Source organism: Alphaproteobacteria bacterium, from assembly GCA_041396705.1.
Lineage (GTDB): Bacteria > Pseudomonadota > Alphaproteobacteria > CALKHQ01 > CALKHQ01 > CALKHQ01.
The window spans coordinates 1-56767 of the sequence record JAWKYB010000007.1; the positions used below are offsets into that span (position 1 = coordinate 1).

The window sequence follows — 56767 nt, forward strand, 5'->3', positions numbered from 1 at the left end:
ACCAGCTGCTGCACCCGACGCTGGACCCGAAGGCGCCGCGCAGGCTGCTGACCCGCGGGCTGGCCGCCTCGCCCGGCTCGGCATCTGGCGCGGTCGTGTTCAACGCCGCCACCGCGGCCGACCGCGCCGCCGCCGGCGGCAAGGTGATCCTGGTCCGAACCGAGACCAGCCCGGAGGACATCCACGGCATGCACGCCGCGCTGGCGATCCTCACCGCCCGCGGCGGCACCACCAGCCACGCCGCCCTGGTCGCCCGCGGCATGGGCCGGCCCTGCGTCGCCGGCGCCGGCGAGCTCAGGATCGACGAGAAGGCCGGCGAGATGCGGGTCGGCGCCACCGTCATCCGCGAGGGCGAGCCGATTACGGTCGACGGCTCCACCGGCGAGGTGTTCGCCGGCGAGATCCCGACCGTGCTGCCGGAGCTGAGCGGCGACTTCGCCATGCTGATGGGCTGGGCCGATTCGCTGCGCACCATGGGCGTGCGCGCCAACGCCGAGACGCCGGCGGACGCGCGCGTCGCCCGCGACTTCGGCGCCGAGGGCATCGGGCTGTGCCGCACCGAGCACATGTTCTTCGACGCCGATCGCATCGTCGCGGTGCGCGAGATGATCCTGGCCGAGGACGAGGCCGGCCGCCGCGCCGCGCTGGCCCGGATTGCGCCGATGCAGCGCGACGATTTCCACGCCCTGTTCAAGGTGATGGACGGCCTGCCGGTGACCATCCGTCTGCTCGACCCGCCGCTGCACGAGTTCCTGCCCAACAACCGGGCCGAGATCGAGCAGATCGCCGCCGCGGCCGGCGTGCCGGCGGAGCAGGTGCGCCGCCGCGCCGCCGCCCTGGTCGAGCTCAATCCGATGCTGGGCCATCGCGGCTGCCGCCTCGGCATCACCTATCCCGAGATCTACGAGATGCAGGCGCGCGCCATCTTCGAGGCCGCGGCCGCGGCGGAGCGGGAGGGCGTCGTCGTGGTGCCCGAAATCATGATCCCGCTGGTCGCCACCCGGGCCGAGCTCGACCGGATGAAGGCGGTGGTCGACCGGGCGGCGCAGGCGGTGGCGGCGGAGACCGGCCGCGCCACCGCCTATCACGTCGGCACCATGATCGAGCTGCCGCGGGCCGCGCTGCGCGCCGCCGACATCGCCGCGACCGCCGAGTTCTTCAGCTTCGGCACCAACGACCTGACCCAGACCACGCTGGGCATCAGCCGCGACGACGCCGCCCATTTCATCGGCGCCTACGAGAAGCTCGGCATCTTTGCCAAGAACCCGTTCAACACGCTCGACGTCGACGGCGTCGGCGAGCTGGTCCGCATCGCCGCGGAGCGGGGGCGCGCCGCCCGGCCCGGCCTCAAGCTCGGCATCTGCGGCGAGCATGGCGGCGACCCGGCCTCGATCGCCTTCTGCCAGACCGCCGGCCTCGACTACGTCTCCTGCTCCCCTTACCGCGTGCCCATCGCCCGCCTCGCCGCCGCCCACGCCGCGCTGGCTGCAAGGGACTGACGGTCCGTGCTTCGCACCACACCCGTAGCCCGGGTGAAGCGCAGCGCAACCCGGGACCGGCCCATCCGCCGCACCGCCATCCCGGATTGCGCTGACGCTCCATCCGGGCTACCGGGCTGCTCCCCTTACCGCGTGCCCATCGCCCGCCTCGCCGCCGCCCACGCCGCGCTGGCTGCAAGGACTGACGGTCCGTCCTTCGCACCGCACCCGTAGCCCGGGTGAAGCGCAGCGCAACCCGGGACCGGCCCATCCGCCGCACCGCCTTCCCCGGATGACGCGACCGCTCCATCCGGGCTACCGGGCTGCTCCCCTACCGCGTGCCCATCGCCCGCCTCGCCGCCGCCCACGCCGCACTGGCTGCAAGGGACTGACGGTCCGTGCTTCGCACCGCACCCGCAGCCCGGGTGAAGCGCAGCGCAACCCGGGACCGGCCCATCCGCCGCCGCCATCCCGGATTGCGCTGACGCTCCATCCGGGCTACCGGGCCGAAGCCGGCGCCCCTGCCGGATTGCGCCGGCGCGCCATCCGGGCTAATGCGGCGCTTGACCGTCGCGTCCGCGCCGACAGTTCCCCCTTGCCCGCATTGGCCTTTCAGGAAAACCCCATGAATTCCCTGTCGAACTTTCCGATCACCAAGCGCTGGCCGGCGCGCCATCCGGACCGCATCCAGCTCTACACCCTGGCCACGCCGAACGGGATCAAAGTGTCCGTGGCGCTGGAGGAGCTCGGCCTGCCCTACGAGGCGCACAAGGTCAGCTTCGCCACCGACGACCAGCTGACGCCGGAGTTCCTGTCGCTGAACCCGAACAACAAGATTCCGGCGATGATCGACCCCGACGGGCCGGGCGGCCGGCCGCTGCCGCTGTTCGAGAGCGGCGCGATCCTGCTCTACCTCGCCGACAAGACCGGCCGGCTGATCCCGTCGGACCCGGCCCGGCGCTGGCAATGCATCCAGTGGCTGATGTTCCAGATGGGCGGCGTCGGCCCGTTCTTCGGCCAGTTCGGCCACTTCTTCAAGTTCGCCGCCGACAAGGTCAAGGACCCCTATGCGGTCAACCGCTACACCGCCGAGACCCGGCGCCTGCTCGGCGTGCTCGACGGCCGCCTGGCCGGCCGCACCTGGATGATGGACGACGAATACACCATCGCCGACATCGCCACCTTCCCCTGGGTGCGCACCGCCGGCGGCTTCTACGGCGGCGGCGAGGTGCTCGGCCTGGCCGGATTCACCAACGTCACCGCCTGGCTGGAGCGCTGCCTGGCCCGACCGGCCTCGCAGCGCGGCATCGCGGTGCCGGCCTGAGCGGAGCCGGCGCCGTGATCGCCGACCGCGCCCCCTGGATGACCGGCGGCTGCCAGTGCGGCGCGGTGCGCTATGCCTTGCTGGCGCCGCCGTACGACCCGCATCTGTGCCATTGCCGCATGTGCCAGAAGGCGACCGGCAGCGCCTTCGCGGTGCTGGCCGGCGTGGCCTGGGCCGATTTCGCCGTCACCCGCGGCAGCATCGCCGAGTTCGCCAGCTCCGACATCGGCCGGCGCGGCTTCTGCCGCGACTGCGGCACCCCGCTGACCTATCACCGGGTCGGCGGCGACGGCGTCGGCGTCACCGTCGGCAGCATGGACCGCCCGGAACGGGTGGCGCCGACCGAGCAGCACGGCGTGGAGGCCATGCTGGCCTGGGCGGCGACCCTGCCGGGGCTGCCGGCCCGCGTCAGCGCCGACGCCCCCGGCCTCGCCAGCCGCCAGCACCCCGACCGCGACACCGAAAGCTGGCCCCCCGCCGCCAAGCGCTGAGCCGCCGCCGGGCGCAACGATGACGCCGCGCACTCGCGACCCCCTCCCCCGGCCACGGGGGAGGGCCGGGGAGGGGGCGGCGCCTCACCGGTCCGGCAGGCCCCAGGCGCAATCCGCCACCGCCAGCCAGTGAGCCAGCCGGACCGGACGGCCGCGGCCGGCCTCGATCGACCAGATCGCGGCCAGCACCGCCTGGGCAGCGCACCAGCCGAGGATGCGGCGGCGGTCCAGCGCCAGCATTTCCGCCATCACCGCGACGCGGCGGGCCATCGTCTCCGGGTCGGCGGCCGGGGTGTCGGGGCCGAGCGGATTGCGCAGCGCCGCGCCCGCCTCCCAGGCCGGCTCGCCGAGCGCGCCCTTCGGATCGATCGCCAGCCAGCCGCGGCCGGCGTCGAACAGCACGTTCTCGTGGTGCAGGTCGCCGTGCAGCAGCACGCGCCGATCCTGGCTCGCCGCCAGGTCGCGATAGAGTCCGGCGGCGCGGTCGAGCGTCGCCGGCGGCAGCGCGGCACGGCGCGGATGGCGGCGGATGCGGGCGAAGCCGGCGCCCAGCCGCGCGACGGTCGGGCATGGCGCGCCGGCGATCGGCGCCTGGTGCAGCGCCTGCGCAACGGTGCACAGGATGCGGGTCGCCGCGTCGTCGCGGCCTTCGCCGACCAGCGCGGCCAGCGGCCGGCCCGGCTGGGCGCACTCCAGCAGCGACGCCGCGCCGTCGCGGGCAAGCAGCCGCACCGCGCCGCGGCCGCCGAAGCGCGCCAGCAGCGGCGCGCCGTTCATCTCGTCGGTGGCGGGGTCGACCAGCTTCAGCACCAGCGGCCGGCCGTCGCGCCGCACCCGCATCGCCAGCGACCAGGGCGAGCGGCCGAGCACCGCCTCCGGCGTCAGCCGCCAGCGGGCGAGCCAGGGCCGGAGCGCCGCCGGCCGGTCGGCGGCCGGCGCCATCCGGTGGCCGCTACCGGCTGTAGACGCCGACCAGGTGGCGCAGCGGCTCAGCGCCGGGGTTGGAGAACAGCCCCTGCTGGGTGATGGCGCGCGAACTGGCGCCGGGGCCGTAATAGGCCTCGTTCATGTCGCCGCGCCGGGCGATCACCGAGCCCTCGAACGCGCCGCCGGCGAACAGGCCGGAGCCCTGGCTGAAGGCGATGATGTCGCGGTCGAAATTGGTGGTGGTCGAGGCCTCGAAACCGGCGCCGACCGGCCCGAACGCGCCGCTGAGGTCGACGCCGACCTTGGCCTGGTCGTTCAGCACCGCCTCGACCGCGCCGTCGTTCATGATGATGAACAGCACTTCCTTCGATTCGACGCCGATCTGGAAGCCGATGCTGCCGGCGCCGACGGTGTAGAAGGCCGGATAGCTCCAGCTGCCGTCGGGCTGGCGCAGCAGCAGCACGCCGTCGCCGCCCTCGGCCCCGATGATGAAGCCGCCCTTGATCAGGTCGGGCACGATCAGGATGCCGCGCGCCTGCTGCAGATAGGCCGGGATCGCGCGGAACTGACCGTCGTTGACCAGCTTGTTGAAGGTGATGCCGGCGCGGTCGATCAGCTCCTGCTCCTCGCTGTAGCCCTGCGCCTGCGCCGGGCCGGCGAACGGAATTGCGGCCGCGGCGACCAGCGCGGCCGCGCCCAAGGCGACGGCGCGCCGCCCGCCGTCGATCGGCCGTTGCATGTCGGTTGCGGCCCTGGCTTGCGCGTGCTTCACGGTCCTGCCCTCGCTGCTGTGTCCCGCCGGCACCGTCCGTGCGATGCCGCTCAAGCCCCCGGCCGCGGCGCAGGCCGCGGCGATGCTCCGGCACCGGGCGGGACGGTTGCCGAGTCGCGGCCAGTATACCGGATCAATTGCGGCGGGCAGAGGGCAACCGGCCCGGGCCGGCGCGGCGGCGCGGCCGGCCGGGGTTTGACCGCGCGGGCGCAGTTGTGTCACTGAACCGCAGCACAACGACGCCCGCGCCATGAACAAGCCCGAACCGCAGCACGCCCAGTCCGCCGGACCGCAGCCGGGAGAGCGCGTGACCTGGCCGGCGACCGCACTGCCGGCGGGCGACGTGCCGGCGCCGGTCAGCCTGCGCACGCTGGTGCTGATCCGCTGGCTCGGCGTGCTCGGCCAGGTCTCGGCGGTCTGTTTCGTCCATTTCGGCCTCGGCTACCCGCTGCCGCTGGTCGCCGCGCTGACGGTGATCGCGGCCTCGGCCGCGCTCAACCTCGCCGTCCAGATCATCCGCCCGGCCCAGGCGCGGATCAGCGACCGCGACGCCGCCTTCATGCTCGGCTACGACATCGTCCAGCTGACCGCGCTGCTCTACCTGACCGGCGGGCTGGGCAACCCGTTCGCCTTCCTGATCGTCGCGCCGGTGGCGATCTCGGCCTCGATCCTGTCGCGCTGGATCACCGCGGTGCTGATCCTGCTGTCGCTGGGCTGCGCCTCGTTCATCGCCTTCTACTACGAGCCGCTGCCGATGCCGGAATCGGCCGGTTTCGCGCTGCCGCCGATCTACCTGATCGGCGCCTGGACGGCGCTGTGCATGAGCTCGATCTTCATCGCGCTCTATGTCGGCCGGGTCGCCGAGGAAAGCCGGCGGATCAGCGACGCGCTGGCCGACACCCAGGTGGCGCTGGCCCGCGAGCAGCGCCGCTCGGCGGTCGGCGCGCTGGCGGCGGCGGCGGCGCACGAGCTCGGCTCGCCGCTCGCCACCATCACCGTGGTGGCCAAGGAACTGCAGAGCGACCTGCCCGACGACGGGCCGCTGCGCGACGACATCATGCTGCTGCTCAGCCAGACCAACCGCTGCCGTGAGATCCTGACCCGGCTGTCGAACCAGACCGACGACGGCGGGCTGGGGCCCGACACCACCTTCAGCGTGCTGCCGGCGTCCGCGCTGCTTGAGAGCATCTGCGATTCCCACCGTGACGCCGCGGTGGCGGTGCTGGTGGTCTCCGAAGGCGGCGACGGCGACGAGCCGATGATGCCGAACTCGCCCGAGATCCGCCGCGGCCTCGGCACGCTGATCGAGAACGCGGTGCAGTTCGCGGCGCACCAGGTGACGCTGACCCTGGGCTGGACCGCGCACGCGCTGACGCTGGAGATCCACGACGACGGGCCCGGCTTCGCCGCTTCGATTTTGACCCGCCTGGGCGAACCCTATATGTCCAGTCGCAAGTCGGTCTCGCGCGGCGGCGGCCGGGTGCGGACCGGGCACATGGGCCTGGGCGTGTTCATCGCCGAGACGCTGCTGGGCCGCAGCGGCGCGCAGGTCAGCTACACCAACGCTCCGCGCGACGTTGGCGGCGGCGCGGTCGTCACCATAAGATGGCCCCTGGCCGCGCTGGCCGCGCCGGCGGGCGGGTCGAGCGACATCCCGGCGGCGTCCGCCGCCTGACCCGGCGACCGGTCGCGCAGGACGCGCGTACCCGGCCCCGCCGGCAAGAAGGAGGACAGACATGAGCAACGACGGCGGACTTGCGCGTTCGGTCGGGTCGGATACCAGCGCCGACATGTCCCTGCTGATCGTCGACGACGACCAGCCGCTGTGCCAGCGCCTGGGGCGGGCGATGGAAAAGCGCGGCTTCACCTTCACCGGCGCCCACAGCGTGGCCGAGGCGCTGGAGGCGATCCACGCCCATGCGCCGGCCTATGCCGTGATCGACATGCGGCTGGACGACGGCAACGGGCTGGCCATCGTGCCGGTGCTGCGCGAGGCGCGGCCGGACTGCCGCATCGTCATGCTGACCAGCTACGGCAACATCGTCACCGCGGTCAGCGCGGTGAAGGCCGGGGCGATCGACTATCTGCAGAAGCCGGCCGACGCCGACCAGGTCTGTTCGGCACTGCTGGAGCACGAGGGCAGCCTGCCGCCGCCGCCGGAGAACCCGATGTCGGCCGACCGGGTGCGCTGGGAACACATCCAGCGCGTGTTCGAGCAGTGCGACCGCAACGTGTCGGAGACCGCGCGCCGGCTGAACATGCACCGGCGCACCCTGCAGCGCATCCTCAACAAGCACGCGCCGCGCGAGCGCTAGGCTGGCGACGATCGGCCTGCGCATCCGACCGGCGTCCGCCGCCGACGCGGAGGCCGCCGTCCGCGTGCTGCGGGATTCGATCGAACGGCTGTGCACCGGCGACCATCGCGACGACGCCGAGGTGCTGGCCGGCTGGCTTTCAAACAAGACGCCGGAGCGGTTTCGCGACTGGCTGGCCGATCCGGCCGGCATCGTCGTCGTCGCCGAGCGCGACGACGGCCGGATCGCCGGCGTCGGCGCCTGTTCCGGCACCGGCGAGATCACGCTGAACTATGTGGCGCCCGACGCCCGCTTCCAGGGGGTCAGCACCGCGCTGCTCGGCTGGCTGGAGGCGCATCTGCGCGCGCGCGGCGTCGCCACCGCGACCCTGACCAGCACCAACACGGCGGAAGCCTTCTACCGCGCCCGCGGCTATCGCGACGCCGGGCCGCGGGTTGCGTGGCGCAAGGACACGCGGGTGCAGCCGATGACGAAGCCGCTCTGAGCTCAACCCGCCCGGCGCACGCGTTCCGTGCGGCGCACCGCCAGTTCGCGCGGCGACAGCCGGGCCGCGGCCAGCTGGCCGTCGATGTGCCGGCCCTGGAACAGGTGCACGCCGTATTCCTGGCCCAGTGCCATCGCCGCCGAGCTGTCGCAGTTGTAGAACACGAAGCGGCTGGGGTCGTTGCGCTTGACGTGGTCGCCGAAGGCGCCGAGCCCGCTGCTGCGGATCTGGCGGATGGCGGCCTGGTCGGCCGAGAACTTGACGAAGTCGACGCCGAGACGGCCGCGGTCGACGAAGGGCAGCGACAGGTGGTCGACCCCGTCCAGGCAGACGCGATAGCCGCGGCCGACCAGCATGTCGCGGGCGAAGGCGAAGGCGCGCAGGTCGGCCATCACGTCGCCGAAGTCGAGCTCGATCAGGATCGAGCCGCGGCCGGTGCCGGGAAAGGCCTCGTCGAAGCTCAGGAAGTCCTGGCTCAGCAGGGTGGCCACGTTCAGGTTCAGCGCCACGTGATGGCGCACCTGCGAATCGTCGTGGTGCAGCACCACGTTCAGCACCCTTGCGTCGAAATTCTCCACCAGCCGGCGATACAGCCAGCGGCAGGCGCGGATGTCGTGGCGCGGCATCATCACCGCGGCGATGTCGTCGATGGTGAAGAACAGCTCGTGATAGACCACCTTCAGCGCGCCGTCGTGGGTGGCGGCGCAGATCGGCTGGCGCCTGAGCGCGCTCGACAGGTCGGCGCGGCGCACATGGGTCTCGAGCTGGCCGAGCAGGTCCGGCGTCAGCGGCAGCTTGCGCCCGCGGCGGCTGCGGCCCGGCTCGGCCGGCTGGCCGAAGGAATCGCGGTCGGCCTCGCCGCGGCCGAGCTCGCGCTGGGCGGTGGCGCGGATCTGCTCGCAATGGTCGACGAACAGCGGCAGGTCGTAGTCGAGGTCGAAATAGGTGACGAAGGCGTTGTCGCCGGAGCCCTGGATCTGGGCGATCGGATCGTCGGGGAACAGGTAGCGGATCTTCAGCACCGCATGCTCGACGTCGCGCGGCTGCGCGTCCCTGGCGACGAAGACGATGTCGCGGTTGCCGAGCAGGAAGGTGCGGCCGTCGAACACCCGGGCATGGGCGTTGAAGTTGGCGATCGCGACGTTGAGATATTCCGGCCGGCGGCTTTGCGGCGACAGACGCGACAGGTGGATATGCGCGGCGATCCGGCCCGGCGACGGGTCCGGCAGGCGCAGGGCATAGTCGACCAGCTGGTCTTCGGCGCCGGGCCGCGGCTGGACGATCGGCGCGGGCGTCGGTTCGGGCTGCAGGGCCATGTTCGCTCGGGAAATCCTCGAAAATCCGAGCGGATCATGCCGCAAACAGGATGAATCAAGCGTAAAGCGCGGCGCGCCTGCGCCGCGTCAGGGCCGGCCCTGCGCGCGGCGATAGGCGTCCAGCAGGTCGGTCACCGCGACGCCGTCGATCGGTCATCCCGTCCAGATGGCAGTCGCGGATTGCCGCGCCGGCCAGGTTGGCCCCCGCGATGGTCAGCCCGCTCAGGTTGGCGTGGCCGATGCTGACGCCGCTGAGATTGACGTCGTGGAAGGCGGCGCCGGACAGGTTGATGTCGGTGAAGCGGGCGTGGGAAAGCCTCACGTTGTTGAAGCTGGCGGACGCCAGATTGCAGTCGTCGAAGCTGGCCCCGGTCATCACCGCATGGAAGCGGGCGCCGTCGAGGTTGACGGCGTCGAACTGCGCGCCGGCCATGTCGGCGCGGGCGAACACCGCCTCGCGGTAGCGCGGGTCCGGGAACGGGTTGCGGTCGCTGTCGCCGGCCATCGGGCGCCTCCGGCCGGCGCGGTTGCGGGATCGCCGCCCGTGCGTCCGGCCGGCCCGGCACGCACGGGCGCAGGCGGTGCCCCCGGCCCTATTGCCGGCGGTTGGCGACCAGGTCGTCGACCACGGCCGGATCGGCCAGCGTCGAGGTGTCGCCGAGCTGGTCGTGCTCGTTGGCGGCGATCTTGCGCAGGATCCGGCGCATGATCTTGCCGGAGCGGGTCTTCGGCAGGCCCGGCGCCCACTGGATATGGTCCGGGGTGGCGATCGGCCCGATCTCGTGGCGCACCCACTTGACCAGCTCCGCCCGCAGGCCGTCGCTGGGCTGCTCGCCGGCGACCAGGGTGACATAGGCATAGATGCCCTGGCCCTTGATGTCGTGCGGGAAGCCGACCACCGCCGCCTCCGCCACCTTGGCGTGGGCCACCAGGGCGGATTCGACCTCGGCGGTGCCGAGCCGGTGGCCGGAGACGTTGAGCACGTCGTCGACCCGGCCGGTGATCCAGTAGTAGCCGTCCGCGTCGCGGCGGCAGCCGTCGCCGGTGAAGTACTTGCCCTTGTAGGTGCTGAAATAGGTCTGGGCGAAGCGCTCGTGGTCGCCATAGACCGTGCGCATCTGGCCGGGCCAGCTGTCGGCCAGGCACAGGTTGCCGCTGCAGGCGCCGTCCAGCACGTTGCCGTCGTTGTCGACGATCTCCGGCCTGACCCCGAAGAACGGCCGGGTCGCGGAGCCGGGCTTCAGCGCCGTGGCGCCGGGCAGCGGCGTGATCAGGATGCCGCCGGTCTCGGTCTGCCACCAGGTGTCGACGATCGGGCAGCGGCCGTCGCCGACCACCCGGTGGTACCACAGCCACGCCTCCGGGTTGATCGGTTCGCCGACCGAGCCGAGCAGCCGCAGGCTGGCCCGCGAGGTCTTCTTCACCGGGCCGTCGCCCTCGCGCATCAGCGCCCGGATCGCGGTCGGCGCGGTGTAGTAGATGTTGACCTTGTGCTTGTCGACCACCTGCCAGTGGCGCGAGGCGTCGGGATAGTTGGGCACGCCCTCGAACATCAGCGTGGTCGCGCCGTTGGCCAGCGGCCCGTACAGGATGTAGCTGTGGCCGGTGACCCAGCCGACGTCGGCGGTGCACCAGTAGATGTCGCCGTCGTGGTAGTCGAACACGTACTGGTGGGTCATCGCGGCATAGACCATGTAGCCGCCGGTGGTGTGCAGCACCCCCTTCGGCTTGCCGGTCGAGCCCGAGGTGTAGAGGATGAACAGCGGGTCCTCCGCGCCCATCGGCTCCGGCGCGCAGGTCGCCGGCTCGTCGGCGACCAGCTCGTGGTACCAGTGGTCGCGGCCGTCGATCCAGCCCATGCCGCTGCCGTTGGCGACGATCTCGGCGCCGGTCCGCTTCACCACGATCACGTTCTCGACGCTGTTGCAGTCGCGGTGGGCCAGCGCCTCGATGGCGTTGCGGTGCAGCGGCACCTTGCGGCCGCCGCGCACGCCCTCGTCGGCGGTGATCAGCAGGTTGGAGTTGCAGTCGATGATGCGGCCGGCCAGCGCCTCGGGCGAGAAGCCGCCGAACACCACCGAATGGATCGCGCCGATGCGGGCGCAGGCCAGCATGGCCACCGCCGCCTCGACGATCATCGGCAGGTAGATGGTGACGCGGTCGCCCTTCTTGACGCCCAGCCGGCGCATCGCGTTGGCCAGCTTGCACACCTGCGCGTGCAACGCGCGATAGGTGACCTTGGCGTCCTCCGCCGGGTCGTCGCCCTCCCAGATGATGGCGACCTGGTCGCCGCGGGCGGCCAGGTGCCGGTCCAGGCAGTTGGCGCTGGCGTTGAGCACGCCGTCCTCGTACCAGCGGATCGAAAGGTCGGCGGTGTCGTAGGAGACCGACTTGATCTTGCGGTAGGGCTTGATCCAGTCGATGCGCTTGCCGTGCTCGGCCCAGAACCCTTCCGGATCCTCCACCGAGCGCCGATACATCTGCTGGTAGGCCGACTCGTCGGCATGGGCCCGGCCGGCCCAGCCGTCGGGTACCGGGAAGATCTGGTCGCTCATGGTCTGTTTCCGCCCCTCAGTCCGCCGCCTGGCCCGGCGGCTTCTTGTCCATGCGCCGCATTCTTGCCGGCCGGGACGCACCGTTGCAAGCCGGCGGCGGCCGGCCTGCGGCCATCGGCGCTATTCGGCGCCGGCACCGCCGGCGGGTGGGCGCGGCCCGAAGATCGCGCTGCCGACGCGCACATGGGTGGCGCCCTGCTGGATCGCGATCTCGTAGTCGCCGCTCATGCCCATGCTCAGCCACGGCAGGCCGTGCCGGCGGCCGAGCTCGGCCAGGAAGGCGAAGAACGGCGCCGGCTCCGCGTCCGCCGGCGGAATGCACATCAGCCCGCGCAGCGGCAGGCCGAGCTCGTCGCGGCACAGGCGGATCAGGTCGCCGGCCTCCTCCGGCGCCGCGCCGGCCTTCTGCGGCTCGCGGCCGACGTTGACCTGGACCAGGATCTCCGGCGCCCGGCCGTCCGTCGCGCACGCCGCCGCGATCGCCCGCGCCAGCCTGGGCCGGTCCACCGACTCGATCACGTCGAACAGGCCGACCGCCTGGCGCACCTTGTTGGTCTGCAGCGGGCCGATCAGGTGCAGGCGCAGGTCGGCAAAGCGCGCGCGCAGGCCGGGATATTTCGCGGCGGCCTCCTGCACCCGGTTCTCGCCGAACACCCGCTGGCCGGCGGCGCAGGCCTCCGCCACCGCCTCGGCCGCTGCCGTCTTCGCCACCGCGACCAGCGTGACCGCGCCGGCCGGGCGCCCGCTGTCCGCCGCCGCCGCCTCGATTCGATTGCGGACGGCGGCCAGCCGCTGTGCTATGGATACGGGGTCGACAGGCATCGCAGAGGCTCCCACGGGCGTCGGAATGGTTACCATAGCGGCACCCTGATCTGTGGCAAAAGCGTCACGGCATTTAGCCCGCCGGGCAATTATCCCGAAATATCAAAGCATCGTGGGGCCATTCCTCACACTGTTGCACAAAAGCCGCATTGGCCGAAAAATGTTGCCGTTCAGCCACTCCGATGATTGTGACGGTTAAGGCTTTTGGTGTTCTATGCTCGCGGATGACGCCGCGGACCACCCTAGGCCGGAGCGCGTTGCCAAGGACTGCTTGGGGGACCTCGGCGAGGTCCGAGTAATCGGAGGTTGGACAGTTATGAAGAAGACCCTGCTTTCCAGCTCGGCGATTGCTGGCGCGGCGCTGCTGGCTGCGCCAGTGGCGACGCCGGCGTTCGCGGGCACTCCCGAAGTTGGCGACAACTTCACCGTCACGATCGGCGGCTCGATGCGTTTCTCGGTCCTGGCGTTCGACCAGGACGTCCGCACCGGCCGCGGCCGCGGCTATCGCTTCTCGACCGATGAGGCCGAGGTGAAGTTCGCCGCCGGCGGCGTCGCGGACAACGGCCTCGAGTACGGCTTCGAGATGGAACTGCAGACGCAGACCAACGACGCGGCCAACTCGGACGAGACCTGGGCCTATCTGCGCGGCAACTGGGGCGAAGTGAACCTGGGCGACCAGGACGACGCGGCCGACCGCATGGCGATCGGCGGCGAGGACGCGATGCCGGGTCGCGGCGGCTATGACGGCGCGGTCGGCGACGTCTTCAACCTGCCGACCTCGGGCTTCGGCGGCCCCGGCGCGACCTTCACCGGCGACGCGACCAAGGCGACCTACTTCAGCCCGCGCTTCTACGGCTTCCAGATCGGCGCGTCGTGGACTCCGGACACCAACCACGCTGGCGGCGCCGCGATCGCCGACAACGACACCTCGTTCGAGAACGTGGCGTCGGGCGGCCTGAACTTCTCCGAGGAGTTCAACGGCTTCGGCGTGATCCTGGCCGGTACTGTGGCCTATTCCGACTCGCCGGAGATCGTCGGCGCGCTGGGCAGCACCGTCGGCGCCGATGTCGGCGACGCCTGGCAGTGGCAGGTCGGTGCCCTGTTCTCCTATGCCGGCTTCCAGCTCGGCGGCGCCTGGGGCGGCGGCGACAACCTGACCGCTACCCTGGTCAACGCGACCGCCGGCATCGTTGCCGACACCGGCCAGTGGTACGACGTCGGCCTCAGCTACTCGACCGGCCCGTGGAAGGTCGGCGGCGGCGCCTTCTGGTCGTCGGCCGAGAACAACGGCGGCGGCGTGCAGGGCCCGGACACCGACGTGGCGATCTACTCGATCGGCGGCAACTACAAGGTTGCGCCCGGCATGGAGATCGCGACCGACGTGAACTTCGTCGAGGTCGACAACCGCAACCGTTCGCTGACCGCGGCCGGTGCGCAGAACAACGACGGCACCGTTTTCGTGTTCTCGACCATCTTCAGCTTCTGACGATCCCCGGATCGTCGGTACGGAAGGGCGGCTTCGGCCGCCCTTTCTCTTTGACCGTTCTTTCCGTCCGCGCCGCACGACCCGGCGCATCGCCGCCCCGGTCGGCCAGCGTGGCAACAAAGCAACAGAATTGCCGCAAGCCGATGCCCCGGCTGCATTTCCCGCTGGAGCAACCCATTGCAATTGCATAACAGTTGGGGAAGCGGCGCCATTGCGTCGCGCCGGGCGCCAGGCGGGCGCGGCATGGCCGAGCGGGTCTCGGCTCTTGGAAGCGAATGATCATGAAGCGAATCCTGCTCTCGGGTTCGGCCATTGCGGGCGTCGTGCTTGCGGCCGCACCGTTTGCCAATGTCGCCTCGGCGGGGACGCCGGAGGTCGGCGACAATTTCACCGTGAAGATCAGCGGCGACTATCGTTTCTCGGTCCTGGCGTTCGACCAGGACGTCCGCACCGGCCGCGGTCGCGGCTATCGCTTCTCGTCGGATGAGGCCGAGGTGAAGTTCGCCGCCGGCGGCGTCGCGGACAACGGCCTCGAGTACGGCTTCGAGATGGAACTGCAGACGCAGACCGACGATGGCGCCAACTCGGACGAGACCTGGGCCTATCTGCGCGGCAACTGGGGCGAAGTGAACCTGGGCGACCAGGACGACGCGGCCGACCGCATGGCGATCGGCGGCGAGGACGCGATGCCGGGTCGCGGCGGCTATGACGGCGCGGTCGGCGACGTCTTCAACCTGCCGACCTCGGGCTTCGGCGGCCCCGGCGCGACCTTCACCGGCGACGCGACCAAGGCGACCTACTTCAGCCGCGCTTCTACGGCTTCCAGATCGGCGCGTCGTGGACCCGGACACCAACCACGCTGGCGGCGCCGCGATCGCCGACAACGACACCTCGTTCGAGAACGTGGCGTCGGGCGGCCTGAACTTCTCCGAGGAGTTCAACGGCTTCGGCGTGATCCTCGCCGGTACCGCGGCCTATTCCGACTCGCCGGAGATCGTCGGCGCGCTGGGCAGCACCGTCGGCGCCGATGTCGGCGACGCCTGGCAGTGGCAGGTCGGCGCCCTGTTCTCCTATGCCGGCTTCCAGCTCGGCGGCGCCTGGGGCGGCGGCGACAACCTGACCGCACCCTGGTCAACGCGACCGCCGGCATCGTTGCCGACACCGGCCAGTGGTACGACGTCGGCCTCAGCTACTCGACCGGCCCGTGGAAGGTCGGCGGCGGCGCCTTCTGGTCGTCGGCCGAGAACAACGGCGGCGGCGTGCAGGGCCCGGACACCGACGTGGCGATCTACTCGATCGGCGGCAACTACAAGGTTGCGCCCGGCATGGAGATCGCGACCGACGTGAACTTCGTCGAGGTCGACAACCGCAACCGTTCGCTGACCGCGGCCGGTGCGCAGAACAACGACGGCACCGTCTTCGTGTTCTCGACCATCTTCAGCTTCTGACGATCCCCGGATCGTCGGCACGGAAGGGCGGCTTCGGCCGCCTTTCTCTTTGACCGTTCTTTCCGTCCGCGCCGCCGCGTGCGGCGGCACGGCCTCTCGACAGCGCACGCCCGAATCCGCTAAGCCGCGACGATGGACTTCGCCGCGCTCATCGACCCGATCGCCGTACCCGCGTTCCTGGCCGAGCGCCGGGGCAAGGCGCCGATCCACCTGGCCGACCGCACGCCGGACCTGTCCGGCATCATGTCGTGGCCGATCCTGACCGATCTGCTGAACATGACCGGGATCTGGAGCGCCGCCAGCCTGCAGCTCGCCCTCGACACCCGGCCGGTGCCGCCGGAGGCCTATTGCCGCACCGCGGTCGGCCGCGACGGCGGCCAGGTGCTGCAGCCGGACGCGGCGCGGGTGAAGCAGTTCCTGCGCCGGGGCGCCTCGCTGGTGGTCAACGACATCGACAGCCTGACCCCGGGCCTGCGTGCCCTGGCCGGCGCGATGGAGCGCGCCCTCGGCGGCAAGGTGCAGGCCAATCTCTACTGCTCCTGGGCCGGGCACCAGGCCTTCGACAGCCACTTCGACACCCACGAGGTCTATGCCCTGCACGTCGCCGGCGAGAAGCGCTGGCGGGTCTACGAGGGCCGGGTCGCATGGCCGATCGCCCACCCGACCTACAAGACGCTGGACCAGGCCTATCACGCGCGCACCCGCGGCGCCGTGCTGATGGAGCCGACGCTGCGGCCCGGCGACCTGCTGTACCTGCCGCGCGGCCAGTATCACGACGCGCTGGCGGCCAGCCCCGGCACCATCCACATCGCCTTCGGCGTCACCTATCCGATCGGCCTCGACGTCGCCCAGCTGCTGCTCGACTACGCGCTGCGCGACCCGGCCCTGCGCATGGACCTGCCGGCCGCCGAGGCCGGCGCCGCCGCGCTGGCCGAACGCGCCGCCGCGGTCGCCGACGCGCTGGCCGGCGCGGCGCGGGCGCCCGAATTCCTGGCCGGGCTCGACCGCTTCCGCGCCGCCTTCCACTACGACCGCGGCGGCTTCGACCTGCCGGCGGACGCCGCCGCGCGCTACAGCCCCCGGCCGGGCCTGAGCATCCGGGCCGAGCGCGACCGCGCCGTGCTGGCCGGGCCCAGCGGCGCCGCGCCGATTCCGCCGGGGCTGGAGGACATGGTCGGCTGGGTGCTGGGCCAGAGCGCCTTCACCGAGGCCGGCTTGTCGGCCGCCTTCCCAGACCGGCCGGCTGCTGATATCAAGCGCTTTCTCGGCGACATGCAGAAGATGCGCGTCGTCGAGCCGGCTTAGGCAGCCGGCGGGCGCATCGGCCGCATGCCGGTGCCGCCTTTTGGCCACAATCCCGGCGATGCTGGGCTGGTCCGCCCGCGCCGCACGGCCGGGCGACGCTTGGAGACGGGGGATAACGAGGGATGCGATCGGCGACTTCTGCGATCGGCGCGATCGGGCTGCTGCTGCTGGCCCAGGCCTGTTCGGACAACCCGAACGTCACCATCGATCGCGACCTGCGCACCACCGAGGAACGGCGCGACGACGTCGGCCAGCTGTTCGGCGGCGACATCGTGCTGTTCTCCACCGCGCCCGACCGCGACGTCGATGGCGGCGAGACCGGGGTCGCGGTCAACAGCTATCTCTGGCGCGCCTCGCTCGACACGGTGTCGTTCATGCCGATCAGCAGCGCCGACCCGTTCGGCGGCGTCATCCTGACCGACTGGTATACGCCGCCGGAATCGCCGGAGGAGCGCTTCAAGCTCAACGTCTTCGTGCTGACCCGCCAGCTGCGCGCCGACGGCGTGCGGGTGTCGGTGTTCAAGCAGAGCCGGGATGCCAGCGGCGAGTGGGTCGACGCCGCGGTCGACACCGGCACCGGCACCGCGATCGAGGACGCGATCCTCAGCCGCGCCCGCCAGCTGCGCGTCGCCACCGCCGGCTGAGCCGGCGGCCGGCGCGCCGGGCGAAGCCGCGATCGGGACTGGCCGCACCCGGCCAATTTCGCTAAACACAGGCGATCTTCCACCCGCCTGCGCCGCCCGCGCGGCGCCAAGGTGCAGCCCCGCCGATGAGCCGTTACAACTTCCAGGAATCCGAAGCGCGCTGGCAGGACGCCTGGCACGCGCATGACTGCTTCGCCGCCGGCGCCGACCGGTCGCGGCCGAAATGCTATGTGCTGGAGATGTTCCCCTATCCGTCGGGGCGCATCCACATGGGCCACGTCCGCAACTACACCATGGGCGACGTCGTCGCGCGCTACAAGCGGGCGCGCGGCTTCAACGTGCTGCACCCGATGGGCTGGGACGCCTTCGGCCTGCCGGCCGAGAACGCAGCGATGGAGCGCGGCATCCACCCGGCCGACTGGACCTACGACAACATCCGCACCATGCGCGGCCAGCTCAAGCGCATGGGCCTGTCGCTGGACTGGTCGCGCGAGCTGGCCACCTGCCACCCGGGCTACTACGCCCAGCAGCAGAAGATGTTCAACCGCTTCCTGGCGCTCGGCCTGGTCCATCGCCAGCTGGCCTGGGTCAACTGGGACCCGGTCGACAACACCGTGCTGGCCAACGAGCAGGTGATCGACGGCCGCGGCTGGCGCTCTGGCGCGCTGATCGAGCGGCGCAAGCTGGAGCAGTGGTTCTTCAACATCACCGCCTATGCCGACGACCTGCTGCAGGCGCTGGACGGGCTCGACCGCTGGCCGAACAAGGTCCGGGTGATGCAGGAGAAGTGGATCGGCCGCTCGGTCGGCGCACACATGGAATTCGCGCTGGCCGGCCGCGACGACCGGCTGCGCGTGTTCACCACCCGGCCCGACACCATCTTCGGCGCCAGCTTCTGCGCGCTGGCGGCCGACCATCCGCTGGCCGTGGCGCTCGCCGCCAAGGATCCGGGGCTCGCGGCGTTCTTCGTGGAGTGCCGCCGCGGCGGCACCACCGAGGAGGAGATCGAGAAGGGCGAGAAGCGCGGCTACGACACCGGGCTGCGCGCGCTGCACCCGTTCGATCCCGCGATCGCGCTGCCGGTCTACGTCGCCAACTTCGTGCTGATGGGCTACGGCACCGGCGCCATCTTCGGCTGCCCGGCCCACGACCAGCGCGACCTGGACTTCGCCCGCACCTACGGCCTGCCGGTGCGCCCGGTGGTGATCCCGGCCGACGCCGACCCGGCCGGCTTCGCCATCGACGCCGAGGCCTATACCGGCGACGGCCGGCTCGGCCACTCCGCCTTCCTCGACGGCATGGGCGTCGAGGAGGCCAAGGCCGAGGTGGTGCGCCGGCTGGAGGCGCAGGGCGCCGGCGAGGGCGCGATCACCTTCCGCCTGCGCGACTGGGGCATCTCGCGCCAGCGCTACTGGGGCTGCCCGATTCCGGTGATCCACTGCGCCGGCTGCGGCGTGGTGCCGGTGCCCGACGACCAGCTGCCGGTGCGGCTGCCCGACGACGTCAGTTTCGACGTGCCCGGCAACCCGCTGGCCCGCCACCCGACATGGAAGCACGTCGCCTGCCCGTCCTGCGGCAAGCCGGCCGAGCGCGACACCGACACCATGGACACCTTCGTCGATTCGTCCTGGTATTTCGCGCGCTACTGCACCCCGCGCGGCGACCAGCCGGTGGAGCGCGCCGACGTCGACTACTGGCTGCCGGTCGACCAGTATATCGGCGGCGTCGAGCATGCCATCCTGCACCTGCTCTATTCGCGCTTCTTCACCCGCGCCATGCGCAAGGCCGACCTGGTCGGCATCGACGAGCCCTTCGCCGGGCTGTTCACCCAGGGCATGGTCTGTCATGAGACCTATCGCGACGCCAAGGGCTGGCTCTACCCGGAACAGGTCGACAAGCGGCCGGACGGCAGCGCGGTGCGGGTCGACACCGGCCAGCCGGTGACCGTCGGCCGTTCGGAATCGATGAGCAAGTCGAAGCGCAACGTGGTCGACCCGGAGGCGATCATCGACCGCTACGGCGCCGACACCGCCCGCTGGTTCGTGCTGTCCGACAGCCCGCCCGAGCGCGACATGGAGTGGACCGACGCCGGGGTCGAGGGCGCGTTCCGCTTCGTCAACCGGCTGTGGCGCCTGGTCGACGACTGGGCCGACCGGCGCCCCGCCGCCGGCACCGCGGCAACCGGCGCGGCGGCCGAGGCGATCCGCAAGGCGGTGCACAAGACCGTCGCCGGCGTCAGCGAGGACATCGACCAGTTCCGCTTCAACCGCGCCGTGGCCAAGCTCTACGAGCTGGTCAACGTGCTGCAGGCGGTGCCCGAGGACGCCGACGCCGGGGCCGGCGCCGCCATGCGCGAGGCGCTGGACGCGCTGGCCCTGCTCGCCGCGCCGATGATGCCGCACCTGGCCGAATCGGCGTGGGAGCGGCTGGGCAACGCCGGTCTGGCCGCCCAGGCGGCCTGGCCGGAGGCCGATCCGGCGCTGCTGGTCGACGACACCGTGCGCATCGCGGTGCAGGTCAACGGCAAGCTGCGCGCCACCCTCGACCTGCCGCGCGACGCCGACCGCGCGGCGGCCGAGGCCGGCGCGCTGGCGATCGACGCGGTCCAGCGCACCATCGCCGACAAGCAGGTCCGCAAGGTGGTGGTGGTGCCGAACCGCATCGTCAACATCGTGGTCGCGTGAGCGCGGTGCGTACAGCCGGCGGCCGCTGCCGCGCCGCCCTGGCGGCGGCGATGCTGTCGGCTGCGCTGCCGGCCGGCGGCTGCGGCTTCAAGCCGATCTACGGCGACCTGCCCGGCTCGGTCCCGACCGAGCAGCTGGCCGCCGTCGAGATCGGCCTGATCGCCGACCGTTCCGGCCAGCTGTTGCGCAACCAGCTGCTGCACCGGATGCACCCGTTCGGCGCGGCGGCGGACACGCTCTACCTGCTCGACGTCGACCTGAGCGAGAGCGCGATCGGCATCGCGGTGCAGCGCGACGAGACCGCGACCCGCACCAACCTGACCATCACCGCCGCGCTGGCGCTGACCGACCTGACCACCGGCGAGATCGTGCTGGTCGACACCATCCGCTCCTATTCAAGCTACGACACCCTGACCGCCGAATATGCGACCCTGAGCGCGGAGCGCGACGCGCGCGACCGCGCCCTGGTCGAGCTCGGCGACCGCATCGCGACGCGGGTCGGGCTGTTCCTGCAGCGGCCGGGCTGAGCCGCGATGGCCAAGCTGGCCGGGGCGGCGATCGAGCGCGAGCTGCGCGCCGAACGGCCCGGCTTCCTCGCCTATCTGGTCTACGGCCCCGACAGCGGGCTGGTGCAGGAGCGCGCCGACGGCCTGGTCCGCCGGGTCGTCGCCGACATCGGCGACCCGTTCAACGTCGCCATGCTGGGCGAGCGCGACATCGTCGACGACCCCGCCCGGCTGTCCGACGAGCTCGCCGCCCGCTCGCTGATCGGCGGCCGCCGTGCCGTGCGGGTGCGCGAGGCCGGCGACAGACTGGCCGCCGCGCTGGCCGACCGGCTGCCCGGCGACCCGGAGGACGCGCTGCTGGTGGTCGAGGCCGGCGAGCTGCCCGGCCGCTCGTCGCTGCGCAAGCTGTTCGAGACGGCCGACGCCGCTGCGGCGATCGCCTGCTATGCCGACGAGGGCGCGGCGCTGACCCGGGTGATCGCGGCCAGCCTGGCAGAGGCCGGCCTGAAGCCGACCGCCGACGCGCTGTCGATGCTGTCGGCGATGCTCGGCGCCGACCGCCGCGCCACCCGCAGCGAGCTGGCCAAGCTGGCCGCCTATGCCGGGCCCGGCGCCACCGCGGTGGATGCCGACGACGTGCTGGCGGTGGTCTCCGACGACAGCGGCCAGGCGATGGACGCGATCGCCTTCGCGGCCCTGTCCGGCCGCGCCGGCGAGGCGGCCCGGCTCTATCGCCGTTCGCTGGCCGAGGGCACCAGCGTGGTGGCGATCCTGCGCAGCCTGGCCCGGGTCGCCCAGCGCGCGCTGGTCGCGGCCGAGCTGGTCGCCGGCGGTACGCCGCCCGCCGCGGCGATGAAGGTGCTGCGCCCGCCGGTGTTCTTCAGGGACGAGGCCGCGTTCCAGGCGATCCTGCGCCGCCACGGCACCGCCAGCCTGCGCCAGCTGCTGCGCCACCTGCTGGCCGCCGAGGTGCGGGTCAAGTCGACCGGCTACCCCGAGGAGGCGATCGGCGGCCAGACCGTGCTCAGCGTCGCCAGCCGCGGCGGCCGCGGCTGACCTGCCGGGCGCGGCGTTGCCGCCTACTTCTTGTGCATGGCCAGATTGGTTTCCAACTGGATGATGAACTTGAAGCTATCGAATGCCCCGGAAACGTAGGGAGGTTTTTCGATGCCGATCAGATAGTATTGCGAGTATCTGATCGAGTATTCGCATTCGGTCATGTGTTCCTTGAACAGCTTGTGGACATTCTCGTGTTCACTGCCGACGTTGACCACGCACTGAAATACACCCTCGTTGACGTCGAACAGCCGCCAGCCCGCCTTGCCCATGCTGTGGATGGCGAGCGCATGGCCCGGCCCGTCGCCGTGCATGACCAGAAGGAAGCAGTAGCCGGGGTATTTCAGGGTATGGTCGATGATCTTGTCCACCGCGGGCTTTTCGATAATGATATACAGGCCCCGATTGATCTTGAGGCCGTACCAGCTGAGCACATGCTCGACGCGGTCGATGTATTTCATATTGCTGTCGTTCGACTCCAGGTAGTTCTGGCATTTGGTCATCTCATGGAACGGGATGTCGACCCATAGCGTTTCCGGGTGGTGGTAGAACTCGGCGCCGTGATAGCGATAGCAGATCCAGTGTATGGCCGCGCCGGTGCAGAAACCGTTGGTGGAATTGCCCCACAGGCCTTTGTTCAACTCGACCAGTTGGTTGCTGGCGAACGGCAGGTGCTTGACCATCAGGATCGGGGTCTTGGCCTGGTTGATGAAACAGACCGCATAGCCCTTTTTCTTCGCCCACTTCTGAAACTCCGACAGACCGCACATCGCAGCGCCTCCCTGGGGGACGGCTGCGGTTTGCAGCGCGCCGTGCCCCGAATTGCGTATGGCCTCCCGCAGACCGTGGCGCGGCCATGCACACCATGGCGTGCTAAGCCGCCGCACCACTCGTGCCATGGTAGCACGCCGACGGCGCTGGGGAGCGATCGTTTCGCGACGTTGCATCCGTGCGGCTTGGAACCAGGTTGCCCGCGCGCTAGCTTGATGAGGGATCAGGCCACCGGGGACGGCGAACGGAGATGGACGACGCAGTACGGCCCGCCGAGGCGAGCATTCTGCCGGTGTCGGCGCGGATCCGCGCCCGGCTGAAGGCGGCGAACCGGCCGTTCTTCGCCAACGACAACATCGCCGACCTGCTGGAGCCGGGCGAGCTGGACGCGCTGCTCGACGAGGTGACCGAGAAGATGGGCGCCGTGCTCGAGAGCCTGGTCATCGACACCGCAGCCGACCACAACACCCACGACACCGCCCGCCGGGTCGCCAAGATGTACCTGAACGAGGTGTTTCGCGGCCGCTATGTGCCGGCGCCGTCGGTGACCGAGTTCCCCAACGCCGCCAATCTCAGCGAGCTGATGATCGTCGGCCCGATCACGGTGCGCAGCGCCTGCAGCCACCACCTGTGCCCGATCATGGGCATGCTCTGGCTCGGCGTGCTGCCGAACCAGCATTCCAACCTGATCGGCCTGTCGAAATTCGCCCGCCTGGCCGACTGGATCATGGCGCGGCCGCAGATCCAGGAGGAGGCGATCACCCAGCTCGCCGACCTGCTGATGGACACGGTGCGCCCGGATGGCCTGGCGGTGGTGATGGAGGCCGACCATTTCTGCATGCACTGGCGCGGGGTGAAGGACACCGGCTCGAAGATGGTCAACAGCGTGATGCGCGGCGCCTTCCTGAAGGACCCGGCGCTGCGCCGCGAGTTCCTGTCGCTGATCAACCTGAAGAACTGAGGAAGGGAAGCGCGGCCGCCATGCTCGTCCACTGCCTCTATGCCAGCCGGCCGACCCGCGGCGTCGCCGCCGGCGTCGTCGATTCGATCCTGCAACAATCCATGCGCAACAACCCGGCGCGCGGCATCACCGGCATGCTCGGCTATACCGACGACGTCTTCGTGCAGCTGCTGGAGGGCGGGCGCGACGCGGTCTGCGACCTGTTCGCCGCGATCGTGCGCGACGAGCGGCACGCGGACGTGCGCCTGCTGGTCTACGAGGAGATCGCCGAGCGCCGCTTCGCCAACTGGACCATGGGCCAGGTCAATGTCGGCCGCATCAACCCGGCCGTGCTGCTGCGCTTTTCCGACCGCGCCACGCTCGACCCCTTCACCTGCTCCGGCCGTACCACCATGGCCCTGCTCGACGAGCTGATCGCCTCCGGTGCCGTCGTCTGCCGCAGCTGACCGCCCCCGCAGCCCCATACTCCCGTAGCCCGGATGAAGCGCAGCGCAATCCGGGTCGCGTGTGGCAGAACGCCGAACCAAGACCGCGGCGTAATCGCCGGCACCCGCGAATGCCCGCTCGTGCCGTCATTGCGAGCCGCCGCAGGCGGCGCGGCAATCCAGGGCACATGCCCAAGGCGCCCAGACGGTGCGTCCTTCGAGACGGCGCGCGCTGCGCGCCGCCTCAGGATGAGGAATGGCGGTGCCCCGGCCCCGGTTCGCCCCGTAGCCCGGATGCAGCGTAGCGAAATCCGGGGCGACGGCCGGCCGCGCGCCCGGCCCGGCGCGGCTATTTCCGGGCGGTCAGGCGGTTGATCACCATGTCGAGCTGGTCGAGGTTGCGGTACTCGACGGCGAGGTGGCCGTGGGTGGTGCCGATGATCGAGACCTTGAGGCCGAGCACGTCGGAGATCTGCCGTTCCAGCGCGACGATGTTGGGATCGCGCGCCGCCGGTGCGGCGGGGGCAGCGGCGGCCGGCTTCGGCTTGCGCGCCGCCAGCTTCTCGATGTCGCGCACGGTCAGGCCCCGGGCCACCGCCTGCTCGGCCATCGCCACCGGGTCCGCCGCGCCCAGCAGCGCACGGGCGTGGCCGGCCGAGAGCCGGCCGTCGTCGACCAGCTTCTTTACCGGCTCGGGCAGGCCGAGCAGCCGCAGGGTGTTGGCGATGTGGCTGCGGCTGCGGCCCAGCGCCTTGGCCAGCGCCTCCTGGGTATAGGCGAATTCCTCGATCAGCCGGCGATAGCCGTCGGCCTCCTCCAGCGGCGACAGGTCCTGGCGCTGGATGTTCTCGACCAGCGCCACCTCGAGCGTGTCGTGGTCGTCCATGTCGCGGACCACCACCGGCACCTCGTGCAGCCGGGCGAGCTGGGCCGCGCGCCAGCGCCGCTCGCCGGCGACGATCTCGTAGCGTTGCGGGTCGTCGCGGTGGCGGCGCACCAGGATCGGCTGCAGCAGGCCGTGGCGGGCGATCGATTCCGCCAGCTGGGCAAGCGTTTCGTCATCGAAACGACGCCGGGGCTGGTAGGGACCGGGCGTCAGGCTTTCGATCGGCACCGCCTTGCTGGCGCGCACCGCGTCCAGCCGCGCCGCGTCGCTGGCATAGTCGTCGCCGAACAGCGCGTCGAGCCCGCGTCCGAGGCCGCGGCGCGGAAGCTCGTCGGCCATCGTCACGCCCCCTTTCTCCTCCGGCGCAGCAGCTCGGCGGCCACCCGCACATAGGCCTGCGCGCCCGGGCAGCGCCAATCATAGATCAGGACGGGCTTGCCGTGCGAGGGCGCCTCGGACACGCGCACGTTGCGCGGCACGATGGTGCCGAACACCAGCGGGCCGAAATGGCTGCGCACGTCGGCCGCCACCATGTCCGACAGCCGGTTGCGGCGGTCGTGCATGGTCAGGATCACGCCGCCGACGGTCAGCCCCGGGTTGAAGCTGCGCTTGACCCGCTCGATGTTGCGGACCAGGTGGCTCAGGCCCTCCAGCGCGAAGAACTCGCACTGCAGCGGCACGATCACCGAGTCCGCCGCGGTCAGCGCGTTCAGCGTCAGCAGGCCCAGCGAGGGCGGGCAGTCGAACAGGATCACGTCGAAGCGGTCGGCGACTGCGGCCAGCGCGTCGCGCAGCCGGGTGGCGCGGCGCGGCGCGTCGACCAGCTCCAGCTCGGCGCCGAGCAGGTCCGGCGTCGCCGGCGCCACCCACAGCCCCGGCACCTGCGACGGCTGGATCACCGACTCCATCGGGCTGCCGTCGACCAGCACGTGATAGATGTGCCGCTCGCGCGACTTGGCGCCGAGGCCGAGCCCGGTGCTGGCATTGCCCTGCGGGTCCATGTCGACGATCAGCACCTTGCAGTCGGCTGCCGCCAGCGCGGTGCCCAGGTTGATCGCCGTGGTCGTCTTGCCGACGCCGCCCTTCTGGTTGGCGATCGCGATCACCTTGCCGAGCGGCGGCGCAGCGGTCGGGACGGTCGGGGTCGGGACGGGAGCGGCCTGCTCAGCGACGTTCAACATGGCGGATCCTCAGCACAAGCCCGCGCCGGTCACTGATGCTCGGCGTCTGGGTGGCGTCGAATCTCCAATGTTTTGTGGCTGCCGTCAACTCGGACGCAATATCTTGCGATTTGAGGAATAGGCATTGTGACTTTTCGGCCAAGAACGGCGCCGCAAGCGCCAGCAGCTCCGGCAGCGGCGCCAGCGCCCGGGCGGTGACCACGTCCGCCACCAGCCCGCGCACCGCGTCGATTCGACTCGCATGGACCACCGCGTCGAGTCGCAGCGATCGCACCATCTCGCCCAGAAAGATCGCCTTGCGGCGGTCGGCCTCGATCATGTGCACCCGCGCCGGGTGCAGGCAGGCGATGACGCCGCCCGGCAGGCCGGCGCCGCTGCCCAGATCGACGATCGTGGCGGTGTCGGGCGGCAGCAGCGGCACCAGCTGCGCCGAATCGAGCACATGGCGGCGCCAGACCTCGCGCAGCGAGCGCGCGCTGACCAGATTGATGCTGCGATTCCACTTTTCCAGCGCCGCGACATAGGCGCCGAGGCGGGCCGATGTTTCACGTGAAACATTCAGCAGCGCAAACGCCGCGTCCAGCTCGGCCGGCCACGGGGCCGCAACGCCGCCGGCCACCGTCGTTACCCGCCGATTCTAGGCATGGCGCCGAGAATCTTGCCGGACATGGCGCAGCAGCGCGACCAGCGCCGCCGGGGTGACGCCTGGGATCCGCGCCGCCGCGCCCAAATTGGCCGGCCGCGCCGCCGCCAGCTTCTCGCGCACCTCGTTCGACAGGCTGCCGACCCGGCCGTAGTCGAGGTCGTCGGGCAGCCGCAGCGCGACGTCGCGGCGATAGGCCTCGACGTCGGCCTCCTGCCGGCGGATGTAGCCGGCATAGAGCGCGTCGATCGCGACCTGGTCGAGCACGCCGGCGTCCAGCGCCGCCAGGTCCGGCCAGGCGGCCAGCACGCCGTCGCGGCCGACCTGCGGATGCGCCAGCAGGTCGAAGGCGCTGCGCGCCAGCCCGTCCTGGTTGACCGGCAGGCCGCGGGCGGCCAGCGCGGTCGGGCTGGCGACGCACGCCGCCAGTTCGGCCCGCGCCGCCTCCAGCGCCGCCGCCTTGGCGGCGAAGGCCGCCGCGCGCGCCGGGCCGACGCAGCCGGCCGCCAGCCCGCGCGGCGTCAGCCGCTGGTCGGCGTTGTCGGCGCGCAGCCGCAGCCGGAACTCGGCCCGCGATGTGAACATGCGATAGGGCTCGGTGACGCCGCGGGTGACCAGGTCGTCGATCATCACGCCGATGTAGGCGTCGGCGCGGTCGAGCACGAAGGGCGCGCCGCCGCCGGCCGCCAGCGCGGCGTTCAGCCCGGCGACCAGGCCCTGTGCCGCCGCCTCCTCGTAGCCGGTGGTGCCGTTGATCTGGCCGGCGAGGTAGAGCCCGGGCACGGCGCGCAGCTCCAGCGTCGGGCGCAGGGCGCGCGGGTCGACATAGTCGTATTCGATGGCATAGCCGGGGCGCAGCATCGCCGCCCGCTCCAGCCCCGGAATGGTCTGCAGCAACCCGGCCTGCACGTCGACCGGCAGCGAGGTCGAGATGCCGTTGGGATAGACGGTGTGGTCGTCGAGCCCCTCCGGCTCGAGGAAGATCTGGTGGCGGTCCCGGTCGGCGAAGCGCACCACCTTGTCCTCGATCGACGGACAGTAGCGCGGCCCGGTCGACGCGATCTGGCCGCTGTACAGCGGCGCCCGGTCCAGGTTGGCGCGGATCAGGGCGTGGCCGGCCGGCGTGGTCGCGGTGATCCCGCACTGGATCTGCGGCGTCTCGATGCGCGCGGTCAGGGTCGAGAACGGCACCGGCGGGTCGTCGCCCGGCTGCATCGCCAGCGCCGCCCAGTCGACCGTGCGGCCGTCGAGCCGCGGCGGCGTGCCGGTCTTCAGCCGGCCCAGCGGCAGGGCGAGCCGCGCCAGCGTCGCCGCCAGGCCCAGCGACGGCGCCTCGCCGAAGCGGCCGGCCGGCGTCTGTTCGGTGCCGACATGGATCACGCCGCGCAGGAAGGTGCCGGTGGTCAGCACCACCCGCGGCGCCGTCAGCGTGCGGCCGTCGGCGGCGACCACGCCGGCGACCGCGCCGCCGGCGTCCAGCGCCAGGTCCTCGACCGCGGCGGCGACCAGGGTCAGCCCGTCCTGGGCGTCGAGCAGCGCGCGCATGGCGGCGCGATAGCGGGCGCGGTCCGCCTGGGCGCGCGGCCCGCGCACCGCCGGGCCCTTGCTGGCGTTGAGCATGCGGAACTGGATGCCGGCGCGGTCGATCGCGCGTGCCATCAGCCCGTCGAGCGCGTCGATTTCGCGGACCAGGTGACCCTTGCCGAGGCCGCCGATCGCCGGGTTGCACGACATCTCGCCGAGGCCGTCGAGCCGGTGGGTGACCAGCGCCGTGCGCGCGCCGACCCGCGCCGCCGCCGCCGCCGCCTCGCAGCCGGCATGGCCGCCGCCGATCACGATCACGTCGAAGCCGCCGCCCGGTTTCATGGCGCGGACCCTAGTCGTCGCCGCCGGCGCAAGGCAACGGGATTCCGCGGCGCGCCGGCGCCAGTGTTTCACGTGAAACATTCCGCCCCCGCGCCGTGCGCGGCATCCCTGGATCGCCGCGGCGCCTGCGGCGCCACGCAATGACGGGGTGGGGGAGGCGGGCGGGCGCGTGGGCCGGTCGGCGCCCACGCTGGCCGGCCGGCGGGCTATTTGCCGATGCAGAAGTCCGCGAAGATCACGTCGAGCAGGTCCTCCACGTCGACGGCGCCGGTCAGCCGGCCGATGGCGGCGACGGCGAGGCGCACGTCCTCGGCCATCAGGTCGACGGTCGGCGCGGCACGCGCCCGCGCCAGCGCATCGGCGGCGCGGCCGAGCTCGGCGCGGTGGCGGCTGCGGGTGACGACGCCGGCATCGCCGACCGTGCCGGCCAGCGCGGCGACGCGGGCGCCGAGATCGGCGACCCAGGCGTCGATGCCGGCGCCGGTCAGCGCCGAGACGGCCAGCACCGGCATCCCGCCCAGCGTCGCCGGCAGCGGGCCGCCGCCCGCGTCTGAAGCCGGGTCGCCAGCCAGGTCGGCCGCGAGCCCGGGGACGAGGTCGGCCTTGTTGGCCAGCACCAGCGCGGTCGGGCCGTCGCCGAGCCCCGCCGCGGCGGCCGCGTCCGCCGCGCCGGCCAGGTCGCGGGCGTCGGCGACCACGATCGAGATGTCGGCGGTGCGGCGGCGGGCCTCGGCGCGGGCGACGCCGGCCGCCTCCACCGTCGCCGGCGGCGCAGGCCGGCGGTGTCGGCCACCACCACCGGGACGCCGCCGAGGTCGAGCGTCACCTCGACCACGTCGCGGGTGGTGCCGGCGATGTCGGAGACGATGGCGACGTCGCGCCGGGCCAGCCGGTTGAGCAGGCTGGACTTGCCGACATTGGGCGGGCCGACCAGCGCGACATGGACGCCGGCGCGGGCGAGCTCGCCGCGGCGGCCGTCGGCCAGCGCCGCCGCGATCTCGGCGCGCACGCCGTCCAGCGCCGCGCCGACCGCGGCCTCCAGCCCGTCCGGCAGCGCCTCGTCGGCGAAGTCGATCGCCGCCTCGAGATGGGCCTGGGCGCGGAGCAGGGCGGCGCGCCAGCCGGCGGCCAGCCGGGCCAGCCCGCCCTCGGCCTGGCGCAGCGCGGCGCGGCGCTGGGCCTCGGTGCGGGCGGCGATCAGGTCGGCCAGCCCCTCGACCGCGGTCAGGTCGAGCCGGCCGTTGTCGAAGGCGCGGCGGGTGAACTCGCCGGGCCGGGCCAGCCGGGCGCGGCCGGCGTGGGTGACCGCGTCGAGCAGCGCCGCCACCACCGCCGGGCCGCCATGCACGTGCAGCTCGGCCACGTCCTCGCCGGTGAAGCTGGCCGGCGCCGGGAACCACAGCGCCAGCCCGCGGTCGATCGGCCCGCCGTCGGGCGCCGCCAGCGCACGCAGGCTCGCCACCCGCGGCGGCGGCGGCGGCGCGCCGGCCAGCGCCCGCAGCACCGCGCCGGCCGCCGGCCCGGAGACGCGGACCACCGCCACCCCGGCCGGCAGCGCGCCGCTGGACAGCGCGACGATGGTGTCGCGGTCGGGGGTCTGGGTGGTGTCGCTGTCTGGCATCGCGGCGGCCGGGGCCTCGTGCGGAAACGGCACCGGCGAGAATCGCACAGTTCGCGCCGCCGCGGAACGCCGCGCGGGGAGGGGGCAGGGCAGGCGCTCTCTCGCCCGACGCCGGCGCGGCGACGCCGCCGCGCCACCCGCCCTCCCGGCCTCCCCGTGACCGGGGAGGGGCGCCGCGGCTCGGCCCGCGTCGTCGCGGACCCGCCCGGCTCAGCCTTCGGGCGTGTCGTCCTTGCCCGGCGCGGCGCCGGGGCCGCGGCCGGCCTGGGCGAAGAAGGCGCGCTGCAGCGCCTGGAAGCCCTCGGTCATCGCCTTGCCGGCGTTGGAGCTGAACCAGATGGAACAGCTCCTGCGGGTCGGCGCTGCCGATGGCGTCGCCGATGCGGGCCTTCATCGCCTCGGCCGCCGCCTCCTGCACCGCGCGCACGTCGGGCAGGCCGAAGAAGGCGCGCGCCTCCTCCGGCGAGCAGTCGATCTCGATCTTGATCTTCATCGCGGGCTCCGTTGCCGGTCGCGGGACGCCGACCATACACGGCCGCGCGCGCGTATCCGAATCCGCTTGCGCGCCGCCCGGCGGCGGCGGAGGCTGCGCGGCCCCGATCGGCACACCGGCCGCGCGACCGGCCCGCAACGCGCGATTCCGTTCGGTCCTCAGGAGTTCCGCCACAATGTCCAGGCTGCTGCCGGCGCTGCTCGCCTGCGCCCTCGTGCTCAGCCCCGGCCGCGGCCGGGCGGTGTTCTTCGACAGCGACAGCGAATGGCCGGCCAACGCCGGCGGCTGGACCGTGGTCAAGGTCTGCATCGTCGACGGCAGCGAGGCCGGCAGCGGCAGCCTGGCCCAGGCGATCACCTTCCTGCGCCGCGCGCTGGCCGCCACCTGGGAGGCCGGCACCCGGCTGCGCTTCACCGGCTGGCTGCCGTGCCGCGCGGTGCCCGCCGGCCAGGCCGGCGACTATGCCGGCCTCTATCTGATCAGCGACAACACCCGGGTGCCGCATTCGCCGCTGCCGTGGGGGCCGGCCAGCCGCGGCCGCCATTCCACCGCCAGCTTCTCGATCCTGCTCAACACCTGGGGCCGCAAGATGAACCCGTGTTCGGCCGGCGAGGCGCGCTGCATCGCCGAATACGGGCCGCACGAGTTCGGCCACATGCTCGGCTACTATCACGAGAGCCAGCGGCCGGACCGGCCGGCCGCCTGCCAAGGCTCCGACATCGCCATCGACCACCTGCTGAACCTCGGCGACCCGTGGAGCCCGGGGCCCGGCGGCGCCGTCGCGATCGGGCCCTACGACCGCAGTTCGCTGATGAGCTACGACACCGACTGCACCGACTTCGACCCCGACACGGTGCGGTTCGGCTCCGCCGGGCTGTCGCCGTTCGACGCGCTCGGCGCGCTGACGATCTATCCGGCGCCGGCGACCGGGGCGCAGGACGTCGGCGTGCTGGCCGCCGGGGTCGACTGCGGCGCCGGCGAGCCGATCACCGTCTACATGGATGCCGAGGACGACAGGCCGCGCACCGCCGCCACCGGCTGGACCGGCGCCAGCCGGGCCGACCGCAACGCCTGGCTGGAGTTCTGCCGCGTCGACGGCGCCCGCCTGGGCCCGGCGACCACGCCCTATTCGGTGCTGCAGCTCGGGCCACGCTGCCCGGCCGGCGCGCGCGCGCTGACCGTGGTGCTCGACAACGAGGACGACCACAACGAGAACTACGTCTCCGGCCTGCTCAGCCCCGGCGGCCAGGACCGCAACACCACGCTCAGGCTCTGCCACTTCGCCGCCGCGGCCGGCGGCGCCGCCACCCTGCCCGACCTCGGCTTCGGCTACGGCGTGTTCGCGCTGGCGGCGATGCCCGGCTTCGGCACCGGCCAGACCGGCACGCTGGTGGTCCACGACGGGGCCGACGACAACGCCGACAGCATGACCGTCACTGGCGGCGGCTCGGTGCTCGGACCCGACCATCGGCGTGCTGCAGCTGCCCGGATCGGGCGTGACCCGGTTCTCGTTCGCGCGGGTGCGGTAGGGGGTGACCCGGGCGGCGCCGGCCGCGCGCTCAATAGATCCGCAGGCGGAACTGCAGGAACTGGGCGCAGACGAAGCTCGGCACCGGCGCGCTGGTGCGCACCAGATACAGGCTGCGCTTGCAGTCGTCGCTGTTGCACTGCATCGAGCCGTTGTACTCCAGCGTCCAGCTGCCGTTGCCGCCGGCCGGCGTGCGCGAGACCGCGGTGACCCCGTCGATCACCCGGACCACGTCGAGGGCGGCCGGCCGCGGGCCGTCGCCGACCACGGTGATGCCGCGCACGTCGCAGTCCGGCGGGGTGCGCACGTCGCGGGTGGTCTGCCACTCGCACACCCGCGTGGTCACCCGCGGGTCGTCCGGCGGCAGGCCGATCGGCCCGGCGAACTCGAACATCCGGTAGAGCGGCGTCGCCCCGCCCAGATCCTCGCTGCAGGCCCGCGCCGCCGACGCCCCGGCCAGCAGCGGGGCGACCAGCGCGGCAACGGCGGCGGCGATCCGGAACGCGCCCATGGCACGCCTCCCTGGCTGTTGCGGTGCATATGCCGGCACCCCCGCGTGCTGCGCGGCATCGGCAGGGGTATTGTTGCGGGGATCGGGCGGGGTGCAACCCGGCGCGCGGCGCACGACAGCAGACGGACCGCGCGATGGAACCGGATGGAGCCTGCCTGTGCGGCGGCGTGACCTGACGGTCGCGGATGCGTTCGACTACGCCATGCACTGCCACTGTTCGAGACGTTTTCGGGATGAGAGCTCGGGGCACGAGGCAGGTGCGTGCCGTCTGTACCTATTCAGTGCAGTGGCACCGTAACCCCTAACCCCGTTTGCGCGCCGATGACGACCGCCGGCACCGACGCGGGTCTATTCCAGCGGCGCATCCTGAGCAGCACAAACGCTACCTCGGCATCCTCACCCGCATAAGGCAGCATCTCGGGTGCGAATTTGATCATGGATACTCAACCCTAACGTGAACTGACGAAGGAAACCCTAGCTATGCCTCGCGCTCAGTACTTCGTGGTGCTCCACGAGGGCCAATGGACGATATGCATAAGGGGAAGCACTATGGACCTTATGCAACTCAACGGGCCGCGATCCGCGCCGCTGTCGAAGCGGCTCGGATCAGGCCGGAAGAGCATTGAAGACAAGTTCTTGTACAAGGGATGACAACCAGTTCCGCGCAGTGGACGTTCGGGCACGATGCCTAGCAGCCCGGCTGACCGCGCTTCTGGTTTTCCGATCTTGGGCAGCGAAGGCCGCGCTTGCGGCCTCGCCCTGCTTGTGTACTGTGTGGCCGTCGGCATGCGCAAAACTGTCTACCACCCGTTCAAACTGCCGCTCGATCCTTGGGTTTTTAGCCATAATGACGAACCTAGTCCGTTTCTCACTCCGGATCACTACGAAGCCATCGGCCGTGGTGTTCGGCTCGTTCATCGACGGCGCGATGACGCAACTCGTCGCACATCGAGCATCTCGTTCGTTGACAGCGATCCTCGTGCCCTCGGCAATTCTCGTCAAAGGTGGATATCCTCAAGGCGCTCGACACCCATTTCGAAGGTCTGAACTTGGGTTCCGGTCGATCGATCAACGAGCCAAACGCTCCACGGCGACCGTAGAACTTGGTTCACGCGATCGGGAGTCAGGATGACGTGGCGTTCCGCTGTCGATTCGCTACTCAGCCGTGGCAAGCTCATTCAGTCTCGGAATCTCCCAACGACGAAATTCTTGCATACGCGTGAAGGTTTCGCTCGCGGCGAGGCGCTGTCAGTTCGTAGGGCACCGCACAGGATCAGAACCGCTCAGTCAGACCTGATCCGAATAATCCTCTGTTTTCCAGCCGGCCTGTCCGTGCGATCTGGCATCGCCGCTCCGAACCGTAGACCAATGCCCCAATTTTGCGCCTAGTCCGTTTTCACCCAGAGCACTCCGGACAGGTGGCTTCAGGATGACGGAACACATGGAGTCGGAACAGAGATCTCCAGGTCAGGTTTAGGATAAAATGCGTTTATCTGGACAAGGAACAACCGGAATTTACCGATTTCCTTGGAGGTGCCGGCATCGTGTTTGTCTTTTCTTGACGGCATCTGTGCCTACAGCGTCCGCGATACACAGCTACGCTCCAGGCACACTGGGCGATACCTTTGCTCGTGGCCACTCGCATTTGCCTCCCGCCGCCAAACCGCCTAGTTCCTGACCGCAGGCGCCGGCGCTCGCACGCGGCCGCGCCGGAACGCCGGGAGGGGAACTGCGCATGTCATCCAACCGCCTGTCCGCGGAGACCAGTCCCTATCTGCTGCAGCATGCGGCCAACCCGGTGCACTGGCAGCCGTGGGATGCGGCGGCGCTGGCGGATGCGGAGGCCTCGGGCCGGCCGATCCTGCTTTCGGTCGGCTATGCCGCCTGCCACTGGTGCCACGTGATGGCGCACGAGAGCTTCGAGGACCCGGCGATCGCCGAGCTGATGAACGCGCATTTCGTGAACATCAAGGTCGACCGCGAGGAACGGCCGGACCTGGACGCGATCTACCAGCGCGCGCTGGCCCATCTCGGCCAGCAGGGCGGCTGGCCGCTGACCATGTTCCTGACCCCCGGCCGCGAGCCGTTCTGGGGCGGCACCTATTTCCCGCCGACCGGGCGCTGGGGCCGGCCCGGCTTCGCCGACGTGCTGCGCGGCGTCGCCGACACCTATGCCCGCGAGCCCGACAAGGTGCGCCAGAACGTGACCGCGCTGCGCACCGCGCTGGCCCAGATGGCCGGGACGGCGGCGGCGGCCGGCGAGGCGGGCGAGATAAAGCCAGAGATCCGATCCGAGATCCGCGACCGCATCGCCACCCACCTGGCCGGCCAGTTCGACCCGGTCGACGGCGGCATGCAGGGCGCGCCGAAATTCCCGCAGCCGCAGGCGCTGGCGCTGCTGGTGCAGGCCCACCACCGCCACGGCCACCCGGCGTCGAGCCAGTATGGCGACCTGGCCTGGCTGACGCTCAGGCGGATGTGCCAGGGCGGCATCTACGACCATCTCGGCGGCGGCTTCGCCCGCTATTCGGTCGACGAACGCTGGCTGGTGCCGCACTTCGAGAAGATGCTGTACGACAACGCCCAGCTCTTGTCGGCGCTGGCCACCGCCTGGACCGCGACCCGCGACCCGCTGTTCGCCCAGCGCGCGGCGGAGACGGTGGACTGGCTGCAGCGCGAGATGCTGGCCCCGGCCGAGCCGGGCGTGCCCGGCCAGGCCTTCGCCGCCACGCTGGACGCCGACAGCGAGGGCGAGGAGGGCAAGTACTACGTCTGGTCGGAGGCGGAGATCGACCAGCTGCTCGGCCCCGACGCCGCGCTGTTCAAGCAGGCCTACGGGGTGACCGCCGAGGGCAATTTCGAGGGCCGCACCATCCTCAACCGGCTGCACGCGCCGGCGCTGCAGGCGGCCGCGGTCGAGGAGGCGCTGCGCCGCGCCCGCGACGTGCTGTTCCGCGAGCGCGACGCCGTGCGGGTGCGGCCGGGCCGCGACGACAAGATCCTGACCGACTGGAACGGGCTGATGATCGCGGCGCTGGCCGGCGCGGCGATGACCTTCGACCGGCCCGACTGGCTGCGGCTGGCCCGCGGCGCCTATGCCCATGTCCGCGCGGCGCTGGCGGCCGATGGCGGCGGCGGCGGCGGCGGCGGCCGGCTGATGCACAGCCGGCGCAAGGGCCAGAACCGCCACGTCGCCACGCTGGACGACTATGCCCAGATGATCGCGGCCGCGCTGGCGCTGCACCAGGCCCAGGGCGACGCCGACAGCCTGGCCGACGCGCAGGCCTGGCTGGCGACGCTGGACGCGCACTACGGCACCGCGGATGGCGCCGGCTATTTCTTCACCGCCGACGACGTCGACGACGTGATCGTGCGCCGGCGCGAGGCCTATGACGACGCCACCCCGTCCGGCAACGCGATCATGGTGGAAAACCTGGCCCGGCTGTGGCTGCTGACCGGCGACGGCGCCCACGCCGAGAAGGCGGACGCGATCGTGCGCGGCTTCGCCGCCGGGCTGGAGCGGCGCTATTTCTCGCTGTGCGGGCTGATCAACGCCGCCGCCCTGCTGCAGGCCGGCCAGGTGGTCGTGGTGGTCGGCGCGCCGGGCAGCGACGACTTCGCCGCGCTGCAGCGCGCCGCCTGGACCGCCTTCGCGCCGCTGAGAACGGTGCAGCCGGTGGCCGCCGGCGCGGCGCTGCCGGAGGGCCACCCTGCCGCCGGCAAGGCGATGGCCGGCGGCCGGGCCACCGCCTATGTCTGCGCCGCGATGACCTGCTCGCCGCCGGTCACCGACGCGCAGGAGCTCGCCGCCATCCTCGCCCGCCCGCCGCTCGCCGCGGCAGACTGAGGCGCCCGCTTCGGCCGCCGCGGGCGCGGCTGTAGGGACGGGCGGCCAATTGACCTGTGGCCTGCGCAAGCCCGCGCGTCCGCGCCACGCCCCTCCCCAACCCTCCCCCGTGGCCGGGGGAGGGGGTGCGTGGTGCGCTTCTGGTGCACGCAGCGCTTGTGCATCCGTTGCCGCCGGTCCGGCAGCGGTGCGGCGGCGGACTCCGGCCGGGCGGGGGTGTATGGTGGGCGCATGACCGATGCCGACGACATCTGCGTGCTGGACAGCCCGGTCGGGCGGCTGCGGGCGGAATTCGCCGGCGGCACGCTGCTGCGGCTGGGCTGGACGCGGCAGCCGACGGTTGCGCCGGCCTCGGCCGCGGCGCGGGCGCTGGCGGCGGAGCTGGCGGCCTATTTCGCCGGCGAGCTGCGCCGCTTCGCCGTGCCGGCCGACCCGCGCGGCACGCCGTTCCAGCGCGCGTTGTGGGACGCGATGGTGGCGATCCCCTACGGCGAGACCCGCAGCTATGGCGCGGTGGCGGCGGAGCTGGGCGCGTCGGCGCGGGCGGTCGGCACCGCCTGCGGCGACAATCCGATCCCGATCGTGGTGCCGTGCCACCGCATCTTGGCGGCCGACGGCATGGGCGGCTACAGCGGCCGCGGCGGGCTCGCCACGAAGCGCGCGCTGCTGCGGCTGGAGGGCGCGCGCATGCCGGCCGAACAACTCGACCTGCCGCTCGGCTGACCCTATTGTTCGGCTCCATAACCGAACCAACCACGCGCAGAGGGGGAAGCCGGCCATGGCCACCATCACCATCGATGCCAGCGACGGCAGCGGATCGTTCAAGGCCTTCGTCGCCCGGCCGGCCGACGGCGGCGGGCCGGCGGTGATCGCGATCCAGGAGATCTTCGGCATCAACCAGGTGATGCGCGACATCTGCGCCGACCTGGCCGAGCAGGGCTATATCGCCGTCTGCCCCGACCTGTTCTGGCGGCAGGAGCCGGGCATCGAGCTGACCGACCGCACCGAGGCCGAATGGGGCCGCGCCTTCCAGCTGTACCAGGGCTTCGACGAGGCCAAGGGCGTGGACGACCTGAAGGCGACCATCGCGGCGGCGCGGGCGCTGCAGGGCGCCAGCGGCGCGGTCGGCACCGTCGGCTACTGCCTGGGCGGCAAGCTGGCCTATCTGTGCGCCACCCGCACCGACGCCGACTGCAACGTCGGCTATTACGGCGTCGGCATCGAGGCGGCGCTGGGCGAGGCCGGGCACATCCACCGCCCGCTGATGCTGCACATCGCCGAGAAGGACCAGTTCTGCCCGCCCGAGGCGCAGGCCCAGATCAAGGAGGCGCTGGCCAAGGTCAAGCACGTCTCGATCCACAGCTATGCCGGCATGGACCACGCCTTCGCCCGCCCCGGCGGCGCCCACTACGACGAGGACGCGGCCGAGACCGCCAACCGCCGCACCCGCGAGTTCTTCGCCAAGCACCTGTCCTGAGCCAGCGCGTGGCGGGGGTGCGTGGCAGAGGCGGGGTGCGTCCTTCGAGACGGCGCGCGGCGCGCGCCTCCTCAGGATGAGGGGCGCGGTGCGTGGCGGGGCATTCGGCAAGGCGGCTTGGCGGGGGCGGGGTGCGTCCTTCGAGACGGCGCGGGCGCGCCTCCTCAGGATAGGGGCGGTGCATGGCGGGGCATTCGGCAAGGCGGTGGCGGGGCGGGTGCGTCCTTCGAGACGCGCCGTGCGCGCCTCCTCAGGATGAGGGGCGGGTGCGTGGCGGGGGCGCGTGCCGGGTGTGGACGGACGTGTGCCGACCGGCGCCGGCGGCGGATGGCGGCCTCCTGCTTCGCCTCATCCTGAGGAGCCGCCCGCAGGGCGGCGTCTCGAAGGACGCACCGGCACCGAACGCCCGCCACAGCGCGCGGCCTGTGCAGAGGAGCCGCCCATGGGGCAGCGTCCCGAAGGACGCGCCGCCTGCGGGCCGGCCGCACGATTTCGCATAACCTGAAACCCGGAGAACAGATCATGGCGCACGCCATTCGCATTCACCAGACCGGCGGGCCGGAGGTGCTGAGCTGGGACGAGATCAGCGTCGGCGACCCCGGCCCCGGCGAGATCCGGGTGCGGCAGACCGCGGTCGGGCTGAACTACATCGACACCTATCACCGCGGCGGGCTGTATCCGATGGCGGCGATGCCGGCGGTGATCGGCATGGAGGCGGCCGGCGTGGTCGATGCGGTCGGCGAGGGCGTTGCCGGTTTCAAGGCCGGCGACCGCATCGCCTATGGCACCTGCCTGGGCGGCTATGCCGAGACCCGGCTGATGCCGGCGGAAAAGGCGGTGAGGCTGCCCGACGCGATCGACGACCGCAGCGCCGCGGCGATGATGCTGCAGGGCATGACCGTGGAATATCTGATCCGCCGCACCTTCAAGGTGGAGCCGGGCCACAACGTGCTGCTGCACGCGGCGGCCGGCGGCGTCGGCCTGATCGCCAGCCAGTGGCTGAACCACCTCGGCGCCACCGTGATCGGCACCGTCGGCTCGGCGGAGAAGGCCGAGCTGGCCAAGGCGCACGGCTGCCACCACGTGATCAACTACCGCACCGAGGACTTCGTCAAGCGGACCCGGGAGATCACCGACGGCAAGGGCGTCGCGGTGGTCTATGACGGCGTCGGCAAGGACACCTTCATGGGCTCGCTGGACTGCCTGCGCCCGCGCGGCATGATGGTCAGCTTCGGCAACGCCTCCGGTCCGGTACCGGATTTCAGCCTGCTGGTGCTGTCGGCCAAGGGCTCGCTGTACGTCACCCGGCCGACGCTGATGACCTATACCGCCACCCGCGCCGAGCTGGAGGAAAGCGCGCACGCGCTGTTCGACGTGGTCGCCGGCGGCAAGGTCAGGATCGAGGTCGAGCAGACCTATCCGCTGAAGGACACCGCCCAGGCCCATCGCGACCTGGAGGCGCGCAAGACCACCGGCTCGACCGTGCTGCTGCCATAGCGGCGGCCGGCACGACGCCGTGCCGGCACGAGGGGCCGAACCGGGCACGCTGGCCGGGCGGATCGCGGCGGCGCTGGACGACGCAGGCAAGCGTGTCGACGGACCGGACCGGCTGCGGCTCGACGATCTGGCGCCGGTCGACGAGTTCCACCTGTGCGGGCCGGCGGCGACCGCGGCGCTGATCGCGCGGCTGGACCCGGCCGCCGGCATGCACGTGCTCGACGCCGGCTGCGGGCTGGGCGGGCCGGCCCGGCGGCTGGCGCAGGCGCGCGGCTGCCGGGTCACCGGGGTCGACCTCGACGCCGCGCTGTGCGCCGCCGGCAACGCGCTGTCGGCCTGGACCGGGCTCGACGACCGGGTCGCGCTGCTGCGCGGCGACGTCACCGACCTCGCCGCCTTCGCCGACGCCGGCTTCGACGCGGCCTGGTCGCTGCATGTCGGCATGAACGTCGCCGACAAGCACCGGTTCTATCGGGAAATCGCCCGCGTGCTCAGGCCCGGCGCCCGCTTCGTGCTCTACGACGTGGTGAGGGTGGCCGGCGACGGCCCGGCGCTGCCGGTACCCTGGGCCCGCCGGCCGGCGCAGTCGCACCTGGCGACGGAGGCGGCGATGGCCGCCGCGCTGCAGGCCGCCGGCTTCGCCATCGAGGTCCGCGACGACTGGACCGAACGGGCGCGGGCCTTCCTCGTGCGCAGGCTGGCGAAGCCCGGGCTGCCGCCGCTGGGCCTGCACCTGGTGGTCGGCGACGACCTGCCGACGATGCTGGAAAACCTGCTGTACGCGCTCGGCGACGGCCGTGTGCGCGTGGCGGCGCTGACGGCAAGGCGAACGGACGCCCGGTCGCGTGCGCGCTGATGCCAGGCGCGGCGCTGGTACGCGCCAGCTACTGGTTCATCGACTGGAAGAAATCGGAGTTGGTCTTGGAGTGCCGCAGCTTGTCGAGCAGGAATTCCATCGAGTCGGTGGTGCCCATCGGCATCAGGATGCGGCGCAGCACCCACATCTTCGACAGCGTGCCCTTGTCGACCAGCAGCTCCTCCTTGCGGGTGCCGGACTTGCCGATGTCGATCGCCGGGAAGGTGCGCTTGTCGGCCAGCTTGCGGTCGAGCACGATCTCGGAGTTGCCGGTGCCCTTGAACTCCTCGAAGATCACCTCGTCCATCCGGCTGCCGGTGTCGATCAGCGCGGTGGCGATGATCGACAGCGAGCCGCCCTCCTCGATGTTGCGGGCGGCGCCGAAGAAGCGCTTCGGCCGCTGCAGGGCGTTGGCGTCGACGCCGCCGGTCAGCACCTTGCCGGAGGACGGCACCACGGTGTTGTAGGCGCGCGCCAGCCGGGTGATCGAATCGAGCAGGATCACCACGTCGCGCTTGTGCTCGACCAGCCGCTTGGCCTTCTCCAGCACCATCTCGGTGACCTGGACGTGGCGGCTGGCCGGCTCGTCGAAGGTGGAGCTGATCACCTCGCCCTTCACCGACCGCTGCATGTCGGTCACCTCTTCCGGCCGCTCGTCGATCAGCAGCACGATGAGGTAGACGTCGGGGTGGTTGGCGGAGATCGAGTGGGCGATCTGCTGCATCATCACCGTCTTGCCGGTGCGCGGCGGCGCGACGATCAGCGCGCGCTGGCCCATGCCGATCGGGCAGATCAGGTCGATGACGCGGGCGGTGAGGTCCTTGCTCTCGGAATTCTCGACTTCCATCTTCAGCTGCCGCTCGGGATAGAGCGGCGTCAGGTTGTCGAAGTTGATGCGGTGGCGGACGCTGGCGACGTCCTCGAAGTTGATCGAGTTGACCTTCAACAGGGCGAAATAGCGCTCGCCGTCGCGCGGGGAGCGGATCTCGCCCTCGACGGTATCGCCGGTGCGCATGCCGAACCGGCGGACCTGGCTGGGCGACACGTAGATGTCGTCGGGGCCCGGCAGGTAGTTCGCCTCCGGCGAGCGCAGGAAACCGAAGCCGTCCTGCAGCACCTCGAGCACGCCGTTGCCGTAGATCGCGACATCGTTGTCGGCCAGCTGCTTGAGGATGGCGAACATCATGTCCTGCCGGCGCAGCGTGCTGGCGTTCTCGATCTCCAGGTCCTCCGCATAAGCCAGCAGCTCAGCGGGGCCCTTCGCTTTCAGTTCCTGCAGATTCATTCTGTGCTCTTGAAATGCGCGCCTGCGCTAGGGGCGGCGGATCGCGTTCATGTGCGGGTAGGTCGATGATGCTCGGCGGGGGCAGCCGTGCCACACGGCGCGTTCGAACGCCCGCATGCGCCGGTCATCGACGGAGTTCAGGCTTGGATGGAAACCCGCGATTCATGTAGCGAATGGGTCCCCCAGGATCAAGTGGTATTTTGGCGCGATCAGAACGGCTTCGCCACTGCCAGCAGAACGATCAGCACCATCAGCAGTGCCGGCACCTCGTTGAGGATGCGATAGAACCGCGCGCTGCGGGTGTTGCGGTCCTCGGCGAACGCCCGCCGGCACTGCGACAGGAAACCGTGGATGCCCGACATCGCCACCACCAGCACCAGCTTGGCGTGCATCCACGGGAACCGGTAGATCTCGAACTGGAACAGCAGGATCAGCCCGAACAGCCAGGTCGCGATCATCGCCGGGTTGATGATGCCGCGCATCAGCCGGCGCTCCATCACCTTGAACGTCTCCGACTGCTGGCTGCCGGCCGGGGCGTCGCAATGATAGACGAACAGCCGCGGCAGATAGAGCATGCCGGCCATCCAGGCCATCACGCTGACGATGTGCAGCGCCTTGATCCAGGGATAGAGCGCAAGCCAGTCCATAACGTCCGTTCCTTGTCCGTGGCGCCGTGCGCGCTCAGCCGTTGCCGCCCGCCGTATGCGCACGGACATGGGCGACCAGCTCGGCCACGTGCTCCGGCGGCGTCGACTTGAGGACCCCGTGGCCGAGATTGAAGATGTGCGGCCTGTCGGCCGCCACGTTGCAGACGTTGGAAGCGAACACCTTCATCGACGGCCCGCCGACCTCCAGCCACATCGGATCGAGATTGCCCTGCACCGCGATGCCCGGCGGCAGTGCCTGGCAGGCCCAGCCCATGTCAATGCCGCTGTCCAACCCGACCGCATCGACGCCGGTGCGCCGCGCATAGTCGGCGACCGCCGCCCCGATCTGGCGCGGAAAACCGATCACCGGCCGGCCGGGATGGCTTTCGCGCAGGGCCGCGACGATGCGCCGGGTCGGCTCGTAGCACAGCACGAACAGCAGATCTGCCGGCAGCGCACCGGCCCAGCTGTCGAACAGCTGCACCGCGTCGGCCCCGGCATCGAACTGGGCGCGCAGGTAGCGGATCGTCGCCGAGACGATGGCATCGATCAGGGCCGGCGAAGCCGGCGGCATCGGCCATGGCCCAGCGCCGGGCGGTCTCGAAGTCGCGGCTGCTGCCGCCCTCGACCATGTAGGTGGCCACCGTCCACGGCGCGCCGGCAAAGCCGAGCAGCGCCTTGTCGGCCGGCAGCGCGGCGCGCACGCGGCGCACGGTCTCGCAGACCGGCGCCAGCGCCGCGTCGACCGCCTGTGCCGGTTTCAACCGTGCCAGGTCCCCGACCGTGCGCACGGTGACAGCCGTGGGCCCTCGCCGGCCTCGAACGCCAGCTCGACGCCCAGCGCCATCGGGATCAGCAGGATGTCTGCGAACAGGATCGCGGCGTCCAGGTCGAACCGGCGCACCGGCTGCAGCGTCACCTCGGCCGCCAGGTCCGGGTCGAAGCACAGATCGAGGAAGCCGCCCGCCTTCGCACGAACCGCGCGATATTCCGGCAGATAGCGCCCGGCCTGGCGCATCAGCCAGACCGGCGGCGGATCGACCCGCTCGCCCGACAGCACGCGCAGCAAGGCCGGCTTGCGATCCCTATCGCCCGGCGCCATCTGGTTCCCTGACCTGCCCGCGTGTCCGCATGGCCTCCTCTTCGAATCAAGAGTCCCAAGAAAGGATGAAGTGAAAGAGATAGGGCGGTGAGTCGTGGGGATTACCACATCCGTCCGCGGTCCCCAATCCGGCTGTGGATGCGGTCGTGCTGTGGACAGGGCGGTGGACGGCCGGGCGGCGGAGCTGGCGCCGCCTGGCACGGCAGCGGACCGCGCATTGCGGGAATGTCCGCTGCGCCGGTCGCCGCTTGCGCCGTCGTGCACAGCCTGGACAACCGGTTATCCCGGCGGCGAATAGCGGGCAGCGGTGCCGTGGCGGTGTGGGCGACTCGCCGATCTGTCCCCAGCCGCCCCGGCCGTTGACTTATGCCCCGGTGCATCCGCAAGGTTCGCGCCGACTTGTGCCACAGCTTTGCGCGCCCCGGACGGGCGCCGGGGAAAGGCGGCCGATGACGGCCAAGAGCTTCAACCTGCATCTGGTCTCGGATTCGACCGGCGAGACGATCCTCAGCGTCGCGCGCGCCTGCGTGGTGCAGTTCGGCGATTTCGAGGCGAAGAAATACCTGTGGCCGATGGTGCGCGGCACCGCCGCGCTGGACGAGGCGCTGACCGCGATCGAATCGATGCCGGGCCCGGTGCTGTTCACCCTGGTCGACGACGGCCTGCGGGCGCATCTGGTGACCGCCTGCGGCCGGCTGGGGGTGCCCTGCATCCCGCTGCTGGACCAGGTGATGGGCGCGCTGGCCAACTACCTGGGCGCCAAGCGCGAATCGAAGCCGGGCCGCCAGCACGCCATGGACGCGGAGTATTTCGCCCGGATCGAGGCGATGCAGTATGTGCTGGCCCACGACGACGGCCAGGGCTCGCGCGCGCTCGACGATGCCGACGTCATCCTGGTCGGGGTCTCGCGCACGTCGAAGACGCCGACCTGCGTCTATCTGGCCAACCGCGGCATCAAGGCGGCGAACGTGCCGCTGATCGCCGGGCTGGAACCGCCGGCGGAGCTGCTGGCGTGCAGGCGGCCGCTGATCGTCGGCCTGACCACCGACGCGCAGCGGCTGATCCAGGTGCGCCGCAACCGGCTGCGCGCGATGAACGAGGCCGATTCCGGACCCTATGTCGACATCGATTCGGTGACGCAGGAGCTGCGGATGGCGCGGCAGCTGTGCGCCCGGCACGGTTGGCCGGTGCTCGACGTCACCCGGCGGTCGATCGAAGAAACCGCGGCGGCGGTGCTGCAGCTGCTGAAGCGGCGCGAGCCGGGGGCGGTGGCGTCGTGACCGCCGTGGTGCTGCCCGTCGTGCTGGCCTCCGCCAGCAAGCCGCGGGCCCGGATCCTGGCCGGCGCCGGCGTGCCGGTGGAGATCGTGCCGGCCCATGTCGACGAGGACGAGGTCAAGCTGTCGCTGCGCGCCGAGGGCGCGGACGCGGCGCGGATCGCCGAGGCGCTGGCCGAGCTGAAGGCGCTGCGGATATCGCAGCGGATGCCGGGCCGGCTGGTCGTGGGCGCCGACCAGACCCTGGCCGTCGACGATGTCTTGCTGGACAAGCCGCGCGACCTGGACGAGGCGCGCGGCCACCTGCAGCGGCTGCAGGGCCGCAGCCACCGGCTGCTCAGCGCGGCCTGCGTGGTGCTGGACGGCCGGCGCATCTGGGGCGAGGTCGAGGCCGCCGAGCTGACCATGCGGCCGCTGAGCGCCGGCTTCATCGAGGACTATCTGCAGCGGGTCGGCGAGGCGGTGACCGCGTCGGTCGGCGCCTATCAGCTGGAAGGGCTCGGCGCCCAGCTGTTCGCGCGGATCCGCGGCGACTATTTCACCATCCTCGGCCTGCCGCTGCTGCCGCTGCTGGCCTTCCTGCGCGACCGCGGCGTGCTGGCGACATGACCGCGATCACGGCGAAGACCCGGGTTGCCGGCGTGATCGGCTGGCCGATCGGCCACTCGAAGAGCCCGCTGATCCACAATCACTGGCTGCGCCGCCACGGCATCGACGGCGTCTATGCCGCCTTTGCGGTCGCGCCGGGGCGGATGGAGGCCGCGGTACGCGGGCTGGCCGCGCTCGGCATGGCCGGCGCCAACGTCACCGTGCCGCACAAGGAAGACGCGCTGGCCGCGGCCGACACGCCCGATGCGCTGGCACGGCGGATCGGCGCCGCCAACACGCTGGTGGTCGGCGACGACGGCCGGGTTGCCGCGACCAACACCGATGCATTCGGATTCCTCGAGAACCTGCGTGCCGGTGCGCCGGGCTGGTCGGCGGCCGGCGGGCCGGCGCTGGTGATCGGCGCCGGCGGTGCCGCCCGTGCCGTCGTCGTCGCGCTGCTGGACGAGGGCGCGCCCACGGTGCGGCTGGCCAACCGCACCGCGGCCCGTGCCGCGGCGCTGGCGGCCGAGTTCGGCCCGCGGGTGAGCCCGGTGCCGTGGGCGGCGCGCCACGACGCCGTGGCCGGCGCGGCGACGCTGGTCAACACCACCAGCGCCGGCATGCACGGCCAGCCGGCGCTGGATCTGGCGCTGGACCGGCTCGACCGCGACGCGCTGGTCACCGACATCGTCTACACGCCGCTGGAAACCCCGCTGCTGGCCGCGGCGCGGGCACGGGTGCGCGCACGGTCGACGGCCTCGGCATGCTGCTGCACCAGGCCAGGCCGTCGTTCCAGGCCTGGTTCGGCGTGATGCCGGCGGTGGACGAGGAGCTGCGCGCCCTGGTGCTGGCGGCATGAGGCCATGGCGGGCCGGCCGGGCCCGGCGCCGCTTTCCCCGCCGGCCGCCGCTGCGCATCGGCCTGACCGGCTCGATCGGCATGGGCAAGTCGACCGTCGCTGCGATGTTCGCCGCCAGCGGCGTGCCGACGTTCGACGCCGATGCCTGCGTGCGGCGGCTGACCGGCCCCGGCGGTGCGGCGCTGCCGGCGATCGAGCGGGCCTTTCCCGGCATGACCGGGCCGGCCGGCATGGACCGGGCGGCGATGGGCCGGCTGGCGTTCGCCGATGCGGCCGCGCTGGCGCGGCTGGAGGCGCTGCTGCACCCGCTGGTTCGCGCGGCGGAGGACCGCTTCTTCCGGCGGGCGGCGCTGTCCGGCCGCGGTCTGGCGCTGTCCGACGTGCCGCTGTTGTTCGAGACCGGGGCGGAGGCTAGATTCGACGTCGTGGTCGTGGTCGGCGCGCCGGCGGCGGTGCAACGGGCGCGGGTGATGCGGCGGCCGGGCATGTCGGCGGAACGGCTGGCGGCAATCCTGGCCCGGCAGTGGCCGGACCGGGCCAAACGCCGCGCCGCCGACCGCGTGATCGCGACCGGCCTCGGCAAGGCCCCGAGCCGCCGTCAGGTGCGGCGGCTGGTGCGCGAGCTGCAGCGCGGGCCGGGCGACGGCATGCAGGGCGGCGGATAGGAGCGGCGATGCGCGAAGTGGTGCTGGATACCGAGACCACCGGCCTCAACCCGATGATGGGCGACCGCATCGTCGAGATCGGCTGCATCGAGCTGGTCAACCATGTCACCACCTCGGTCACGTTCCACCGCTATCTCAATCCGGAGCGGCCGATGCCGGCGGAGGCGGCCGCGGTGCACGGCCTGACCGACGACTTCCTGGCCGACAAGCCGCTGTTCGCCGACGTTGTCGACGACCTGCTGACGTTCCTGCGCGATTCTCCGCTGGTGATCCACAATGCCGGCTTCGACCTGGGTTTCCTCAACGCCGAGTTCGGCCGGCTGAAGATCGCGCCGCTGCCCAACGACCGCGCGGTCGACACGCTGGCGCTGGCGCGGCGCAAGTTTCCCGGCGCCCAGGCCAGCCTGGACGCGCTGTGCCGGCGCTTCGGCGTCGACAACTCGGCCCGCACCCGCCACGGCGCGCTGCTCGACGCCGAGCTGCTGGCCGAGGTCTATCTGGAGCTGATCGGCGGCCGCCAGCCCGACCTGGCGCTGGCCAGCGAGACGGCACAGCGCCAGGCGACCGTCCGGACCGCGCGCGCCATCCGCCCGCCGCGCCCGCACGCGCCCAGCGCCGAGGAACTGGCCCGCCACGCCCTGATGCTGGAAAGCCTCAGCAACCCGATCTGGAAGCAGTAGCCGCTGGCCCTTGCCTCGGCCGGGCGCCGGGGTGTGCCTGCGCAGCCGCGGCGTCGGCAGGTGCCAGGCGCCCTGGCGACCTTGTGCTGCCGGTCGCCCTTCCCCCGTTGCGGGGGAGGATGAAAGCGCCGTGGCGCTGCCTGCGCGGGGCAGACAGGCGTCGGGCCCGACGCGGTGCGGTCAGGCGGTGCCGGCGGGTGCGGCGGGCTGGGCGGCGGTCTGCAGGGTCTTGCCGGTCTTCTGCTGGTACAGCGACATGAAGTCGACCGGCGCCAGCAGCACAGGCGGCAGGCCGCCGTCGCGGGTGGCGTTGGCGATCACGGCGCGGGCGAAGGGGAACAGCAGGCGGGCGCCCTCGATCCACAGCAGCGGCTCGCGCAGGTTCTCCGGCAGGCCGGAAACGGTGATCAGGCCGGCGTAGTGCACCTCGACGATGAACAGGGTCTCGGCGTTGTGGCTGGCGTTGACGGTCAGCGACAGCACCACCTCGTGGTCGTCGCCGCCCTTGCCGGCGATGGCGACGTCGATGTCGACCGCGATCTTCGGCTGCTGGCCGACCGGCATCGGCGCCGGGGCGCGGGGGTTCTCGAACGACAGGTCCTTGACGTACTGCGCCTTGATCAGCATCGGCACGGCGCGCTGCTGCGGCCGGCCCTGGCCGTCGCCGGCGGGCGGCACTGCGGGGCTCGAAGGCGGGGAACCTGGGGTGTCGGCCATCTGTTTTCCTTGTCGTGCTGCGTCGGTTCGATGGGTCGCGCCTGGGGTCGCACCGGCCGAAAAGCGCCGGAAGGGGCCGGCCGACCGCCTTGATCGCGCAGTGGGCTAACACGAATGGCGGCCGGCCACAACCGGGGTGCCGCGGCGGCAATTAACCGGGATTATAGATCACGCATGGCGCAATGGGGCGCCTGTCCTATATAAGTCCGTGTGATCGGCACACGAATGCGATAGTCTAGCGGTGCGGCAGCGGGGCGGGCGCCCGGTGCGCAAACCGCCCGAACAACAGCGAGTGCCCGGTGCGACCGGGCCCGGGTAGACCACATGAGCGGTGCGTTCCAGTATCTCGACATCATCCTGTTCGCTTCGATCGCGATCTTCCTGATCGTGAAACTGGCGGGCGTGCTGGGCAAGCGCACCGGCCACGAGCAGGATCCGCGCCGCCGCGTGCAGCCCTTCCCGGTGCGCCGCGAGCCGGCCGCCAAGCGCGGCGCCGACGGCGACAACGTGATCGCGCTGCCCGAGCGCGAGCAGCCGCGGCCGTCGGTCCCGGCGGATTCGCCAGCCGCCGCCGGCCTGAACCGCATCGTCGCCGCCGACCCCCGCTTCAACCCCAGCGCGTTCCTGACCGGCGCCCGCGCCGCCTTCGAGATGATCGTCGGCGCCTTCGCCGCCGGCGACAAGGATACGCTGAAGCGGCTGCTGAGCCCGGCGGTGTTCGCCGACTTCGAGGCGGCGATCGAGGAGCGGCACCGGGCCGGCCACACCCAGGATACCAGCCTGGTCGGCATCAAGACGCTGGAATTCGCCTCGGCCGAGCTGGACGGCAGCGACGCCCACGTCGCGGTGCGCTTCGTCTCCGAACAGGTCAACGTGACCAAGGACGGCGAGGGCCGGGTTGTCGACGGCGACCCGAACCACGTCGCCGAGGTGACCGACATCTGGACCTTCAGCCGCGACGTCCGCAGCCGCGACCCGAACTGGTGGCTGTCGGCCACCGGTGCGCCGGAGCACTGACCCGTCCGCCGGGCCAGGTAAGGGCGCAGGGGGGATCGAGGGGCGTGGCCGCAGCGGGCTCGGGAACGGCGATCGTCCGGCTGGCCGCCGCGGCGCTGGCGCTGACGGCGGCGGCCTGCGGGGTCGACCCCAACCTGCAATATGTCCGCTATGGCGACTACCGGCTGGAGCCCACGCAATATGCCGAGCTGGGCGGCTGGCAGGACGACACCATGCTGGACGCGCTGCCGGCGCTGCTGCGCAGCTGCGAGGTGTTCGCCCGGGTGGACCCCGCGCGCCCGCTGGGCCTGGCCGGCCGCGCCGGCAGCTATGCCGACTGGCAGCCGGCCTGTGCCGCGCTGACCTCTGCCCGCTTCGCCAGCGGCGAGGACGTGCGCGCGCTGCTGGAACAGTGGTTCCTGCCGTTCCGGCTGACCACGACCGAGGCGCGCGAGGGCTTCGTCACCGGCTATGCCGAGGTGTCGCTGCGCGGCTCGCTGCGCCAGACCAGCTACTTCCAGTATCCGATCTATGGCGTGCCGCCCGACATGCTGGAGGTCGACCCGGAGCAGGCCGGCGAGGACTGGCCGCCCGAGGCGATCCGCGGCCGGGTCGAGGCTTTCCAGCTGGTGCCCTATTACGACCGCACCGAGATCGAGAACGGCGCGCTGGCCGGCCGCGGGCTGGAGCTGGCCTGGGTCGACGACCCGCTCGACCTGTTCGAGCTGGACCAGCAGGGCGAAGGCGTGGTGGTGCTGGACACCGGCGAGCGCCGGCGGGTGACGATGGCCGGCGACAACGGCTATCCGCGCGGCTCGATCATCCGCACGCTGATCGCGCGCGATATCCTGCCGCGCGAGGGCGCGTCGTGGGCGCTGGCGCGGGCCTGGCTGCAGGAGCACCCGGACGAGGCCCGCTCGATGATGCGGCTCAACCGGCGGCTGGCCTTCTTCGCCTGGTCGCCGGACCAGTCGGCGGGGCCGTCGGGGGCGATGCGGGTGCCGCTGACCCCCGGCCGCAGCATCGCGGTCGACACCAACCTGCTGCCGATGGGCGTGCCGCTGTGGATCGACGTCGCCGGGCTGGAGCCCGGCGCGCCGCGCATCCGCCGGCTGGTGGTGGCGCAGGACGTCGAATCCGGCGTCGAGGGCTTCATCAGCGGCGCGCTGTTCTGGGGCGCCGGCGAGGAGGCCCAGGCAATGGCCACGGCGATGAACTCGGCCGGGCGGATGTTCGTGCTGCTGCCACGCAGCGTGGCGGGCTTCGGCGCCGCCGAATGAAGCCGGCCATGAACCCTGCCGAGTGAACCTTGCCGGGTGGCCCGCGCGAAGCCGCCTTGGCCGCGGGCGCCGCATCGGTCTATATCAGGCCGTGAACCCTCCTGCCCCGACCGGGACCGAAGCGTGACCGAAACACCCGCCCGTGCGCCGCTCGTCGGCCTGTTCGTGACCTGCCTGGTCGACCTGTTCCGGCCCAGCGTCGGCTTCGCCGCCGTCAGGCTGCTGGAGCGGGCGGGCTGCCGGGTCGACGTGCCGGCGCTGCAGACCTGCTGCGGCCAGCCGGCCTACAACTCCGGCGACCGGCGCCATGCCCGCCAGGTGGCACAGACCGTGCTCGACGCCTTTCGCGACCACGACTATGTGGTGGCGCCGTCGGGCTCCTGCGCCGGCATGATCCGGCTGCACTATCCCGACCTGTTCCGCGACGACCCGGAGCGGCTGGCGGCGGCGCAGGCGATCGCCGCCAAGACGTGGGAGCTGGTGTCGTTCCTGCACGACGCGATCGGGCTGGAGCGGGTGGAGGCGACGTTCGACGGCGCCGTCACCTATCACGACAGCTGCTCCGGCCTGCGCGAGCTGGGGGTGAAGGCGCAGCCGCGCGCCTATCTGCGCCAGGTGGCCGGGCTGAGCCTGCGCGAGCTGCCGGACGCCGAGGTCTGCTGCGGCTTCGGCGGCACCTTCTGCGTCAAATATCCGGAGATCTCCAACGCCATGGTCTCGGCCAAGACAGCGGCCATCGCCGGCACCGGCGCCGGCACCATCCTGGCCGGCGACATGGGCTGCCTGATGAACATCGCCGGCAAGCTGCAGCGCAACGGCGTGCCGGTCGCCGCGCGCCACGTCGCCGAGGTGCTGGCCGGCATGGCCGACGGCCCGGCGATCGGCGAGGGTTGAGCCGCCATGCACCAGTCGAGCCACAGCTTCAAGGACAACGCCCACGCCGCGCTGAACGACGCCACGCTGCAGCGCGCGCTGGCCAATGTGAAGACCGGCTTCATCGGCAAGCGCCAGGCCGCCGCCGACCGCCTGCCGGAGTTCGAGGCGCTGCGCGACCAGGCGCGCGACATCAAGGACCACACCATCGCCAACCTGGACTTCTACCTGGAGCGGTTCGAGGCCAAGGTGGTCGAGACCGGCGGCCATGTGCACTGGTGCGCGACGCCGGACGAGGCGCGCAACGCGGTGCTGGCGATCTGCCGCTCGGTCGGCGCCAAGACGGTGACCAAGGGCAAGTCGATGGTGACCGAGGAGATCGGGCTCAACGCCTTCCTCGAGGCCAACGGCATGCAGCCGGTGGAAACCGACCTCGGCGAATACATCATCCAGCTGCGCCACGAGCCGCCCAGCCACATCATCGCGCCGGCGATCCACGTGGTGCAGGACCAGATCAGCGAGGCATTCTACGCCCACCACACCCAGTTTCCGCCCGACCGGCCGCTGGCCGAGCCGCGTCAGCTGCTCGACGAGGCGCGCGCGGTGCTGCGCGAGCGCTTCCTGGAGGCCGACGTCGGCATCACCGGCGCCAACTTCCTGATCGCCGAGACCGGCTCCACCGTCATCGTCACCAACGAGGGCAACGGCGACCTGACCCAGATCCTGCCGAAGATCCACATCGTCGTGGTCGGGCTGGAGAAGGTGGTGCCGACGCTGGAGGACGCCACCACGCTGCTGCGGGTGCTGGCGCGCTCGGCCACGGGCCAGGAATTCTCCTCCTACACCACCTTCTCGACCGGGCCGCGCCGGCCGGGCGACCACGACGGGCCCGACCAGTTCCACGTGGTGCTGGTCGACAACGGCCGCATCGACATGCTGGCCGGCGACTTCCGCGAGGCGCTGCGCTGCATCCGCTGCGGCGCCTGCATGAACCACTGCCCGGTCTATGCCGCGGTCGGCGGCCACGCCTATGGCTGGGTCTATCCCGGGCCGATCGGCTCGATCTGGACGCCGGCGCTGACCGGCATCGAGAATGCGCGCCACCTGCCCAACGCATCGACCTTCTGCGGCCGCTGCGAAAGCGTCTGCCCGGTGCGCATCCCGCTGCCGAAGCTCCTAAGGCATTGGCGCGAAAAGGAATTCGACCGCAAGCTGAGCCCGGCCACGGTGCGCTTCGGGCTCGGTCTGTGGGCCTTCCTGGCACGGCGGCCGCGGCTCTACCGGCTGGCGACCGGCGCCGGCAGCCGGGCGCTGCGGCTGCTGGCCGGCCGTCGCGGCCGGCTGCGGCGGCTGCCGCTGGCCGGCGGCTGGACCGGCGTGCGCGACCTGCCGGCGCCGCAGGGCCCCGGCTTTCACGCGCAGTGGAGGCGGCAGCGGCGGGAGGGCGGCCGATGAGCGCGACGCGCGAGCAGATCCTGCGCCGCATCCGCTCCGCCCTCGGCCGCGCCACGCCGGCCGGCGCCGAAGCCGCGCCGCTGGCCGAGCGCATCGCGGAACATCGCGCGAACATCGTGCCCGGCCGCGGCCAGGGCACGCCGGACGCACAGATGGCGCTGTTCGTCGAGATGGTCCGCGGTGTCAACGGCACGGTGGCGGAGGTCGCCAGTCTCGACGACGTGCCGGAGGCGATTGCCGGGTTCCTTGCCGGCGAGAATCTGCCCAGCGCGCTGAACGTGGCCCCCGATCCGCTGCTCGACGCCGTGCCCTGGCACAAGCGGCCGCTGCTGACGGTGACCCGGGCAAAGGCCGACGGCGGCACCGAGGTCGGCGTCACCAGCGCCTTCGCCGGCGTCGCCGAGACCGGAACGCTGATGACCCTGTCGGGTGCCGCCCATCCGACCACGCTGAACTTCCTGCCGGACTCGCACATCGTGGTGCTGCCGCGCGACCGGGTGGTCGGCAGCTACGAGGACGGCTGGGCCCGGCTGCGCGCCCAGGCGGGCGCAGACGGCTTCATGCCGCGCACGGTCAACTTCATCACCGGGCCGTCGCGCACCGGCGATATCGAGCAGAAGATCCAGCTCGGCGCACATGGGCCGCGCCGTCTCCACGTCATCCTGGTCGACCGCCCTGCCGCCGATCGCGGCCTGTGACACGTGTCACAGCCGCGGTTGCACGCGCCGGCGTTGTAGATCATGGCGCGGCGGCGGCTGACGGCCGACGAGCGGGCGCTGTGGGCGGCGGTGACCGCCGACGTGCGCCGGCTGCGGCCCGCTGGCGATGGGCCGCGCGAAGCGCCACCCGTTGCCGCGGAGGCGCCGCCCGAGCCGGCGCCGGGGCGGCAATCGGCCGGTGCGGCCGCGGCGATGCGCGTGCCAACGCCAGCGGCCACGCCCGCGCGAGCCAAGCCGCCGCCGGAGCCGGGCCACGGCCTCGACCGGCGCCGGCACGAACGGCGGCGGCGCGGACAGCTGCCGATCGACGGCGTCATCGACCTGCACGGCCTGACCCAGGCGGCGGCCCACCGCCGGATCGACCGCTATGTGGCGGAGTCGGTCGCCGCGGGCCGGCGCGTCATCCTGGTCGTCACCGGCAAGGGCCCGAGCGCTGAAGGCGGGGGCATCCTGCGCCGCCGCCTGGCCGACTGGCTGATGCTGCCGGCCTGCCGTCCGCACGTGCTCGCCTTCACCCCCGCCCAGCCCCGCCACGGCGGCAGCGGCGCCTTCTACGTCCTGCTCCGCCGCAAACGCGACGACCGCGGCTAGCGGGGTGGGATGCGGCGGCCGCGGTCGGTCGCGGCGGCGCTGGATTGCCGCGGGGCTGAGCGCCTCGCAACGATCGGGTTCGGGGGTTAGGCTTAGTGCCTAATAAACCCGACACCCTGCCGATTACAGCCCACGCGAAGCCCAGAAGGGCTCTTGGGCCGACTTGAGGCGGCTGCGTCCGCGCTACAGGATGAAGCGACTGAGGTCGGCGTTCTCGGCCAGGCGGGCGACGCGGTCGCGGACCAGGGCGGCGTCGATGCGGACGGTTTCGCCGCTGCGGTCGGGGGCGCTGAAGCTGATGTCCTCCAGCAGCCGCTCGATCACGGTGTGCAGCCGGCGGGCGCCGATGTTCTCCACATGCTGGTTGATCTCGGCGGCGAGCTCGGCCAGCGCGTCGATCGCCTCGTCGGCGAATTCCAGCGTCACGCCCTCGGTCTCGAGCAGCGCCACATACTGGCGGACCAGGCTGCCCTCCGGCTCGGTCAGGATGCGGCGGAAGTCGTCCTTGGTCAGCGCCTTCAGCGACACGCGGATCGGCAGCCGTCCCTGCAGTTCGGGCAGCAGGTCCGACGGCTTGGCCAGATGGAAGGCGCCGGAGGCGATGAACAGCACGTGGTCGGTCTTGACCGCGCCGTGCTTGGTGGAGACGGTGGTGCCCTCGATCAGCGGCAGCAGGTCGCGCTGCACGCCCTCGCGGCTGACGTCGGCGCCGCTGCGCTCGGCCCGCGCGGTGATCTTGTCGATCTCGTCGAGGAAGACGATGCCGTTCTCCTCGACCGATTCGATCGCCTGGCGCACCACCTTCTCGTTGTCGAGCAGCTTGTCGCTCTCCTCGGCCATCAGCTGGTCGTAGCTGTCGGCGACGGACATCTTGCGCCGGCGGGTGCGCCCGCCCATCGCCTTGCCGAAGATGTCGCCCAGGTTGATCGCGCCGATCTGGGCGCCTGGCATGCCGGGGATGTCGATGGTCGGCAGCGCCATGCCGCCGCCGTCGGCGACCTCCAGCTCGATCTCGCGGTCGTTGAGCTCGCCGCCGCGCAGCTTGCGGCGGAAGGTCTCGCGGGTCCCGGCGGCCGCGTTCTCGCCGACCAGGGCGTCGAGCACCCGCTCCTCGGCGGCCAGCTCGGCGCGGGCGCTGACGTCCTTGCGCATGCGCTCGCGGGTCTGGACGATGGCGATCTCGACCAGGTCGCGGACGATCTGTTCGACGTCGCGGCCGACATAGCCGACCTCGGTGAACTTGGTCGCCTCGACCTTGATGAACGGCGCGTCGGCCAGCCGGGCCAGCCGGCGGGCGATCTCGGTCTTGCCGCAGCCGGTCGGGCCGATCATCAGGATGTTCTTCGGCTGCACCTCCTCGCGCAGGCCGTCGGGCAGCTGGCGCCGGCGCCAGCGGTTGCGCAGCGCGATGGCGACGGCGCGCTTGGCGTCGTCCTGGCCGATGATGTGGCGGTCGAGCTCGGAGACGATCTCGCGCGGGCTGAAGGCGGCCGGCCCGATGGCGGCGCCGGCGGCAGGGCCGTCGCCGCGCGGTCCGGCGGGCTTGGGTGCGATGCTGTCCATCGGGGTCACAGGCTCTCGATCACGATCCGGTCGTTGGTGTAGATGCAGATGTCGGCGGCGATCGCCATCGCCTTGCGGGCGATCGCCTCGGCCTCCATGTCGTCGCGGTCGACCAGCGCGCGCGCGGCGGCCAGCGCGAAGGCGCCGCCGGAGCCGATGCCGATCAGCCCGTCGTCGGGCTCGACCACGTCGCCGGTGCCGCTGAGGATCAGGCTGTTGCGCGCGTCGGCCACCGCCATCATCGCCTCCAGCCGGCGCAGATAGCGGTCGGTGCGCCAGTCCTTGGCCAGCTCCACCGCGGCGCGGACCAGCTGGCCCGGATGCTGCTCCAGCTTGGCCTCGAGCCGCTCGAACAGGGTGAAGGCGTCGGCGGTGGCACCGGCGAAGCCGACGATGACCGAATTGTCGGCCAGCCGCCGCACCTTGCGCGCGCCCGCCTTCATCACGGTATTGCCGAGCGTGACCTGGCCGTCGCCGGCGACCACCACCCGGCCGTTCTTGCGGACCGACAGGATCGTGGTGCCGTGCAGTTGTATTTCCGTCATCAGTGTCTCGGTAATCTCCGCGGCGTAGACTGAGGCGGCACATCGGGGCCGGCCGTCGATTCGGGCCCGCGATTCGGACGAGCGATCCGGGCCGGACTCGCATGTGGGGCACTGCGGGCCGGCATTCAAGCGCGATGCCGCGGCGCGGCAAGGGGCGGGCCGGTGGCCCACGCCTTGCTTGTGCCCGGATCGCGAAGCATCTATGCCCTGCGTCCCGGCGGCGGCGCCGTCGGCACTACACCAGGGGACGGAACGAGGCAATGCGCGAAACGGTGGCGATCGTCGACTACGGCGCCGGCAACCTGCGCTCGGTGGCCAATGCGATCCGCCACGTCGCCGCGCTGGCGCCGCACGGGCCCGCGGTGGCGGTGACCGCCGATGCCGACGCCGTGGCCGCGGCCGACCGGGTGGTGCTGCCGGGGGTCGGCGCGTTCGCCGACTGCATGGGCGGGCTCAGCGCCATCGACGGCATGGTCGACGCGCTGACCGACGTGGCGGTGGCCCGGGCGCGGCCGTTCCTCGGCATCTGCGTCGGGATGCAGCTGATGGCGGCGGTCGGCCGCGAGCACGGCGCCCATCCCGGCCTGGGCTGGGTCGACGGCGCGGTCGAGCCGCTGGGCGTGCGGCCCGGCCCCGACGGGCGCACCCTGAAGGTGCCGCACATGGGCTGGAACACCCTGGGGCCGGAGCGCGCGCCGCATCCATTGCTGGCGAACCTGCCCGACAGCCCCCATGTGTACTACGTCCACA

Annotated in this window: 49 protein-coding genes and 3 pseudogenes (1 of these 52 cut by a window edge); 33 read left to right on the forward strand and 19 right to left on the reverse strand. The window is 71.8% G+C overall.

What is annotated here, in order from left to right; translation table 11 throughout:
* From R3F55_11085 to R3F55_11095, 3 genes are all read left to right on the forward strand, one after another.
* A partial coding sequence (locus tag R3F55_11085) for a putative PEP-binding protein (protein ID MEZ5667956.1) occupies nucleotides 1–1499 on the forward strand: 1499 nt, incomplete at its 5' end.
* 604 nt (nucleotides 1500–2103) lie between these two features.
* Entirely contained in the window at nucleotides 2104–2802 is a 699-nt protein-coding gene (locus tag R3F55_11090; protein ID MEZ5667957.1) for a glutathione binding-like protein, read from the forward strand.
* A gap of 14 nt (nucleotides 2803–2816) precedes the next feature.
* Nucleotides 2817–3293 carry a GFA family protein gene (locus tag R3F55_11095; protein MEZ5667958.1) on the forward strand — a complete coding sequence of 159 codons (477 nt, stop codon included), beginning with the start codon at nucleotides 2817–2819 and terminating at the stop codon, nucleotides 3291–3293.
* Between the two features lie 84 nt (nucleotides 3294–3377).
* On the opposite strand, the gene R3F55_11100 is transcribed toward R3F55_11095, so the two are convergent.
* Together R3F55_11100 and R3F55_11105 are read right to left on the reverse strand one after the other, a co-directional pair.
* Nucleotides 3378–4235 carry an aminoglycoside phosphotransferase family protein gene (locus R3F55_11100; protein ID MEZ5667959.1) on the reverse strand — a complete coding sequence of 286 codons (858 nt, stop codon included), beginning with the start codon at nucleotides 4233–4235 and terminating at the stop codon, nucleotides 3378–3380.
* Between the two features lie 10 nt (nucleotides 4236–4245).
* Nucleotides 4246–4959: a lipid-binding SYLF domain-containing protein gene (locus tag R3F55_11105; protein MEZ5667960.1), complete on the reverse strand. Its 714-nt coding sequence runs from the start codon at nucleotides 4957–4959 to the stop codon at nucleotides 4246–4248.
* A gap of 283 nt (nucleotides 4960–5242) precedes the next feature.
* Between R3F55_11105 and R3F55_11110 the strand changes: the two genes are divergently transcribed.
* The 3 genes from R3F55_11110 (at nucleotide 5243) to R3F55_11120 (ending at nucleotide 7791) form a co-directional block, all read left to right on the forward strand.
* Nucleotides 5243–6667, forward strand: coding sequence for an ActS/PrrB/RegB family redox-sensitive histidine kinase (locus tag R3F55_11110; protein MEZ5667961.1), 1425 nt, complete (start codon nucleotides 5243–5245; stop codon nucleotides 6665–6667).
* 61 nt (nucleotides 6668–6728) lie between these two features.
* Nucleotides 6729–7307: an ActR/PrrA/RegA family redox response regulator transcription factor gene (locus tag R3F55_11115; GenBank protein MEZ5667962.1), complete on the forward strand. Its 579-nt coding sequence runs from the start codon at nucleotides 6729–6731 to the stop codon at nucleotides 7305–7307.
* Between the two features lie 64 nt (nucleotides 7308–7371).
* Nucleotides 7372–7791, forward strand: a complete 420-nt coding sequence (locus R3F55_11120; protein MEZ5667963.1) for a GNAT family N-acetyltransferase — start codon at nucleotides 7372–7374, stop codon at nucleotides 7789–7791.
* Nucleotides 7792–7793: 2 nt separating this feature from the next.
* On the opposite strand, the gene R3F55_11125 is transcribed toward R3F55_11120, so the two are convergent.
* From R3F55_11125 to R3F55_11140, 4 genes are all read right to left on the reverse strand, one after another.
* On the reverse strand, nucleotides 7794–9107 hold the full coding sequence (locus R3F55_11125) for a hypothetical protein (protein MEZ5667964.1): 1314 nt from the start codon (nucleotides 9105–9107) through the stop codon (nucleotides 7794–7796).
* A 55-nt stretch (nucleotides 9108–9162) separates the two neighbouring features.
* Complete coding sequence (locus R3F55_11130; protein ID MEZ5667965.1) at nucleotides 9163–9612, reverse strand: pentapeptide repeat-containing protein; 450 nt, start codon at nucleotides 9610–9612, stop codon at nucleotides 9163–9165.
* Nucleotides 9613–9700: 88 nt separating this feature from the next.
* Complete coding sequence (acs, locus tag R3F55_11135) at nucleotides 9701–11662, reverse strand: acetate--CoA ligase (protein ID MEZ5667966.1); 1962 nt, start codon at nucleotides 11660–11662, stop codon at nucleotides 9701–9703.
* Nucleotides 11663–11782: 120 nt separating this feature from the next.
* Entirely contained in the window at nucleotides 11783–12484 is a 702-nt protein-coding gene (locus tag R3F55_11140) for a YggS family pyridoxal phosphate-dependent enzyme (GenBank protein ID MEZ5667967.1), read from the reverse strand.
* Nucleotides 12485–12800: 316 nt separating this feature from the next.
* On the opposite strand from R3F55_11140, the gene R3F55_11145 reads away from it, so the two are divergent.
* The 7 genes from R3F55_11145 to holA all read left to right on the forward strand — a co-directional run bounded on the left by R3F55_11145 (nucleotide 12801) and on the right by holA (nucleotide 21613).
* The gene (locus R3F55_11145; GenBank protein ID MEZ5667968.1) at nucleotides 12801–13970 is read left to right on the forward strand and encodes a porin; all 1170 of its coding nucleotides are present in this window, start codon (nucleotides 12801–12803) and stop codon (nucleotides 13968–13970) included.
* Between the two features lie 281 nt (nucleotides 13971–14251).
* Nucleotides 14252–15418, forward strand: a complete 1167-nt coding sequence (locus R3F55_11150; protein ID MEZ5667969.1) for a porin — start codon at nucleotides 14252–14254, stop codon at nucleotides 15416–15418.
* Nucleotides 15419–15550: 132 nt separating this feature from the next.
* Nucleotides 15551–16723, forward strand: coding sequence for a cupin domain-containing protein (locus tag R3F55_11155; GenBank protein ID MEZ5667970.1), 1173 nt, complete (start codon nucleotides 15551–15553; stop codon nucleotides 16721–16723).
* 122 nt (nucleotides 16724–16845) lie between these two features.
* Complete coding sequence (locus tag R3F55_11160) at nucleotides 16846–17367, forward strand: DUF3576 domain-containing protein (protein MEZ5667971.1); 522 nt, start codon at nucleotides 16846–16848, stop codon at nucleotides 17365–17367.
* Nucleotides 17368–17492: 125 nt separating this feature from the next.
* Nucleotides 17493–20051 carry a leucine--tRNA ligase gene (gene leuS, locus R3F55_11165; GenBank protein MEZ5667972.1) on the forward strand — a complete coding sequence of 853 codons (2559 nt, stop codon included), beginning with the start codon at nucleotides 17493–17495 and terminating at the stop codon, nucleotides 20049–20051.
* Nucleotides 20048–20578 carry a hypothetical protein gene (locus R3F55_11170; protein ID MEZ5667973.1) on the forward strand — a complete coding sequence of 177 codons (531 nt, stop codon included), beginning with the start codon at nucleotides 20048–20050 and terminating at the stop codon, nucleotides 20576–20578. Before leuS ends, R3F55_11170 begins: the two co-directional genes overlap by 4 nt.
* A gap of 6 nt (nucleotides 20579–20584) precedes the next feature.
* Nucleotides 20585–21613 carry a DNA polymerase III subunit delta gene (gene holA / locus R3F55_11175; GenBank protein ID MEZ5667974.1) on the forward strand — a complete coding sequence of 343 codons (1029 nt, stop codon included), beginning with the start codon at nucleotides 20585–20587 and terminating at the stop codon, nucleotides 21611–21613.
* A gap of 23 nt (nucleotides 21614–21636) precedes the next feature.
* Here holA and R3F55_11180 read toward each other — a convergent pair whose 3' ends face one another.
* Nucleotides 21637–22512, reverse strand: coding sequence for a hypothetical protein (locus R3F55_11180; GenBank protein ID MEZ5667975.1), 876 nt, complete (start codon nucleotides 22510–22512; stop codon nucleotides 21637–21639).
* 122 nt (nucleotides 22513–22634) lie between these two features.
* On the opposite strand from R3F55_11180, the gene folE reads away from it, so the two are divergent.
* Both folE and R3F55_11190 read left to right on the forward strand, forming a co-directional pair.
* Nucleotides 22635–23345 carry a GTP cyclohydrolase I gene (folE, locus tag R3F55_11185; GenBank protein MEZ5667976.1) on the forward strand — a complete coding sequence of 237 codons (711 nt, stop codon included), beginning with the start codon at nucleotides 22635–22637 and terminating at the stop codon, nucleotides 23343–23345.
* 20 nt (nucleotides 23346–23365) lie between these two features.
* On the forward strand, nucleotides 23366–23791 hold the full coding sequence (locus tag R3F55_11190; protein MEZ5667977.1) for a BLUF domain-containing protein: 426 nt from the start codon (nucleotides 23366–23368) through the stop codon (nucleotides 23789–23791).
* A 328-nt stretch (nucleotides 23792–24119) separates the two neighbouring features.
* On the opposite strand, the gene R3F55_11195 is transcribed toward R3F55_11190, so the two are convergent.
* From R3F55_11195 to mnmE, 5 genes and pseudogenes are all read right to left on the reverse strand, one after another.
* Complete coding sequence (locus tag R3F55_11195; protein MEZ5667978.1) at nucleotides 24120–24995, reverse strand: ParB/RepB/Spo0J family partition protein; 876 nt, start codon at nucleotides 24993–24995, stop codon at nucleotides 24120–24122.
* 2 nt (nucleotides 24996–24997) lie between these two features.
* The gene (locus R3F55_11200) at nucleotides 24998–25837 is read right to left on the reverse strand and encodes an AAA family ATPase (protein MEZ5667979.1); all 840 of its coding nucleotides are present in this window, start codon (nucleotides 25835–25837) and stop codon (nucleotides 24998–25000) included.
* Nucleotides 25821–26456: a 16S rRNA (guanine(527)-N(7))-methyltransferase RsmG gene (gene rsmG, locus R3F55_11205; GenBank protein ID MEZ5667980.1), complete on the reverse strand. Its 636-nt coding sequence runs from the start codon at nucleotides 26454–26456 to the stop codon at nucleotides 25821–25823. Before rsmG ends, R3F55_11200 begins: the two co-directional genes overlap by 17 nt.
* Nucleotides 26457–26474: 18 nt before the next feature.
* Nucleotides 26475–28346 carry a tRNA uridine-5-carboxymethylaminomethyl(34) synthesis enzyme MnmG gene (mnmG, locus tag R3F55_11210; GenBank protein MEZ5667981.1) on the reverse strand — a complete coding sequence of 624 codons (1872 nt, stop codon included), beginning with the start codon at nucleotides 28344–28346 and terminating at the stop codon, nucleotides 26475–26477.
* Nucleotides 28347–28552: 206 nt separating this feature from the next.
* Nucleotides 28553–29967: pseudogene (gene mnmE / locus R3F55_11215) on the reverse strand (tRNA uridine-5-carboxymethylaminomethyl(34) synthesis GTPase MnmE).
* A gap of 668 nt (nucleotides 29968–30635) precedes the next feature.
* Here mnmE and R3F55_11220 point away from each other — a divergent pair.
* A complete protein-coding gene (locus R3F55_11220; protein ID MEZ5667982.1) occupies nucleotides 30636–32198 on the forward strand; it encodes a hypothetical protein in 1563 nt (520 codons plus the stop codon).
* 579 nt (nucleotides 32199–32777) lie between these two features.
* Here R3F55_11220 and R3F55_11225 read toward each other — a convergent pair.
* Entirely contained in the window at nucleotides 32778–32936 is a 159-nt protein-coding gene (locus R3F55_11225) for a hypothetical protein (protein ID MEZ5667983.1), read from the reverse strand.
* Between the two features lie 1298 nt (nucleotides 32937–34234).
* Between R3F55_11225 and R3F55_11230 the strand changes: the two genes are divergently transcribed.
* The 5 genes from R3F55_11230 to R3F55_11250 all read left to right on the forward strand — a co-directional run bounded on the left by R3F55_11230 (nucleotide 34235) and on the right by R3F55_11250 (nucleotide 40176).
* Entirely contained in the window at nucleotides 34235–36346 is a 2112-nt protein-coding gene (locus tag R3F55_11230; protein MEZ5667984.1) for a thioredoxin domain-containing protein, read from the forward strand.
* Between the two features lie 231 nt (nucleotides 36347–36577).
* Entirely contained in the window at nucleotides 36578–37069 is a 492-nt protein-coding gene (locus R3F55_11235; protein MEZ5667985.1) for a methylated-DNA--[protein]-cysteine S-methyltransferase, read from the forward strand.
* Between the two features lie 55 nt (nucleotides 37070–37124).
* On the forward strand, nucleotides 37125–37823 hold the full coding sequence (locus R3F55_11240) for a dienelactone hydrolase family protein (GenBank protein ID MEZ5667986.1): 699 nt from the start codon (nucleotides 37125–37127) through the stop codon (nucleotides 37821–37823).
* Between the two features lie 522 nt (nucleotides 37824–38345).
* Complete coding sequence (locus R3F55_11245; GenBank protein MEZ5667987.1) at nucleotides 38346–39320, forward strand: quinone oxidoreductase; 975 nt, start codon at nucleotides 38346–38348, stop codon at nucleotides 39318–39320.
* Between the two features lie 19 nt (nucleotides 39321–39339).
* A complete protein-coding gene (locus R3F55_11250; GenBank protein MEZ5667988.1) occupies nucleotides 39340–40176 on the forward strand; it encodes a methyltransferase domain-containing protein in 837 nt (278 codons plus the stop codon).
* Nucleotides 40177–40204: 28 nt separating this feature from the next.
* Here the strand turns inward: R3F55_11250 and rho are convergent, their stop codons facing one another.
* The 3 genes and pseudogenes from rho to hemE all read right to left on the reverse strand — a co-directional run bounded on the left by rho (nucleotide 40205) and on the right by hemE (nucleotide 43210).
* Nucleotides 40205–41461: a transcription termination factor Rho gene (rho, locus tag R3F55_11255; protein MEZ5667989.1), complete on the reverse strand. Its 1257-nt coding sequence runs from the start codon at nucleotides 41459–41461 to the stop codon at nucleotides 40205–40207.
* Nucleotides 41462–41670: 209 nt separating this feature from the next.
* Nucleotides 41671–42108, reverse strand: coding sequence for a protoporphyrinogen oxidase HemJ (hemJ, locus tag R3F55_11260; protein MEZ5667990.1), 438 nt, complete (start codon nucleotides 42106–42108; stop codon nucleotides 41671–41673).
* A 34-nt stretch (nucleotides 42109–42142) separates the two neighbouring features.
* Nucleotides 42143–43210, reverse strand: a pseudogene (hemE, locus tag R3F55_11265) (uroporphyrinogen decarboxylase).
* A gap of 449 nt (nucleotides 43211–43659) precedes the next feature.
* Here hemE and R3F55_11270 point away from each other — a divergent pair.
* The 5 genes and pseudogenes from R3F55_11270 to dnaQ all read left to right on the forward strand — a co-directional run bounded on the left by R3F55_11270 (nucleotide 43660) and on the right by dnaQ (nucleotide 47278).
* The gene (locus R3F55_11270; protein ID MEZ5667991.1) at nucleotides 43660–44490 is read left to right on the forward strand and encodes a pyruvate, water dikinase regulatory protein; all 831 of its coding nucleotides are present in this window, start codon (nucleotides 43660–43662) and stop codon (nucleotides 44488–44490) included.
* Complete coding sequence (locus R3F55_11275; protein ID MEZ5667992.1) at nucleotides 44487–45095, forward strand: Maf family protein; 609 nt, start codon at nucleotides 44487–44489, stop codon at nucleotides 45093–45095. Before R3F55_11270 ends, R3F55_11275 begins: the two co-directional genes overlap by 4 nt.
* A pseudogene (locus R3F55_11280) lies at nucleotides 45092–45933 on the forward strand (shikimate dehydrogenase). Before R3F55_11275 ends, R3F55_11280 begins: the two are co-directional and overlap by 4 nt.
* A complete protein-coding gene (coaE, locus tag R3F55_11285) occupies nucleotides 45930–46598 on the forward strand; it encodes a dephospho-CoA kinase (protein MEZ5667993.1) in 669 nt (222 codons plus the stop codon). Before R3F55_11280 ends, coaE begins: the two are co-directional and overlap by 4 nt.
* 8 nt (nucleotides 46599–46606) lie before the next feature.
* Entirely contained in the window at nucleotides 46607–47278 is a 672-nt protein-coding gene (dnaQ, locus tag R3F55_11290) for a DNA polymerase III subunit epsilon (GenBank protein ID MEZ5667994.1), read from the forward strand.
* Between the two features lie 180 nt (nucleotides 47279–47458).
* Here the strand turns inward: dnaQ and secB are convergent, their stop codons facing one another.
* The gene (gene secB, locus R3F55_11295; protein MEZ5667995.1) at nucleotides 47459–47995 is read right to left on the reverse strand and encodes a protein-export chaperone SecB; all 537 of its coding nucleotides are present in this window, start codon (nucleotides 47993–47995) and stop codon (nucleotides 47459–47461) included.
* A 324-nt stretch (nucleotides 47996–48319) separates the two neighbouring features.
* On the opposite strand from secB, the gene R3F55_11300 reads away from it, so the two are divergent.
* The 6 genes from R3F55_11300 (at nucleotide 48320) to R3F55_11325 (ending at nucleotide 53909) form a co-directional block, all read left to right on the forward strand.
* The gene (locus R3F55_11300; protein ID MEZ5667996.1) at nucleotides 48320–49012 is read left to right on the forward strand and encodes a Tim44/TimA family putative adaptor protein; all 693 of its coding nucleotides are present in this window, start codon (nucleotides 48320–48322) and stop codon (nucleotides 49010–49012) included.
* 44 nt (nucleotides 49013–49056) lie between these two features.
* Entirely contained in the window at nucleotides 49057–50271 is a 1215-nt protein-coding gene (locus tag R3F55_11305; GenBank protein MEZ5667997.1) for a murein transglycosylase A, read from the forward strand.
* A 123-nt stretch (nucleotides 50272–50394) separates the two neighbouring features.
* Nucleotides 50395–51165 carry a (Fe-S)-binding protein gene (locus R3F55_11310; GenBank protein MEZ5667998.1) on the forward strand — a complete coding sequence of 257 codons (771 nt, stop codon included), beginning with the start codon at nucleotides 50395–50397 and terminating at the stop codon, nucleotides 51163–51165.
* 6 nt (nucleotides 51166–51171) lie between these two features.
* Nucleotides 51172–52599, forward strand: a complete 1428-nt coding sequence (locus R3F55_11315; protein ID MEZ5667999.1) for a LutB/LldF family L-lactate oxidation iron-sulfur protein — start codon at nucleotides 51172–51174, stop codon at nucleotides 52597–52599.
* Nucleotides 52596–53297, forward strand: a complete 702-nt coding sequence (locus tag R3F55_11320) for a lactate utilization protein (protein MEZ5668000.1) — start codon at nucleotides 52596–52598, stop codon at nucleotides 53295–53297. The genes R3F55_11315 and R3F55_11320 overlap by 4 nt, the downstream gene beginning before the upstream one ends.
* A 42-nt stretch (nucleotides 53298–53339) precedes the next feature.
* Complete coding sequence (locus R3F55_11325; GenBank protein ID MEZ5668001.1) at nucleotides 53340–53909, forward strand: Smr/MutS family protein; 570 nt, start codon at nucleotides 53340–53342, stop codon at nucleotides 53907–53909.
* Between the two features lie 183 nt (nucleotides 53910–54092).
* Here the strand turns inward: R3F55_11325 and hslU are convergent, their stop codons facing one another.
* Both hslU and hslV read right to left on the reverse strand, forming a co-directional pair.
* Nucleotides 54093–55472 (reverse strand): ATP-dependent protease ATPase subunit HslU, encoded by a 1380-nt coding sequence (hslU, locus tag R3F55_11330; protein MEZ5668002.1) that lies wholly within the window; start codon nucleotides 55470–55472, stop codon nucleotides 54093–54095.
* Nucleotides 55473–55477: 5 nt separating this feature from the next.
* A complete protein-coding gene (gene hslV, locus R3F55_11335; protein MEZ5668003.1) occupies nucleotides 55478–56017 on the reverse strand; it encodes an ATP-dependent protease subunit HslV in 540 nt (179 codons plus the stop codon).
* Nucleotides 56018–56277: 260 nt separating this feature from the next.
* Here hslV and hisH point away from each other — a divergent pair, with 260 nt between their 5' ends.
* Nucleotides 56278–56767, forward strand: partial view of an imidazole glycerol phosphate synthase subunit HisH gene (gene hisH, locus R3F55_11340; GenBank protein MEZ5668004.1) — the 5' portion only. It continues 173 nt past the right edge of the window; 490 of the gene's 663 nt are visible here — the first part of the coding sequence; it begins with the start codon at nucleotides 56278–56280; the stop codon falls past the right edge of the window.

Bases quoted from the DNA above. Each gene is read 5' to 3' on its own strand.
- R3F55_11105 (MEZ5667960.1), bottom strand. From the start codon at position 4,959: ATGCAACGGCCGATCGACGGCGGGCGGCGCGCCGTCGCCTTGGGCGCG.
- R3F55_11125 (MEZ5667964.1), bottom strand. From the start codon at position 9,107: ATGGCCCTGCAGCCCGAACCGACGCCCGCGCCGATCGTCCAGCCGCGG.
- coaE (MEZ5667993.1), top strand. From the start codon at position 45,930: ATGAGGCCATGGCGGGCCGGCCGGGCCCGGCGCCGCTTTCCCCGCCGG.
- dnaQ (MEZ5667994.1), top strand. From the start codon at position 46,607: ATGCGCGAAGTGGTGCTGGATACCGAGACCACCGGCCTCAACCCGATG.
- R3F55_11150 (MEZ5667969.1), top strand. From the start codon at position 14,252: ATGAAGCGAATCCTGCTCTCGGGTTCGGCCATTGCGGGCGTCGTGCTT.
- R3F55_11155 (MEZ5667970.1), top strand. From the start codon at position 15,551: ATGGACTTCGCCGCGCTCATCGACCCGATCGCCGTACCCGCGTTCCTG.
- folE (MEZ5667976.1), top strand. From the start codon at position 22,635: ATGGACGACGCAGTACGGCCCGCCGAGGCGAGCATTCTGCCGGTGTCG.
- R3F55_11300 (MEZ5667996.1), top strand. From the start codon at position 48,320: ATGAGCGGTGCGTTCCAGTATCTCGACATCATCCTGTTCGCTTCGATC.
- R3F55_11190 (MEZ5667977.1), top strand. From the start codon at position 23,366: ATGCTCGTCCACTGCCTCTATGCCAGCCGGCCGACCCGCGGCGTCGCC.
- R3F55_11270 (MEZ5667991.1), top strand. From the start codon at position 43,660: ATGACGGCCAAGAGCTTCAACCTGCATCTGGTCTCGGATTCGACCGGC.
- hslV (MEZ5668003.1), bottom strand. From the start codon at position 56,017: ATGACGGAAATACAACTGCACGGCACCACGATCCTGTCGGTCCGCAAG.
- R3F55_11235 (MEZ5667985.1), top strand. From the start codon at position 36,578: ATGACCGATGCCGACGACATCTGCGTGCTGGACAGCCCGGTCGGGCGG.
- holA (MEZ5667974.1), top strand. From the start codon at position 20,585: ATGGCCAAGCTGGCCGGGGCGGCGATCGAGCGCGAGCTGCGCGCCGAA.
- R3F55_11130 (MEZ5667965.1), bottom strand. From the start codon at position 9,612: ATGGCCGGCGACAGCGACCGCAACCCGTTCCCGGACCCGCGCTACCGC.
- acs (MEZ5667966.1), bottom strand. From the start codon at position 11,662: ATGAGCGACCAGATCTTCCCGGTACCCGACGGCTGGGCCGGCCGGGCC.
- R3F55_11230 (MEZ5667984.1), top strand. From the start codon at position 34,235: ATGTCATCCAACCGCCTGTCCGCGGAGACCAGTCCCTATCTGCTGCAG.
- leuS (MEZ5667972.1), top strand. From the start codon at position 17,493: ATGAGCCGTTACAACTTCCAGGAATCCGAAGCGCGCTGGCAGGACGCC.
- R3F55_11140 (MEZ5667967.1), bottom strand. From the start codon at position 12,484: ATGCCTGTCGACCCCGTATCCATAGCACAGCGGCTGGCCGCCGTCCGC.
- R3F55_11180 (MEZ5667975.1), bottom strand. From the start codon at position 22,512: ATGGCACGAGTGGTGCGGCGGCTTAGCACGCCATGGTGTGCATGGCCG.
- R3F55_11245 (MEZ5667987.1), top strand. From the start codon at position 38,346: ATGGCGCACGCCATTCGCATTCACCAGACCGGCGGGCCGGAGGTGCTG.
- mnmG (MEZ5667981.1), bottom strand. From the start codon at position 28,346: ATGAAACCGGGCGGCGGCTTCGACGTGATCGTGATCGGCGGCGGCCAT.
- R3F55_11315 (MEZ5667999.1), top strand. From the start codon at position 51,172: ATGCACCAGTCGAGCCACAGCTTCAAGGACAACGCCCACGCCGCGCTG.
- R3F55_11240 (MEZ5667986.1), top strand. From the start codon at position 37,125: ATGGCCACCATCACCATCGATGCCAGCGACGGCAGCGGATCGTTCAAG.
- R3F55_11325 (MEZ5668001.1), top strand. From the start codon at position 53,340: ATGGCGCGGCGGCGGCTGACGGCCGACGAGCGGGCGCTGTGGGCGGCG.
- hemJ (MEZ5667990.1), bottom strand. From the start codon at position 42,108: ATGGACTGGCTTGCGCTCTATCCCTGGATCAAGGCGCTGCACATCGTC.
- R3F55_11195 (MEZ5667978.1), bottom strand. From the start codon at position 24,995: ATGGCCGACGAGCTTCCGCGCCGCGGCCTCGGACGCGGGCTCGACGCG.
- R3F55_11115 (MEZ5667962.1), top strand. From the start codon at position 6,729: ATGAGCAACGACGGCGGACTTGCGCGTTCGGTCGGGTCGGATACCAGC.
- secB (MEZ5667995.1), bottom strand. From the start codon at position 47,995: ATGGCCGACACCCCAGGTTCCCCGCCTTCGAGCCCCGCAGTGCCGCCC.
- R3F55_11090 (MEZ5667957.1), top strand. From the start codon at position 2,104: ATGAATTCCCTGTCGAACTTTCCGATCACCAAGCGCTGGCCGGCGCGC.
- R3F55_11200 (MEZ5667979.1), bottom strand. From the start codon at position 25,837: ATGTTGAACGTCGCTGAGCAGGCCGCTCCCGTCCCGACCCCGACCGTC.
- R3F55_11225 (MEZ5667983.1), bottom strand. From the start codon at position 32,936: ATGATCAAATTCGCACCCGAGATGCTGCCTTATGCGGGTGAGGATGCC.
- rho (MEZ5667989.1), bottom strand. From the start codon at position 41,461: ATGAATCTGCAGGAACTGAAAGCGAAGGGCCCCGCTGAGCTGCTGGCT.
- R3F55_11100 (MEZ5667959.1), bottom strand. From the start codon at position 4,235: ATGGCGCCGGCCGCCGACCGGCCGGCGGCGCTCCGGCCCTGGCTCGCC.
- R3F55_11220 (MEZ5667982.1), top strand. From the start codon at position 30,636: ATGTCCAGGCTGCTGCCGGCGCTGCTCGCCTGCGCCCTCGTGCTCAGC.
- R3F55_11320 (MEZ5668000.1), top strand. From the start codon at position 52,596: ATGAGCGCGACGCGCGAGCAGATCCTGCGCCGCATCCGCTCCGCCCTC.
- R3F55_11160 (MEZ5667971.1), top strand. From the start codon at position 16,846: ATGCGATCGGCGACTTCTGCGATCGGCGCGATCGGGCTGCTGCTGCTG.
- hslU (MEZ5668002.1), bottom strand. From the start codon at position 55,472: ATGGACAGCATCGCACCCAAGCCCGCCGGACCGCGCGGCGACGGCCCT.
- R3F55_11110 (MEZ5667961.1), top strand. From the start codon at position 5,243: ATGAACAAGCCCGAACCGCAGCACGCCCAGTCCGCCGGACCGCAGCCG.
- R3F55_11145 (MEZ5667968.1), top strand. From the start codon at position 12,801: ATGAAGAAGACCCTGCTTTCCAGCTCGGCGATTGCTGGCGCGGCGCTG.